Source organism: Hymenobacter guriensis (assembly GCF_015773195.1).
GTDB classification, from domain to species: domain Bacteria; phylum Bacteroidota; class Bacteroidia; order Cytophagales; family Hymenobacteraceae; genus Hymenobacter; species Hymenobacter guriensis.
In genome coordinates, this window is the sequence record NZ_JADWYK010000011.1 from 1 (window position 1) to 56,152 (window position 56,152).

Annotated in this window: 55 protein-coding genes (1 of these 55 cut by a window edge); 27 read left to right on the forward strand and 28 right to left on the reverse strand. The window is 60.2% G+C overall.

Annotation, left to right across the window (positions count from 1 at the left end; genetic code table 11):
• Positions 1–171: 171 nt before the first annotated feature.
• From bshC to I5L79_RS16390, 10 genes are all read right to left on the reverse strand, one after another.
• The gene (bshC, locus tag I5L79_RS16345) at positions 172–1,764 is read right to left on the reverse strand and encodes a bacillithiol biosynthesis cysteine-adding enzyme BshC (RefSeq protein WP_196956148.1); all 1,593 of its coding nucleotides are present in this window, start codon (positions 1,762–1,764) and stop codon (positions 172–174) included.
• 215 nt (positions 1,765–1,979) lie between these two features.
• On the reverse strand, positions 1,980–3,293 hold the full coding sequence (gene rimO, locus I5L79_RS16350; RefSeq protein ID WP_196956149.1) for a 30S ribosomal protein S12 methylthiotransferase RimO: 1,314 nt from the start codon (positions 3,291–3,293) through the stop codon (positions 1,980–1,982).
• 164 nt (positions 3,294–3,457) lie between these two features.
• A complete protein-coding gene (locus I5L79_RS16355) occupies positions 3,458–3,823 on the reverse strand; it encodes a hypothetical protein (protein WP_196956150.1) in 366 nt (121 codons plus the stop codon).
• A gap of 15 nt (positions 3,824–3,838) precedes the next feature.
• A complete protein-coding gene (locus tag I5L79_RS16360; RefSeq protein WP_196956151.1) occupies positions 3,839–4,609 on the reverse strand; it encodes an acyltransferase family protein in 771 nt (256 codons plus the stop codon).
• Between the two features lie 145 nt (positions 4,610–4,754).
• Positions 4,755–5,732 (reverse strand): signal recognition particle-docking protein FtsY, encoded by a 978-nt coding sequence (ftsY, locus tag I5L79_RS16365; RefSeq protein ID WP_196956152.1) that lies wholly within the window; start codon positions 5,730–5,732, stop codon positions 4,755–4,757.
• 197 nt (positions 5,733–5,929) lie between these two features.
• Positions 5,930–6,091 (reverse strand): DUF4295 domain-containing protein, encoded by a 162-nt coding sequence (locus I5L79_RS16370; RefSeq protein ID WP_149069607.1) that lies wholly within the window; start codon positions 6,089–6,091, stop codon positions 5,930–5,932.
• 8 nt (positions 6,092–6,099) lie between these two features.
• A complete protein-coding gene (gene rpmG / locus I5L79_RS16375) occupies positions 6,100–6,282 on the reverse strand; it encodes a 50S ribosomal protein L33 (protein ID WP_019946888.1) in 183 nt (60 codons plus the stop codon).
• Between the two features lie 209 nt (positions 6,283–6,491).
• Positions 6,492–8,135 carry an aminopeptidase P family protein gene (locus I5L79_RS16380; protein ID WP_196956153.1) on the reverse strand — a complete coding sequence of 548 codons (1,644 nt, stop codon included), beginning with the start codon at positions 8,133–8,135 and terminating at the stop codon, positions 6,492–6,494.
• A gap of 203 nt (positions 8,136–8,338) precedes the next feature.
• Positions 8,339–8,578: a 50S ribosomal protein L28 gene (rpmB, locus tag I5L79_RS16385; RefSeq protein WP_044003635.1), complete on the reverse strand. Its 240-nt coding sequence runs from the start codon at positions 8,576–8,578 to the stop codon at positions 8,339–8,341.
• Positions 8,579–8,766: 188 nt separating this feature from the next.
• Positions 8,767–8,928 carry a DUF5522 domain-containing protein gene (locus I5L79_RS16390; protein ID WP_196956154.1) on the reverse strand — a complete coding sequence of 54 codons (162 nt, stop codon included), beginning with the start codon at positions 8,926–8,928 and terminating at the stop codon, positions 8,767–8,769.
• 88 nt (positions 8,929–9,016) lie between these two features.
• Here I5L79_RS16390 and I5L79_RS16395 point away from each other — a divergent pair, with 88 nt between their 5' ends.
• The 6 genes from I5L79_RS16395 to I5L79_RS16420 all read left to right on the forward strand — a co-directional run bounded on the left by I5L79_RS16395 (position 9,017) and on the right by I5L79_RS16420 (position 13,427).
• Positions 9,017–9,793, forward strand: coding sequence for a DUF6597 domain-containing transcriptional factor (locus I5L79_RS16395; RefSeq protein ID WP_196956155.1), 777 nt, complete (start codon positions 9,017–9,019; stop codon positions 9,791–9,793).
• 98 nt (positions 9,794–9,891) lie between these two features.
• A complete protein-coding gene (locus tag I5L79_RS16400; protein ID WP_196956156.1) occupies positions 9,892–10,425 on the forward strand; it encodes a hypothetical protein in 534 nt (177 codons plus the stop codon).
• Positions 10,426–10,536: 111 nt separating this feature from the next.
• A complete protein-coding gene (gene rocD / locus I5L79_RS16405) occupies positions 10,537–11,781 on the forward strand; it encodes an ornithine--oxo-acid transaminase (RefSeq protein ID WP_196956157.1) in 1,245 nt (414 codons plus the stop codon).
• A 228-nt stretch (positions 11,782–12,009) separates the two neighbouring features.
• A complete protein-coding gene (locus I5L79_RS16410) occupies positions 12,010–12,216 on the forward strand; it encodes a hypothetical protein (RefSeq protein WP_196956158.1) in 207 nt (68 codons plus the stop codon).
• Between the two features lie 130 nt (positions 12,217–12,346).
• Positions 12,347–12,889, forward strand: coding sequence for a hypothetical protein (locus I5L79_RS16415; protein WP_196956159.1), 543 nt, complete (start codon positions 12,347–12,349; stop codon positions 12,887–12,889).
• Position 12,890: 1 nt separating this feature from the next.
• Positions 12,891–13,427 carry a hypothetical protein gene (locus I5L79_RS16420; protein ID WP_196956160.1) on the forward strand — a complete coding sequence of 179 codons (537 nt, stop codon included), beginning with the start codon at positions 12,891–12,893 and terminating at the stop codon, positions 13,425–13,427.
• A 705-nt stretch (positions 13,428–14,132) separates the two neighbouring features.
• Here I5L79_RS16420 and I5L79_RS16425 read toward each other — a convergent pair.
• Complete coding sequence (locus I5L79_RS16425) at positions 14,133–14,450, reverse strand: hypothetical protein (protein WP_196956161.1); 318 nt, start codon at positions 14,448–14,450, stop codon at positions 14,133–14,135.
• 292 nt (positions 14,451–14,742) lie between these two features.
• Between I5L79_RS16425 and hemB the strand changes: the two genes are divergently transcribed.
• On the forward strand, positions 14,743–15,735 hold the full coding sequence (hemB, locus tag I5L79_RS16430) for a porphobilinogen synthase (RefSeq protein WP_196956162.1): 993 nt from the start codon (positions 14,743–14,745) through the stop codon (positions 15,733–15,735).
• A gap of 213 nt (positions 15,736–15,948) precedes the next feature.
• Here the strand turns inward: hemB and I5L79_RS16435 are convergent, their stop codons facing one another.
• Positions 15,949–16,401: a hypothetical protein gene (locus I5L79_RS16435; protein ID WP_196956163.1), complete on the reverse strand. Its 453-nt coding sequence runs from the start codon at positions 16,399–16,401 to the stop codon at positions 15,949–15,951.
• A 114-nt stretch (positions 16,402–16,515) separates the two neighbouring features.
• Positions 16,516–17,910 (reverse strand): APC family permease, encoded by a 1,395-nt coding sequence (locus tag I5L79_RS16440; protein ID WP_196956164.1) that lies wholly within the window; start codon positions 17,908–17,910, stop codon positions 16,516–16,518.
• Positions 17,911–18,080: 170 nt separating this feature from the next.
• Here I5L79_RS16440 and I5L79_RS16445 point away from each other — a divergent pair, with 170 nt between their 5' ends.
• From I5L79_RS16445 to I5L79_RS16470, 6 genes are all read left to right on the forward strand, one after another.
• The gene (locus tag I5L79_RS16445) at positions 18,081–19,022 is read left to right on the forward strand and encodes a cation diffusion facilitator family transporter (protein WP_231403157.1); all 942 of its coding nucleotides are present in this window, start codon (positions 18,081–18,083) and stop codon (positions 19,020–19,022) included.
• A 109-nt stretch (positions 19,023–19,131) separates the two neighbouring features.
• Positions 19,132–20,343, forward strand: coding sequence for a glycoside hydrolase family 1 protein (locus I5L79_RS16450; RefSeq protein ID WP_196956165.1), 1,212 nt, complete (start codon positions 19,132–19,134; stop codon positions 20,341–20,343).
• 11 nt (positions 20,344–20,354) lie between these two features.
• Complete coding sequence (locus tag I5L79_RS16455) at positions 20,355–21,077, forward strand: phospholipase D-like domain-containing protein (protein WP_196956166.1); 723 nt, start codon at positions 20,355–20,357, stop codon at positions 21,075–21,077.
• Between the two features lie 55 nt (positions 21,078–21,132).
• On the forward strand, positions 21,133–21,633 hold the full coding sequence (locus I5L79_RS16460; RefSeq protein ID WP_196956167.1) for a methylated-DNA--[protein]-cysteine S-methyltransferase: 501 nt from the start codon (positions 21,133–21,135) through the stop codon (positions 21,631–21,633).
• A 101-nt stretch (positions 21,634–21,734) separates the two neighbouring features.
• Positions 21,735–22,466, forward strand: a complete 732-nt coding sequence (locus I5L79_RS16465; RefSeq protein ID WP_196956168.1) for a tetratricopeptide repeat protein — start codon at positions 21,735–21,737, stop codon at positions 22,464–22,466.
• Between the two features lie 75 nt (positions 22,467–22,541).
• Complete coding sequence (locus I5L79_RS16470; RefSeq protein ID WP_196956169.1) at positions 22,542–23,273, forward strand: hypothetical protein; 732 nt, start codon at positions 22,542–22,544, stop codon at positions 23,271–23,273.
• An 86-nt stretch (positions 23,274–23,359) separates the two neighbouring features.
• Here I5L79_RS16470 and I5L79_RS16475 read toward each other — a convergent pair whose 3' ends face one another.
• Positions 23,360–25,306: a M4 family metallopeptidase gene (locus tag I5L79_RS16475; protein WP_317191390.1), complete on the reverse strand. Its 1,947-nt coding sequence runs from the start codon at positions 25,304–25,306 to the stop codon at positions 23,360–23,362.
• A 369-nt stretch (positions 25,307–25,675) separates the two neighbouring features.
• Positions 25,676–28,108 carry a M4 family metallopeptidase gene (locus tag I5L79_RS16480; protein WP_196956171.1) on the reverse strand — a complete coding sequence of 811 codons (2,433 nt, stop codon included), beginning with the start codon at positions 28,106–28,108 and terminating at the stop codon, positions 25,676–25,678.
• 278 nt (positions 28,109–28,386) lie between these two features.
• On the opposite strand from I5L79_RS16480, the gene I5L79_RS16485 reads away from it, so the two are divergent.
• Positions 28,387–29,166, forward strand: a complete 780-nt coding sequence (locus I5L79_RS16485) for an SDR family oxidoreductase (RefSeq protein ID WP_196956172.1) — start codon at positions 28,387–28,389, stop codon at positions 29,164–29,166.
• 225 nt (positions 29,167–29,391) lie between these two features.
• Here the strand turns inward: I5L79_RS16485 and I5L79_RS16490 are convergent, their stop codons facing one another.
• Entirely contained in the window at positions 29,392–30,267 is an 876-nt protein-coding gene (locus tag I5L79_RS16490) for an ATP-grasp domain-containing protein (RefSeq protein ID WP_196956173.1), read from the reverse strand.
• Positions 30,268–30,288: 21 nt separating this feature from the next.
• Positions 30,289–31,602, reverse strand: a complete 1,314-nt coding sequence (locus I5L79_RS16495; protein WP_196956174.1) for an amidohydrolase — start codon at positions 31,600–31,602, stop codon at positions 30,289–30,291.
• Positions 31,603–31,772: 170 nt separating this feature from the next.
• Here I5L79_RS16495 and I5L79_RS16500 point away from each other — a divergent pair, with 170 nt between their 5' ends.
• From I5L79_RS16500 to I5L79_RS16520, 5 genes are all read left to right on the forward strand, one after another.
• Positions 31,773–32,549, forward strand: a complete 777-nt coding sequence (locus I5L79_RS16500) for a WG repeat-containing protein (RefSeq protein WP_196956175.1) — start codon at positions 31,773–31,775, stop codon at positions 32,547–32,549.
• An 84-nt stretch (positions 32,550–32,633) separates the two neighbouring features.
• Complete coding sequence (locus I5L79_RS16505) at positions 32,634–33,455, forward strand: energy transducer TonB (RefSeq protein ID WP_196956176.1); 822 nt, start codon at positions 32,634–32,636, stop codon at positions 33,453–33,455.
• 82 nt (positions 33,456–33,537) lie between these two features.
• The gene (locus I5L79_RS16510; protein WP_196956177.1) at positions 33,538–34,167 is read left to right on the forward strand and encodes a TonB family protein; all 630 of its coding nucleotides are present in this window, start codon (positions 33,538–33,540) and stop codon (positions 34,165–34,167) included.
• A gap of 5 nt (positions 34,168–34,172) precedes the next feature.
• Positions 34,173–34,958 (forward strand): energy transducer TonB, encoded by a 786-nt coding sequence (locus I5L79_RS16515; RefSeq protein WP_231403158.1) that lies wholly within the window; start codon positions 34,173–34,175, stop codon positions 34,956–34,958.
• A 63-nt stretch (positions 34,959–35,021) separates the two neighbouring features.
• On the forward strand, positions 35,022–36,578 hold the full coding sequence (locus tag I5L79_RS16520) for a hydroxymethylglutaryl-CoA reductase (protein ID WP_196956179.1): 1,557 nt from the start codon (positions 35,022–35,024) through the stop codon (positions 36,576–36,578).
• Positions 36,579–36,677: 99 nt separating this feature from the next.
• On the opposite strand, the gene I5L79_RS16525 is transcribed toward I5L79_RS16520, so the two are convergent.
• From I5L79_RS16525 to I5L79_RS16535, 3 genes are all read right to left on the reverse strand, one after another.
• A complete protein-coding gene (locus tag I5L79_RS16525) occupies positions 36,678–37,217 on the reverse strand; it encodes a hypothetical protein (RefSeq protein WP_196956180.1) in 540 nt (179 codons plus the stop codon).
• A 75-nt stretch (positions 37,218–37,292) separates the two neighbouring features.
• Positions 37,293–38,501 carry a homogentisate 1,2-dioxygenase gene (locus I5L79_RS16530; RefSeq protein ID WP_196956181.1) on the reverse strand — a complete coding sequence of 403 codons (1,209 nt, stop codon included), beginning with the start codon at positions 38,499–38,501 and terminating at the stop codon, positions 37,293–37,295.
• Positions 38,502–38,668: 167 nt separating this feature from the next.
• Entirely contained in the window at positions 38,669–40,270 is a 1,602-nt protein-coding gene (locus I5L79_RS16535; RefSeq protein WP_231403159.1) for a S41 family peptidase, read from the reverse strand.
• A gap of 451 nt (positions 40,271–40,721) precedes the next feature.
• Between I5L79_RS16535 and ruvX the strand changes: the two genes are divergently transcribed.
• The 8 genes from ruvX to I5L79_RS16575 all read left to right on the forward strand — a co-directional run bounded on the left by ruvX (position 40,722) and on the right by I5L79_RS16575 (position 47,057).
• Complete coding sequence (gene ruvX, locus I5L79_RS16540) at positions 40,722–41,132, forward strand: Holliday junction resolvase RuvX (RefSeq protein ID WP_196956183.1); 411 nt, start codon at positions 40,722–40,724, stop codon at positions 41,130–41,132.
• Complete coding sequence (gene def / locus I5L79_RS16545; protein WP_196956184.1) at positions 41,129–41,728, forward strand: peptide deformylase; 600 nt, start codon at positions 41,129–41,131, stop codon at positions 41,726–41,728. Before ruvX ends, def begins: the two co-directional genes overlap by 4 nt.
• A gap of 96 nt (positions 41,729–41,824) precedes the next feature.
• Entirely contained in the window at positions 41,825–42,814 is a 990-nt protein-coding gene (locus I5L79_RS16550; protein ID WP_231403160.1) for a zinc dependent phospholipase C family protein, read from the forward strand.
• Positions 42,815–42,902: 88 nt separating this feature from the next.
• On the forward strand, positions 42,903–43,217 hold the full coding sequence (locus tag I5L79_RS16555) for a CD225/dispanin family protein (protein WP_196956185.1): 315 nt from the start codon (positions 42,903–42,905) through the stop codon (positions 43,215–43,217).
• Positions 43,218–43,281: 64 nt separating this feature from the next.
• A complete protein-coding gene (locus I5L79_RS16560) occupies positions 43,282–43,653 on the forward strand; it encodes a DMT family protein (protein WP_196956186.1) in 372 nt (123 codons plus the stop codon).
• 113 nt (positions 43,654–43,766) lie between these two features.
• Complete coding sequence (locus I5L79_RS16565) at positions 43,767–44,078, forward strand: CD225/dispanin family protein (protein ID WP_196956187.1); 312 nt, start codon at positions 43,767–43,769, stop codon at positions 44,076–44,078.
• 13 nt (positions 44,079–44,091) lie between these two features.
• Positions 44,092–44,505, forward strand: coding sequence for a DUF2752 domain-containing protein (locus I5L79_RS23355; protein WP_196956188.1), 414 nt, complete (start codon positions 44,092–44,094; stop codon positions 44,503–44,505).
• Positions 44,506–44,720: 215 nt separating this feature from the next.
• Positions 44,721–47,057: a patatin-like phospholipase family protein gene (locus I5L79_RS16575; RefSeq protein WP_196956189.1), complete on the forward strand. Its 2,337-nt coding sequence runs from the start codon at positions 44,721–44,723 to the stop codon at positions 47,055–47,057.
• A 76-nt stretch (positions 47,058–47,133) separates the two neighbouring features.
• Here the strand turns inward: I5L79_RS16575 and I5L79_RS16580 are convergent, their stop codons facing one another.
• The 8 genes from I5L79_RS16580 to I5L79_RS16615 form a co-directional block, all read right to left on the reverse strand.
• Positions 47,134–47,967, reverse strand: a complete 834-nt coding sequence (locus I5L79_RS16580) for an MIP/aquaporin family protein (protein ID WP_196956190.1) — start codon at positions 47,965–47,967, stop codon at positions 47,134–47,136.
• A gap of 89 nt (positions 47,968–48,056) precedes the next feature.
• Complete coding sequence (pulA, locus tag I5L79_RS16585) at positions 48,057–50,066, reverse strand: type I pullulanase (RefSeq protein ID WP_196956191.1); 2,010 nt, start codon at positions 50,064–50,066, stop codon at positions 48,057–48,059.
• Positions 50,067–50,130: 64 nt separating this feature from the next.
• Positions 50,131–50,865 carry an alpha/beta fold hydrolase gene (locus tag I5L79_RS16590; protein ID WP_196956192.1) on the reverse strand — a complete coding sequence of 245 codons (735 nt, stop codon included), beginning with the start codon at positions 50,863–50,865 and terminating at the stop codon, positions 50,131–50,133.
• An 80-nt stretch (positions 50,866–50,945) separates the two neighbouring features.
• Positions 50,946–51,401 (reverse strand): hypothetical protein, encoded by a 456-nt coding sequence (locus I5L79_RS16595; protein ID WP_196956193.1) that lies wholly within the window; start codon positions 51,399–51,401, stop codon positions 50,946–50,948.
• Positions 51,402–51,592: 191 nt separating this feature from the next.
• Positions 51,593–53,080: a M16 family metallopeptidase gene (locus I5L79_RS16600; protein WP_196956194.1), complete on the reverse strand. Its 1,488-nt coding sequence runs from the start codon at positions 53,078–53,080 to the stop codon at positions 51,593–51,595.
• 12 nt (positions 53,081–53,092) lie between these two features.
• The gene (locus I5L79_RS16605; RefSeq protein WP_196956195.1) at positions 53,093–54,523 is read right to left on the reverse strand and encodes a M16 family metallopeptidase; all 1,431 of its coding nucleotides are present in this window, start codon (positions 54,521–54,523) and stop codon (positions 53,093–53,095) included.
• A gap of 92 nt (positions 54,524–54,615) precedes the next feature.
• Complete coding sequence (locus I5L79_RS16610; RefSeq protein ID WP_196956196.1) at positions 54,616–55,950, reverse strand: family 1 glycosylhydrolase; 1,335 nt, start codon at positions 55,948–55,950, stop codon at positions 54,616–54,618.
• A gap of 14 nt (positions 55,951–55,964) precedes the next feature.
• Positions 55,965–56,152, reverse strand: the 3' end of a protein-coding gene (locus tag I5L79_RS16615) for a GMC family oxidoreductase (protein ID WP_196956197.1). Its footprint extends 1,492 nt past the window's final position; the window shows 188 of its 1,680 coding nt (coding positions 1,493–1,680); its start codon lies beyond the right edge, outside the window; it ends in the stop codon at positions 55,965–55,967.

Here is a 56,152-nt window from a genome sequence, read left to right on the forward strand (position 1 = left end):
TTGGATGCGCATTTTCTGGCCTTCGTTCATATTGCCGCAACTATACTCTGGTTGCGCGACTGTTAACACTTCCTAGTTAGAGAGGTATCGGAAGTTCTTGAGCCTAGAGTCGATTGGTGCTCCAGCCGTTGCCTATCACAACAACAAAAATACCGACGCGTACTTCCTACCTTACTCTTCTTCCAGCACCGTAAACTCCAGGGCCAGCGGGTCGAAAGCCTCCAGTAGCTGCGTAATAAACCCGGGATTGTTGATGAGGATGTTGAGGACGTTGTCCTGGCGCTCCTGCAGGTGGCCGCCGGGCATGAGCTTGTCCTTGAGGGCCGTGAGCTGCCCGTAGGCGGTTTCGTGCTTGGCCTCGGCGGCCTTGCTCAGGCGCTTTTCCAACCCGGCCACAATGCCCGTCACCTTCTGCTGCTCGGCGGCTACGGTGCGCACCAGGGTAGGGTCGAGACGCTGAGCCAAGTCGCTTATCTGCCGGAAGGCGGCGGCCAGCTGCTCCTGCTGCTCCTGCAGGCTCACTTCCTCCTGGCCCAGACTGGCGCCTACCTGCTTTTTCAGCTCGGGCAGCGGCCGGAAAATGTCCGTAGCCGTGAGGCCCAGCTTGCGCAGCTTGCCCGCGCTGGCCTTGCCTACGTACTGGGCCGAGTTGCGGGGCAGCAGAATAGGAAAGGGCACACCGTTTTCCTCGAACACGCCTTTCAGCTGAAACCAGTACGCCACCTCGGCCCCGCCGCCAATGTAGCAGAGGTTGGGCAGCAGCAGCTCCTGGTACAAGGGCCGCAGCACCACATTGGGGCTGAAGAACCCGGGGTGCGTCTGCGCCAGCTCCAACAGCTCCTGTTGGGTGTGGCAGCGGCTGGTGTTGCGCACGGTTATCTGCACGCAGTCCTGGGCCGCGTCGTACTCCAGCCGCTCCCGCTTGCCGGTGTCGGTGAGAAAGAACAGGTTGAGGGGGCGCGAGTACACCTGGGGCTTATAGCCAGCCGCTTCCAACTGGGCATTTGCTTCCTGCACCGCACGGTTGGAAGCCTGCTCCCGGATTTCTTTTTCCAGCACTGGCACCAAAGCCTGCTTTAGGTCGGGTGCATCAGCATCCAGGCTCACCAGCCCCAGCTCCCCGAACAGGGTGTGGGTAAGGCGGCGGGTGGCCTCGCTCAGCGTCCCCGACTGCTCGTAGGCTTCGCGGAACGCGGCGGGCACGTCGGCGGGCAGCTGGTCGAGCAGCTCTTCCCGCAGGCCCGTTAGGGGCAGGCGACCTACCGGGCCGCCGGTTTCGGGGGCGTTCCACTCGTACTGCTTGCCAAACAGGCTGAAGTGGTTGATTTCGGCGAAGTCGTGGTCTTCGGTAGCCATCCAGTACACCGGCACAAAATCGTACTGCGGATACTGGGCTTTAAGCTGGCGGGCCAGCTTCACGGCCGTCACAATCTTGTAAATGAAGTACAGCGGCCCGGTGAGCAGGTTAAGCTGGTGGCCAGTGGTGATGGTGAATGTGGTTTCCTTTTCGAGCAGCGCGAGGTTGGCCTGCACGGCCGGGTGTACCTCGGGCAGGGCGGCGTACTGCTCCCGCAGCGCGGCCACCAGCCGCTGCCGGGCCTCGGGCGTATAGGATGCCTGCTTTTCCTTTATTTGGGCGGCAAACGCTTCCAGCGTGGGAAAGCGGTGATAGAAGGGCGTGAGGGCTTCTTGGCGGGCCAGGTAATCGGTGAGCAGCGGGGAAAACGCGCCGGTAGCGGCGTAGCTCAGAGTCGAAACAGACATACGGGAGGAAAGATATTCGGCTATAACCGGCCAGCCGTCACAAAGTAACTGGGTATTTTCAGTTGTCCGTTGTCCGTTGTTCGTTGCCAGCTACTAATCAGGCCGTTAAAAGCAGTAGCTCCCGGTACTTGAAGTACTGGGAGCTACTGCAGAAAGCGTTGTGCCTTATCTATTCGCCACATCAGCCCGAAAACCGACAACGAGCAACGGACAACTTACACCAGCTTGCCATACAGGTCGAAGTCGGAAGCCTCGGTGATTTGCACCTGGGCGAAGTCGCCGAGGCGCACGTAGGTGCCTTTGGTGGCGGGCACCAGCACTTCGTTGTCAACCTCCGGCGAGTCAAACTGGGTGCGGCCCACGAAGTAGCCGCTTTCCTTGCGGTCGAAGAGTACCTTGTAGGTCTGGCCTACTTTCGCCTCGTTCAGCTCCATCGAAATGCCTTGCTGCAGCTCCATGATCTGGTCGGCGCGGTCCTGCTTCACGTCGGCTGGCACATCGTCGGGTAGGGAGAAGGAGTGCGTGTTGTCCTCGTGGGAGTACGTGAAAATGCCCAGCCGGTCGAAGCGGGTTTCTTCCACGAAGTTGTAGAGGTCCTCGAAGTCTTGCTGGGTTTCGCCGGGGTGACCGGCAATGAGCGTGGTGCGCAGGGCAATGTTGGGCACGCGCTGGCGGATGGTGTCCACCAATTCCACGGTGCGCCGCTTGCTAATGCCGCGGCGCATGGTTTTCAGCATATTGTCGGAAATATGCTGCAGGGGCATATCCAAGTACTTGCAGATGTTTTCCCGCTCGTTCATCACGTCCAGGGCGTCCATCGGGAACTGTGAGGGGTAGGCATACTGCAGCCGGATCCAGTCGATGCCATTCACGTCGGAGAGGTTGCGCATCAGGTCAGCCAGCTTCCGCTCGCCGTAGTGCTGCAAGCCGTAGTAGGTCAGGTCCTGGGCAATCAGAATCAGCTCCTTGGTGCCCATGCTGGCCAGACGCTTGGCTTCCTTCACCAAGTCTTCGATGGGCCGGTCCATGTGCTTGCCGCGCATGAGCGGGATAGCGCAGAACGAGCAGGGCCGGTTGCAGCCCTCGGCAATCTTGAAGTAGGCGTAGTGCGCGGGCGTGGTCAGCAGCCGCTCGCCCACCAGCTCGTGCATGTAATCGGCCTCCAGCTTCTTCATGAGCTGGGGCAGCTCCAGGGTACCAAAAAAGGCATCTACCTGCGGAATCTCCACCTCTAGGTCGTCCTTGTAGCGCTGCGACAGGCAGCCCGTCACGTAGAGCTTCTCCAGCTTGCCGGCTTCTTTTTCGTCGGCGTAGCGCAGAATGGTGTCGATGCTTTCCTGCTTGGCGTTGTCGATAAAGCCGCAGGTGTTGATGATGACGATATTGGCGTCGCTCGTGGCGGCTTCGTGCGTGACGTCGAAGTTATTAGCGCGCAACTGCCCCATCAGCACCTCCGAGTCGACGAGGTTCTTGGAGCAGCCCAGGGTAATGACGTTGACTTTATTGGCCTGCTGGCTTCTTACTTTCATGCTGCGTGAGTTGGCGGGCGGGCGGACAATTTCTTAGAAGTGAGAAACTTGCCCGCCTGGAGCCGCGGCGAATTTAGGACCGCAAAGGTACGAACCCGGCAACGCCTTTTCCTACTCCGAACGTTCCTTTCGCTATGCGCAGCCGGCGTAGCACCGCTCAGGCTTTATAGCCCCCGCCCACCCGTGAGTATGCTATACACACCCGGTACCAAACGCCGCAACACCGCCCCCAGCAGCACGGCCAAGAGTACAATAGCCAAGGGGAGCAGCAAGAACACCAGCAGGTTCTGGCCAGGCCAAGCGCGTAGGGCGGCCTCCGTGGCGTAATTGGCCAGCGGCACATGCAGCACATAAATCATGAAGGAGAAGCCCGTGAGCCAACCAAACCAAGGCCAGCGCATGGCGGCCCGCACCAAGCCGTCGGCGCCAAACCACATGACCAGCACGCCCAGAGCCTCTGCCGTTTTGTGTAGAAACAGCATCAGCAGGAAGGGCGGGTGCTCGAAGTAAAAGGCCAGCCAGGTTTTCACGGCCAGTAGCAGCACCTACACCGCCGCAAACAGCGCCAGCCGAAACCAGCGCGGGGGCGCCAGCACGTTGAACTCCGTTTTGCGGAGCCACACGCCCAGGGCGAAAAACACCAGCCCGGTCCCCTCAAACAGGGGCGGAATGCCAAACTCCGTAAACCACAGCAGGCCCGCAACGGAGAAATAAACCCAGGGCCCGCGCTCCACCGCCTTGCGAATCCACGGGTAAGCCAGGTTGTACACCAGCAGGCTCCGCAGAAACCATAGCTGAAAGGGCACCGGCACCAGCAGCCACCGCAGCAGCAGTTCCCCGGGACTATAGCCACTTACCAAGGCATTGCCGGGGCCGAAAATGCTTAGCTCGGCACTCAGCACCAGTTGGCGGGTAGCAGGATACTGCTCCAGCGCCCAGGTGAAGGCCAAGCCAAAAGTGCTCCATAGCAAATACGGCAGCAGCAGGGTACGCAGGCGCCGCTTCACGCGCACCCGGTGCGGGGCGCTGGCGTCGTGGTGGGCAAATAGGTAGCCGGAAATAGCAAACAGAATGGGAATGCGGAAGCGCAGCAGCCCATTTGCCAGGAAGTACTGCACAAAAGTACCCGGTGAAAGGGCCTCGTCTACGGGCGTCCAGGGCTGCAGGTAGCGGGAGTGCAGGTTGTAGGCGTGCACGTACACCAGCAGCACCATAGCCACCAACGACCAAAGGCGGAGCTTCTGGCTAAGGAAGGAGTCGAGGGGAGCGGGTGCCAGGGCAGAAGCGGGAGGAGGTAGGGTAGAAACAGGCTGCATACCCGGTAGATGGCCGCTTACGGGAAAAGCGTTGCCTGTTTGGCAAATAATTCACCCAGTACGCTTTGCTTTAGGTCAGATACGACAAAGCCCCCGCATCTGCATGCAGGGGCTTCGTTGTATGGTATGGGCTGATTAGGCTGTGCTACTTCTTGAACAGCGAGTTCACAAACGTGTGCCGGTCAAACAGCTGCAGGTCGGTCATCTTCTCTCCTACCCCGATGTAGCGCACGGGCACCTGGAGTTGGTCGCTGATGCCGATAACTACGCCGCCTTTGGCCGTGCCGTCGAGCTTGGTAATGGCCAGGGCCGTCACTTCGGTGGCTTTGGTAAACTCCTTTGCCTGCAGGAAGGCATTCTGGCCGGTGCTGCCATCAAGCACCAGCAGCACCTCGTGGGGCGCGTCGGGAATTACCTTCTGCATCACGCGCTTGATCTTGCTCAGTTCGTTCATCAGGTTCACCTTGTTGTGCAGGCGGCCGGCCGTGTCGATGATAACCACGTCGGCGCCCAGCTCCACGCCTTTTTGCACCGCGTCGAAGGCTACGGCGGCCGGGTCGGTGTTCATGCCGTGCGAAATAACCGGCACGCCCACGCGCTGCCCCCAGATGATGAGCTGATCAACGGCAGCGGCCCGGAAGGTATCGGCGGCACCCAGCACCACCTTTTTGCCGGCGCTGTGAAAGCGGTGGGCCAGCTTACCGATGGTGGTGGTTTTGCCTACGCCGTTCACGCCCACCACCATAATCACGAAAGGCTGGCCGGGGCTGTCGGCGCGGTCGAGGATGGCGCGGGAGCCCGTAGCGCCGCTGTTGCGGTCCAGCAGCTCCACTATTTCCTCGCGCAGGATGCGGTCCAGCTCTGAGGTGCTCACGTACTTGTCGCGGGCCACGCGTTTCTCGATGCGGTCAATCACCTTTACCGTGGTATCGATGCCCACATCGGCGTGCACCAGCAGGGTTTCGAGGTCGTCGAGCACGGCCTCGTCCACGGTGCTTTTGCCCACCACGGCCTTGCTGAGCTGGTCGAAGAAGTTGGTTTTGGTTTTCTGCAGGCCCTCATCAAGCGCCTGCTGCTGTTCCTTGCTTTCCTTGTCCTTCTTGAAAAAATCGAAAAGTCCCATGTGCTAGTGCGTAGTGCCTCGTTGTTGGTGCTTCGTGGTGAAAACGCTACCCAAGCAAGCATAAGCCCGCTTTTTGGACGTGTTAGTACGAAGCACCACCAACGAAGCGCCAAGCACTATAAAAACCCTTAACACGCAAAAAAGTCCCACGCTGGCGGGACTTCTTCACTTCGGTAGGAATGCCACGGGGGCCCGAATTACTTAACGCCGGTGGCGAGGTAATCCTGCACTTTATCAACGGGCACCATTTCCTCGCGGAAGGTATAGGCACCGGTTTTCTCCGATTTCACGGCGCGAATCACCTTCGCCCAGTCTTTGCCGGTAGCCGTCTTCAGGGTTGCTACTACTTTCTTAGCCATTGCTCAGGTTACTTAATTTCCTTGTGAACGGTCATCTTCCGGAGCACGTTGTTGAATTTCTTCAATTCAATACGCTCAGGCGTGTTCTTACGGTTCTTGGTGGTGATGTAGCGCGAGGTGCCCGGCTGCCCCGAGTTCTTATGCTCAGTGCATTCAAGGATTACCTGCACCCGGTTGCCTTTCTTTGCCATCTCGACGGGGTTTTTGGATTAAGGACTGCAAAGGTAAGAGGCTTTTTGGAAATGTCAAACAGTTGACAGCTAAATGGCTGAATTGTTAGCGTATTAAATGGTTTGTTAGCTGCATAGGTATGTGGTCAAGTGGCTGCGTAGTTTGTCATAACAAGCGGTGCGAAACCACGATAAACTATGCAGCCACTCAACCAGATAACCATTTAACACTACAGCTTTGGCAGTTTGAAGTCGTCCAGTGCGCTCTTCTTAGCCATCATCTTCTCGATGTCGGCCACGGTGCGCGGTGCCTCAGCCGACAGGTTTTCCCAGCCCGTAGGGGTAATCAGCACGTCGTCTTCGATGCGCACGCCGATGTTCCACCATTTCTGGTCGCAGGGGCTGCCTTCGGGAATATAAATGCCGGGCTCCACGGTAATGACCTGGTTGGCCGCCAGCGGGCCGTACGTGCCCCGGTCGTGCACATCGAGGCCCAGGTAGTGTGAGGTGCCGTGCGGGAAGTAACGACGGGCCTCTTCCGGCTTCTGAATAATGCCCAGCTTGATAAGGCCATCGGCAATGATTTGCTCGGCAGCTTTGTGCGGAGCCCGGAACTCGGCCCCGGGCTTGCAGGCCTGGAAAGCGGCTTCCTGAGCCGCCAGCACCAGCTCGTAGATCTGCCGCTGGGCCGGGCTGAACTTGCCGGAGGGCGGCACGGTGCGCGTCACGTCGGCGGTGTAGCCGTGGTATTCGGCGCCGCAGTCCATCAGCAGCAGGTCGTTTTTCACCTGGGGCTTATCGTTGGTGATGTAGTGCAGCACGCAGCCGTTGGCGCCGGCGCCCACAATGCTGGGGTAGCCCTCAAACTCGGCGCCGTATTTCTTGTATACGTACTCGTGCAGGCCCTGAATTTCCATTTCGCCCATATCGGGGCGCACGGCTTTCATTACCTCCTGCTGGCCCACGGTGCTGATGCGGATGGCTTTCCGCAGGTGCTGAAGCTCCTCTGGGGTTTTGGCTTGGCGCAGCACATCCAGCGCGTCGTTGAGGGCAGCATTATCGTAGCGGCTGCTGGGGCGGGCGGCCAGGGCCTTTTCCCGCTCAGCGTCGGTAGTGGCTTTCAGGTAGCCCTGCACGTAAGCATCCTGGGCCAGGGCGGGTATTTCCTTGCTTAGGTTTTCGAGGTAGCCTTTGATGTTGGCCGCGTTGCTTACGCCGTAGCGCTGCATGGTGCGGTACAGCTCTACCTGCTTCGGGTTGAAATCATTGGGAATACCGGCCTGCTGCCGGAACGTGGCCACGAGGCTGAACAGGTCGGCGGGGTCGGTGGAATCGTCGCGCACGTCGGCGGGCAAATCGGTGAACAGCACCGTACCGAAGTCAGCCCACCGGATGCCGGCACCCGCAAACGTCTTATTATCGGCCGTGTACTGCAGCTTGAGTTGCTCTTTGGCCCCGGCGGCACCCAGGCGGCGGCCGGTCCACTGCTCGCGCTGGGGGTTGCGGGGCTGCACAAACAAGGCCTCGGTAATGCCCGCCTGCCCGCCCACCGTCTGGGGCTCCTTGAACAGTACCAGCATAGCCTCCGGCTCGTCGTAACCGGTCAGGTAAAACAGGTCGGGGCTTTGGTGGTACTGGAAGTCAACGTCGTTGGCGCGGTTGCGCACCGGCGCCGCAAACAGCACCGCCACCGACCGGGCCGGCATGGTCTGGCGTAGCAATTCGCGCCGCTGCTTATGAAAAGCGGGGTCCAGAAAATCGGCGGGGCGGTCGGGGCCGGCGGCGCGCTGGGCGGAAGCTACCGGCGCTGCGGCAGCAAACAGACTGGCAGCCAGCAGCAGCCGCACTGACGTGGAGAGTAGAGAGTGAGCCATAGTGAGGGCAAGGACAACTACCGGCCCCCGTCGTTGCGCGGAGGCGGTTCGCCGGGCGCAAGAAAGCGAAAAATTGCCCCACCAGAACTAGCTGACAACAACAACGCGAAGCACCCGCAGAGTAGATTCCTTTATCAGGAAAAAACTCCGCGGGTGCTTCGCGCTTGGTTAAGCTGCTTTATTTCTGCCGAAGGCAGAAGAAGCTAGTAAACGATGAAGCCCTGCTCTTTGGCCTTCTTCAGCACCGACATGATGCCGTTCTTGTTGATGGTGCGGATGGTGCTGGTAGCCACCTTCAGCGTCACCCAGGCGTCCTGCTCGGGGATGTAGAAACGCTTCTTCTGCAGGTTCGGGTAGAACTTGCGCTTGGTTTTGTTGTTGGCGTGCGAAACGTTGTTGCCTACGCGGGTACGCTTGCCGGTCAGATCACAAACTCGGGCCATGATATCTAGGAACTTGAAGGTGTCAATACTGGAAAAGGGACGCAAATATCGGTATATCTTCGACAGTAACAAACCCACGGGCTGAAAAATAGCAGGTTAGCCGTTGAGGTGACAGGTAATAAGGTGACACGTGACAGGTAAAAAGTGACAGGCAATACCTATTGAAAGGCTTTTTCACCTGTTACTTATTACTTTTCACTTGTCACTTTCTTTCGCCAGGGGCAGTGCCGGCAGCCGCTGCCGCAGCAGTAGCCGCGCCGCCGGTGGTACTGCTCGGTAAAGACCAGATAGCCTTCGGGCGTGTAGTAGAAGTCGCCGGGCTGCAGGGGTTGGGGCGTGGAGGCTGGCATAGGAAACAGCCGCAAGATACACCCGAGGCCGGAGTTTACGGGAGGCCGTTTATCTTACGAAGCCTTTCGCCGCCTCTCCCGCTTTGCCATGCAATACCAGGAATTTGCCCCCTCCCCCGCTCTGGCGCCGCTGGTTGTTCGCTACTGGCAGTTCCAGGTTCCTGAGTCTACCACGCCACAGCCCGTTCAACACACGGTGCTGCCCGATGGCTGCGTTTCCCTGGTGTGGATGAAGCCGCATCCGCTGGCCCCGCCGGAAGTGGTTTGGGCCGGGCCGCGCACGCAGAATTTCCAGTTGATGGTATGGCCCGGCAGCACCTTCGCGGGTATCAGGTTTGTGCCGGGCATACCCTATGCTCTCTTTGGGCTGGATATGGCGGCGCTGAAGAATGCGTCAGTGCCAGCCGCCCCCTGGCTGCAACAGTTCCCGGCTTTACGGGCGCTGGCAGACCAGCTGGCTACCACCCCTCTGCAGCCTACGGCCCTGGATGAGCTCCTGGCTGCCTGGCCGCCGGTGCCTACTGATCAGCTGACACAAAGCCTCGTCGCCAGGATCCTTACTACTCACGGCAAGGTGCGCATAAGCGAACTGGTGCAGGCGGCTCACCTCAGCGAGCGGCAGGTGCAGAAACGGTTCAAGCAGGCCGTAGGGCTTACCATGAAGGAGCTGGCCCGCATCCGGCGCCTACGGGCAACGGTCATTCAGCTGCTGCTGGCTAAAAACGAATACTTCGGCACCCTGGAAGAAGCCGGCTACTTTGATCAGGCTCACTTCAGCCACGAGTTCACGCAAAGCGCCGGCACCTCGGTGCGGGCGTTTCAGAGCTACATCGAAGGCATAGAGCACACCGACGTAACCGCCTAGGCTCACTGCTCTCGATTTCAAACGACGGTTTTTTACAAGCCTGACGGCATCGGTTGGTTGTAGTATTGTGGCCGGTTCTTCACATTTCTCTTTACTACATGCGCATTCTATTTCTCGTTTTGGCCGCTCTGTTGTTTGCATTGCCTTCCTGGGCGCAGTCGGCTGCGCCCACGGCCGCGGCCCGCTTGCAGCCTTTTCTATTTTTGGAAGGCGACTGGCAGGGCGAAGGCTGGATTCAGCTGGGGCCTAGTAAAAAGAGTGAGTTCGTTCAAACCGAAACCGTGCGGCGGAAGCTGGGCGGCAGCATCCTGACGATTGAGGGCCTGGGCGTCGACAAAGCCAATCCGCAGCGCACTATTCATAATGCCTTTGCCACTATTGCTTACGATGCCGTTTCGGGTACGTACCGGATGCGCGCCTACAGGGCTGATGGCGCTTATACCGACGCCCTGGCTACGCTCAACGCCGATGGTAGCATGACCTGGGGCTTCGAGTTCCCCGCTGCGGGTAAAGTGCGCTTTACTATTCGACTAAATGAACAGGGGCAGTGGCATGAGAAAGGCGAGTTTTCCCGCGACGGCGCCCAGTGGTATCAGAATTTTGAAATGACCCTGCGGAAGGTCTCCAAATAAGGCCGTTGCCTGCCCGTATTTTCCAGCGCCCATTAGAGGCCGGGCACCCGAGGCCCGGCCTTTTTGCGTAGTTTTGAGGCCACCCATTTTGCCCTTCTAACCCCACCTAGTATGGACGCTACCGCCACTACCGCCGCCCGCAGCCAGGAGCTGATGGCCCTCGAAGACCGTTATGGTGCCCACAACTACCACCCGCTGCCCGTGGTGCTCAGCCGGGGCGAAGGCGCGTTTCTGTGGGATGTGGAGGGCAAGCGCTACTACGATTTTCTCTCGGCCTACTCGGCCGTCAACCAGGGCCACTGCCACCCGCGCATCATTGGGGCCCTCACCGAGCAGGCCCAGAAGCTCACCCTCACGTCCCGCGCTTTCTTCAACGACCAGCTGGGGGCAGCCGAAAAGCAGCTGTGTGAGCTTTTCAACTACGACAAGGCCCTGCTGATGAACTCGGGCGCCGAAGCCGTGGAAACTGCCCTGAAGCTGGCCCGCAAGTGGGGCTACCAGGAGAAAGGCATTGCCCCCAACCAGGCCCGCATCATCGTGGCCGAGCACAACTTCCACGGGCGCACCACCGGCATCATCTCCTTCAGCACCGACCCCGACTCTACCGGCGGCTTCGGTCCCTACGTGCCCGGCTATCAGGTGGTGCCCTACGACGACTTGGCCGCGCTGGAAGAAGCCGTGCAGGACCCGCACGTGTGCGGCTTTTTGGTGGAGCCTATTCAGGGTGAGGCCGGCGTGATGGTGCCGTCGGATGGCTACCTGGCTAAAGCGGCGGCCATCTGCAAGGCGCACAATGTGCTGTTTATTGCCGATGAAATCCAGACTGGCCTGGGCCGCACCGGGGAGCTGCTGGCCGTGTGCTACGAAGGCGTGCACGCCGATATCTTGATTCTGGGTAAGGCCCTGAGTGGAGGCGTGCTGCCAGTGTCGGCGGTGATGGCCCGAAACGAAATCATGCTCACCATCCAGCCGGGCCAGCACGGCTCTACCTTCGGCGGCAACCCGCTGGCCTCGGTGGTGCTGCGCGCAGCTCTGGATGTACTGCTGGACGAGAAGCTGACCGAAAATGCCCGCGCCCTGGGGGAAGTGTTCCGGGAGCGGATGCGCCGCGTGCAGGCCAAGCGTCCCGAAGTGGTGGAGCTGGTTCGCGGCAAGGGTCTGCTGAACGCCGTTATCATCAAACCCCACGCCGACGGCCGCACGGCCTGGGACGTGTGCGTAACGCTGATGGAGCGCGGGCTGCTGGCCAAGCCCACCCACGGCGACATCATCCGGTTTGCCCCACCCCTGGTCATCACCGAGGAGCAGCTGCACGCCGCCTGCGACATTATCGAGGAAGTGATTCTGGCATTCTAAGGGTTCAGTTATTTGGTTTCCAGTTGTCCGTTGTCAGTGTTTGTATAAGAACTGCCTGACAACAGGCAACTGGAAATTAAATAACTGAGTAGTTTCCCGGACTAAACATGGATTTAACTCAGGAAGTTAACTAGTTCACCGGGTAGCGGAACGGTTTGGGCGAAAAGGGTAGTTAGACAGCCGCAAAGCTGCGTAGCTTTGTAAGGTCTTCACTGCTTTTCACTGGCTATGTCAACTCGTTACTCGCTGCTTTTGTGCGCCTCCATTCTGATGCTGGGCAGCTGCCAGAGCTCCAAAACCGCTTTTCAGCGGCCTTCAGGCCAGGCCGTAGCCAGTACCACGGCTGTGATGATGCACGACTCGCAGGGCCCCGAGCCTACCCGCGTGCTGCTTTCCCCTGAACCAGCTCCGGCCGCCAAGCAGCTGGATAAGTAGCTTTTTTTACTGAGCTTATAACAGCGCGCCGCGTTGGACTTTTTCGGGTCCGGCGCGGCGCGCCGGCGTTCGGCCCAACGAGGCGCGGGCGGGTTGCGTACCTTGGCGCCGTACTCTTCTCCCCTATTCTATGCCTTGCACAGGTACTCGCCGGATGTGGCAGCGCGCCGGTTTCTTTGCCCTGCTACCCTTGCTGCTAATGGGCTGCCACAGCCAGCAGGCGGCTTTCTCGTTCCGGCCCGCCCCCCTAGCAGCCGTGGCGCCCGCTGGTATGCCGGATAGCCAGCCGGCCGCGCCGTTGCTGGAAGCTTCCGTGGCGCCGGCGGCGGCGCCTACCGTACGGCATTCCTTACCCGCCCGCCTGGTGTTGCCGCGTCGCGTGCTGGCCGCCCGGCCCGCTACTCCGGCCGTGCAGGCCGCTACCGCCACGGCGCGGCCGCAAAAAGCGCCGCACCGCAGACTGGCACCCACGGGCCGGGAGCACGACACACTGCATCTGGTGCTAGGCGGATTGCTGGTGATTGGCGGAGTGCTGGCGGGGTTGCTGCTCGGCGGCTGGCTGGGCCTGGGCGTGGGCGCGCTGATTGTGCTACTGGGCTATTACTTCCTGGTGATGGGCATCGGGGGCAGCCAAGCCTGGCGGGAAATCTTCCAGGAGTTCTTTAATATGTAGAATGAAGAAAGAACTACCCTATTGGATATTGCTGGTTTTCGGGCTACTGATTGGTTGCCGGAGCGAGAAAGCAGCTTTTCAGCTTCGCCAGCCTCAGTTACTAGTAGCACAGATGGATACAACAGGCTCAGTGGAAGCTTATGCTTCCTTGACTACCGCTATTGACCCAGTTAGTGCTCTGCGACGAGGTATGTTTCCACGTGAACGGCTCAAGCAGTTGGCTTCTCATAGGCAGGTGCATTACAACCGCAGATTTACCGCTCGTATACGTCAAATAGCGGTACGACCCGCTCGTCTTCTAGCTTCCAAGGATAACGTTCAACAGCGCCACTTGCCTGCACCAGGTAAAGCTGCTCCTGTGGAAATGAAAAAGCCAGCAAGCCTTGGGGAGGTTATTTTCGTGATCGGGTCATGCCTAATGTTGTCAGGAATTATTGTTGGCTTGATAATCGGTGGCAGCACTGGATTTACAGTAGGTGCTAGCCTTGTTGGAATTGGCTTACTTATGGGAGCAGTTGCTTACGGAGGCATCAAGTAACAGCCTTTATACCCGCACCCTTCGCAAGTACAAACCTAGCCCATTACCATGTCGATGCCCCAGCCCCTTCGCAATCAGGTAATGCTCGCTCTGTTTGTATGGCCGGGTGCCGGAGTCAACAAGCTCCTTTCCACTTTTACTCTACCAAACAGTCCGCTGCTACTGTCCAAGGCTCGGACAGCGCCACAAAGGTTGTGCAGGCTGCTCAAGAGCCTTCTGCGCAAGGTGCCTTACCGCCCTAATTCAGCGTGAATCAGCCCGTAGCTCAGGCGGCAAAGCCGCAGCTTCATTCGCTTCCCACGGGCCCGGTGGTTCCTACCATTGCGGCCAAACGTCATCAGCCAGCTTCCCGGGTAAAGCCAGTTCGTGCTACCCCCACGCCAGGTTTTAGCGACCAGGTTGCATTCGTTCTGTTTGCCGTTACGGCAGGGCTCCTAATAGCTGTTGGAGTGCTAGTTTTGATTCTCATGAGCAGTTCGCTTGGTATTTTGCTCGGCATCCTTCTGCTAGCAGGAGGCATGTTCTGTAGCTTGATTGCAACAATTTTAAAAGTGGGGGTCCATTAATTATTCTTATTCACTTCACCCTTAAACGACTGATGTTGGACTCTCTGGGGCGGCGTAAAATAGTAACGATCAAAACAAGCAGAGGCCCCGCGCTGCCGAGTGGCAAGGCAGGCCTCCGTTATTCTGATTATCAGCCAGCCTAGGAAGTAGGGCGGCCGGCGTGGGAGGTGCTGTCGTTGGGCTGGTTGTTGCGGAACTCCTTGTCGGAGCTGTCAGCGCCCCGCTCGTCGGAAGGAGCGGCGTGGGAGCCCTGGGGGCTGTGGCTTTCCGAGTCGAACTTGCCTTTCTTGGCGCCGCCGCTGTGGCCTTCCCGGCTCGGCACGTTCTCGCCGCGGGTGTTGGTAGCGTCGCCGGCTACGGGGCCTTCGTGCGGGCCCGAGGGCTGGCCGCTTACGCCGGGTGCTTTTTTGCCGGTTTCGGCACTGTTGGGCGAGTTATCCGTTTTCTTATTTGCCATGGTTGTAGGTAGATTAGGTTGAGCACCTACCCGAAACAATTGTTGCGGGTAAGCTGCCCTATTGTACGGCCGGCACGTTCCGCAGGATAAGGCCCAGCTTAGGCCGGAACAGGAAAAGAAGCCGTATTGGCTGGCGCTGAGAAATGAAACCACTCTTGGGAATCTTGCTGCTGACTTGCTGGAGTGTAGGCCAAACTGCCGCTATAGTACTCCCCGCTGGCAGTTATAACTCCCGCCCGCAACCTTACCTTCGCCCCGGTTGTTCTCTCCCGTCTTACCAATTGTAACGTCCATGCCGAATCTGCCAACGCACCGGCCCCGCCGCAACCGCAAGTCCGAGGTTATCCGGGATATGGTGCAGGAAACCCGCCTCACCACCCACGATTTTATTTACCCCGTTTTCCTGATTGAAGGCCAGAACCAGGAGCTGCCCATCCACTCCATGCCGGGCATCAGCCGCTTTTCCGCCGACCTGCTCATTGATGAAATCGGGCGGTGCGTGGAGCTGGGTGTGAAGGCCTTTGCGCCGTTTCCCAGCATCAACGACGCGCTGAAAGACCGGCTGGCCCGCGAATCGGCCAACCCCGAGGGGCTGTACCTGAAAACCGTGGCCGACATCAAGCGCCAATTTCCGGATATTGTGTTGATGACCGACGTAGCCATGGACCCCTACTCTTCCGATGGGCACGATGGGGTAGTGGATGCTGAGTCGGGCGAAATCCTGAACGACGCTACCCTGGAGGTGCTCGGCCAGATGGCGCTGGCTCAGGCCCGCGCCGGGGCTGACATCATCGGACCCTCCGACATGATGGACGGCCGCGTGGCCTGGATCCGGGAGGTGCTCGACCAGAACGCGTTCAGCCACGTGAGCATCATGAGCTACACGGCCAAGTACGCCTCGGCTTTCTACGGTCCCTTCCGCGACGCCCTGGATTCAGCCCCTAAGAAAGGCGACAAGAAAAGCTACCAGATGAACCCAGCCAACCGCCGTGAGGCCCTGCGCGAGCTGGCCCTCGACGAAGCCGAAGGCGCCGACATGGTGATGGTGAAGCCCGCCCTGAGCTACCTCGACGTGATTCACGACGTGAAAACGCACACCAACCTGCCCGTTACGGCTTATAACGTATCGGGCGAGTACGCCATGGTGAAGGCCGCCGCCCAGAACGGCTGGCTCGACGGGGAGCGGACGATGATGGAAGTGCTGACCAGCATCAAGCGCGCCGGCGCCGACGCCATTCTCACGTACTTCGCCAAAGAAGCCGCGGCTGTACTGCGCCGGGGGTAAGCGTCTTAGCAGTATCCTATTTTAAATCATTCCAGCCGAAAGTCGCAGAGGGAAGAATCCGGCTCACTTCCGAGAAGGCACAGAGAAGGCACTCCGAACCCAGTGTACTTCCAGCTGCCAGCCAACAGCCCGGATAAATACTACTTCGTTGATTTAGCGCAAGCCCGCTGGCATTTCGTCGGCGGGCTTTTTGCTGCCCGCAAACGGCCTAACTTATGCCTTTGAAGTAGCCGTTGGATTACGCTCTGGCCCAATTCGATGGTTGAAGCCAACAAGCAACCCGATGAGTGGTGCTACATATACTGCGTAAGCAAGAGCAGAACTCCAGAACTGAGGATTTTCTATCCTCACACATAGAAGCAGGGTTGTAAGGCCAGCAATGAACCCAAATACCCCTCGCAAGAACTGTTTCAAGAGCAGACTTTCTCTGTCTGTCTCTTTCAGGTATTTATAGCCCGTTGATACAACGCCTACAGAAAAGGACATACAGCCAATGATTGTTGCGGCCAAACCGGACTCAACTAGCCCAACCTGCTTACCAACAAGCACACTTAGTAACCCAACGAATAGAGCCGTTGCAACCACTCCTGCAAATCCGTATGCCAGAGCAACAAGCGTTTCCTCCATTGCCAAAAGCAGTACATTGATCTTCTCCGATTTCGCCATGTTTTCTGAAGCTATGGATAGGCCAATATACGCGTATGGGTGAGTCAAACATTAGCCGTTGCTAGCACCTGGTGCAAAGGCAACGACACTTCATAACAGAAATGAAAGTGGCTGCTACTTTGCAAACGGCCACCGGCCAAGCCTCCGGCTCCAGAGCAGGAATACCACGGTGCCCAGGCCCATCATGAGCACGGCCCCCAGCTGGAAGGGCAGTACCCGGCCCGGCAACCCGGCCCAGCCGAGCGGAATGCCATCCTGAATGCTGTAGAACATCCAGAGCCACACGGCCACGGCCACGATGACGGGCAACGGGTAAAGCGGCATCCGGAACGGCAGGCCCGCGGTGCCCCGGCGTCGGCGCAACAGCACCAGCCCTACGGCCTGGCCCACAAACTGCACCAGGATGCGCATGGCAAGAATGGCGCTGATGACTTCGCCCAGCTTAAAGAGCAGACTGAACACAAAGCCCAGCCCGCCGAGCAGTAGCAGCGACACGTGCGGAAACTGCTTGGTAGGGTGGGTACGGGCGAAAATTGGCAGGAACTCCCCATCGGCGGCGGCGGCGTAGGGAATGCGCGAGTAGCCCAGCAGCACGGCAAACAGGGAGGCAAACGCCACCCACAGCACTAGGGCCGTGGCGGCTTTGGCGGCGGCGGCTCCGTAGAGCTTCTCCACGAACGTACTTACAATGAACTCCGAATGCTGGGCATCCTGCCAGTGAATAACCGAGCCCACGCTCCAGTTGAGCAGCAGGTAAAGGGCCATAATGCCTAGAATGCTCAGGAAAATGCTGCGCGGGATGAGCTTGTGCGGCTCCTTTACCTCGCCGCCCAGGTGGCAGACGTTGTAGTAGCCCAGGTAGCTGTAGATGGTCTTCACGGCGGCCTGCCCCATGGCGGCCGAGAGCAGCACGCCCGGCAAGGCCGAAAACCCACCCTCCGGCAGCCAGGCTACCGCGTGCTCGGCGTGGGTGACGCCCCCGAAAATCAGCCAGCCCATGAGGCCCAGCACGCCTACCCAGAGCATCACGCCCAGCTTGCCAATGGCCTCGATGCGGCGGTAGAGCAGGGCAATGAGCAGCAGCACCACCACGCCCGACACCAGCTTGGGCTGCCACCACTCTGTGAGCGGCACGAGGTAGCCAAAGTATTGCGCAAAGCCGATGGCACCCGAAGCCACCACCAGCGGAGCCTGAATCAGCGTCTGCCACACGTAGAGGAAAGACAGCAGCCGGCCCCAGGTATGCTCGCCGTAGGCCAGCTTGAGAAAGCGGTAGGAGCCGCCAGCCTCAGGGTAGGCCGCGCCCAGCTCGCTCCAGATCAATCCGTCTACCAGGCTCAGGCCCGCGCCTACCAGCCAGGCCAACAAAAAGTTTGGCCCCATGAAGCCCATGACCAGCGGCAGCGTGACAAACGGCCCGATGCCCACCATGTCAATCATGTTGAGGGCAGTGGCTTGCAGCAAACCCAGGCGACGGTGAAGCGGAGCAGAAGTAGCGGTTTGACTCATAGGGCAGACGCCATACGGAAAAAGAAAACGGGACAGGAGAACGTGGGCGTAAAAGCCGGGGGAAGGTAAAAGGTTTGCATCCGGCGGCTTACCTTTCGGCGAATGCGTAAGCCCGCCTTCATCCTTTAGGAGTTGGCCCACGTATCCATCGGCTGACTTTATTTCCCTCTATGGCAAACCCCAACTCTTCAAAATCCGCGCTGTACGGCGGTCTGGTAGCCAACATTGGCATTGCGCTCAGCAAGTTTGTAGCGGCGTATTTCACCCGCAGCTCGGCTATGCTCTCGGAAGGCATTCACTCCCTGGTCGACAGCGGCAACGCCATTCTGCTGCTTTACGGCGTAAGCCAGAGCCAGAAGCCCGCCGATGCCCGCCACCCGTTTGGCCGCTCTAAGGAGCTGTATTTCTGGGGACTGATAGTGGCCGTGCTGATTTTTGCCATTGGCGGCGGCATGTCGTTCTACGAGGGCATCAAGCACATCGAGCACCCCGAGCCCCTTACCGACCCGCTCTGGAACTACGTGGTGCTGGGCATTGCCATTGGCTTCGAGGGTTGGGCCTGCTGGCTGGCGGTGAAGGCCCTGATGCAGCAGAACACACACGATAAAGCGGGCTTCTGGACGATTCTGCGCCAAAGCAAGGACCCGGCGGTATTTGCTTCGGTGCTCGAAAACCTGGCGGCCCTGCTCGGCCTGGCCATTGCGCTGCTGGGCGTGTATTTCGGCCATGCGTTCAACAACCCTTACCTCGATGGCGCGGCCTCTATTGCCATTGGCTTGCTGCTGATGCTGGTGGCCGTGTTTCTGGTGAGCCGCACCAAGGGCCTGCTGGTGGGCGAAGGCGTGGATGAGGAAACCCTGGCGGGCCTGCAGGAAATTGCCCGCAGCCAGCCCAACGTGGAGCACATCCGGCCCCCGCTCACCATGTACCTGGGCCCCCAGGACGTGATGATGGCCCTGGACGTAGAGTTTCGGGACGAGCTGACAGCCGTGGAAGTAGAACAGGCCATCGACCACCTTCAGGACGCCATCAAAGCCAGGTATCCGTACGTGCAGCGCATTTTTGTGGAGGCTAAGGCGGTATCGGCCCGGCAGCGGCAAAGCCAGCACTAGCTCCCCTGTCAGGCTCAGCGCCTTAACCTTAGGAGCCTTTTTGGGGTACACGTCAGCGGAAACCCGCGCCAGGCCGGAGCGGGTAGCATCATTCACCTAATCCGTGACTATGTCGGTTGCTACGCTTACTCACAACCCCTTTCGCTCTTTCTGGATGGCCGGCTACGAATGCACCGACCAGCAGAACTGCTTTGGCCACCGCGTCGATTTTCTGCCGCTGACGGGCCATTTGCAGCTTATCGAGCAGGATTACCAGGATTTGCAGTCGTTTGGGCTGGGCACCGTGCGCGAGGGAATCCGCTGGAGCCAGGTGGAGAAAACCCCGTACCAGTACGACTGGAGCACCGTGGCCGCTATGTTGGCGGCCGGCCAGCGCAACGGCATTCAGCAGGTCTGGGACCTGTGCCACTTCGGCTACCCCGACGACCTGACGCCCCTGCACCCCATGTTCGCGCGGCGTTTTGCGGCTTTGTGCCGGGCCTTTGTGGCCTTCTACCGCAGCCTGCGGCCCGACGATGAGCTGATTGTGACGCCCATCAACGAAGTGAGCTTTATGAGCTGGCTGGGCGGCGACGCGCGGGGCACCGTGCCCTACTGCGTGGGCCAGGGCTGGGAAGTGAAGTACGGGCTGATGCGTGCCTATATCGAGGGTGTGGCCGCCCTGCGTGAGGCCGACCCCACGGTGCGCATCATGACCACCGAGCCGCTTATTCATATTGTGCCGCCGCTGAACGCCAGCCGCACCGAAAAGCAGCGGGCCAAAGAATTCACCGAGCACCAGTTTCAGGCCGTGGATATGCTTTGCGGCCGCATGTGCCCCGAGCTGGGCGGCAAGCCCGAGTACCTGGATATTCTGGGCTTCAACTACTACTACAACAACCAGTGGGAAATGCACACCCACCACCGCCTCAACTGGGTGAATGAGCCCTACGACCCGCGCTGGAAACCCATGAGTGCCCTGCTGCGGATGGCTTACAAGCGCTACCACAAGCCCATCGTGCTCAGCGAAACCAGCCACCCCGGCATGGACCGCCCTTCCTGGATGCAGATGGTAGGCGAGGAATGTGAAAAGCTCCTGCGGAAGGGCGTGCCACTCTGGGGCGTGTGCCTCTACCCCATCCTCGACCGCCCCGACTGGGACCACCTCGACCGGGACTGGCACCGTTCCGGCCTCTGGGATGCCGTGCTGCGCCCCGACGGCCCGCCCGTGCGGGTACTGCACGAGCCCTACGCCGAAGCCCTGCGCGACGCCCAGGCCCTGGTAGAACCTCTGCTGGCATCTGCCCCCTCCACGGCATCCTTTAGCGTTTCCGCCTTGTAATCTGTCGTCGTATGGCTGACTCTTCCCACCAGCTGCTCACGCTGTTCCGCCAGTCGTTTGCCGACAACACCCTGTCGCAGGAGGAAGCCAGCCGGCTGCGGGCCCAACTGGCGGCCCACGGACAGCACGGCAATGCGCTGGACGAGCTACGCCATCAGCTGTTTGCCGTAGTGCGGGAGCGGTTCAACACCCTGCCCGATAAAGCGGCCATCGACTGGCTGGAGGCGGCCGGCGCCCTGCTGATGCCCTCCGCCGGGGCCTCGGCTACGCACACCGAAGTGTATTTCAGCCCGCTGGACAACTGCGCCGATGCCATTCGGCGCTTTGTTCAGCGGGCCGCGCACACGCTTGATGTGTGCGTGTTTACCATTTCCGATGACCGGATTACGGATGCCCTGCTGGCCGCGCACCGCCGGGGCGTGCACCTGCGCCTGCTCACCGACAACGAGAAGCTCTACGACAAAGGCTCTGACATCCGTCAGCTGCACGCGGCTGGTATTGCCGTGCACGTCGATGCCACCGCCAACCACATGCACCACAAGTTTGCCGTAGCCGATAACCGCTCCGTGCTGACGGGCAGCTACAACTGGACCCGCTCGGCCTCGCTCTACAACCACGAGAACCTGCTCATCACCGACGACCCGAAAGTTATTCGCAGCTACCAGCTGGAGTTTGAGCGCCTCTGGACCGAGCTGCCGCTGATGCCGCCCCTAGTAGGTAAAAACTTGGCATAATAGCCGCAAAAGAGCGAACTTCGGCCGGCTGCTTGCCTGTAGCGCGCTTTTTGATATGACGACTATTGCCTGTGCTTCGTTGGCTTCGCCGGCCGGCCTGCTGGAGCTACGCGGCTCTGATGCGGGCCTGCTGGCCGTAGAGTTTGTGCGGCTGCCCACTGAGCCGGCAGCTTCTACCCCACCCGGTGCGGTGGCCAGCTGCCTGAAACCAGCTTACGAGCAGCTGCGGGCGTACTTCGGCCGTGAGCTGCGCGACTTTCAGCTGACCTACGACCCGAGCCTGGGCACGGAGTTTCAGCGGCAGGTGTGGCAGCAGCTCACGTATATTCCCTACGGCCAGACGGTGTCTTATCTCACCGTGGCTCACCGGCTGGGCAACCCGCAGGCGGTACGGGCCGTGGGCGCGGCCAATGGGCAGAATCCGCTGGCTATTGTGGTGCCCTGCCACCGCGTCATCGGAGCCAACGGCCGCCTGACGGGCTACGCCGGGGGCCTGGGTCGCAAAAAGTGGCTGCTGGACTTTGAGCAGCCGCCCCGCCAGACCACGCTGTTTTAGGTTGTTGTAGTGCGCCGGTTTGCTCTTTTTTCAGGTAGTATATTTGTCGGAACACCCTGGGAGCTTGCAACCTTCCGGCCGGTTTCCTGACCTGTATTCTCATGAAAAACTATTTGCTAGGCGGCGCGCTGTTGCTGGCCGCATTGCTGCCCCTCACGCCGGCCTCGGCGCAGAAAGTCAAGATCAAGCAAAAAGCCGGGGCCGCCCCCATACCCGACGCCGCCCGGCGCATGCTGCCTTTGTATGGCGGCGTATCAACTGCCGAGGCCGAGCGGCTGGCGGGGCCGGCTATTCTGGCCGATGCCACCCGCAGCTTCGCGTCGCGGGCCGAGGCCAGCCGGTTTTTCTCGGATAAGGGCTTTGAGTACCTACAGGAAAACCAGCCCGACACCGCTATGTACCGCTTCAACCTGGCCTGGGCCCTGGACCCACGCAACCCCGATGCATTCCGCGGGCAGGCCGTGGTGCTCAGCCAGCGCGAGGCCGCGCCAACCGAAATTCTGCCGCTGCTGCAGCAAGGTCTTGTCCTTGCGCCCGACAACGCGGCGCTGCTGGGCGACCTGGGCACGCTGCAGCTGCTGCAGTTCAACACCAGCAAAAAGAAGCGCGACCTGACCGATGCCGTAACCACGTTGGAGCGCGCCGTGCAGTTCCAGCCGGCTAATGCCAGTGCCTGGAGCCAGCTGGCCCGGGCTTATTACCACCAGGAAAAATATCCTCAAGCCTGGGAAGCCGTGCACAACACCCAGAAGTACAACATGGCGATGCTGGATTTCGGCTTGATCAGTGAACTGCTCGCCAAGCAGCCCGACCCGCAGGGCAAATTCAAATAAAAGCTCCAGGTCGGCGTTGCGCAACGACAAAGGCCCGGCCGGCGTATGCCGGGCCATTACCATGCGTTTCTGCCCGTGAATTTCCGTTTTCTTCTGGCCGCTTCGCTGGCCACCGTTGTTTGCACTGCCGCTGAAGTTCAGGCTCAAACCTCCCCGCGCGGCAAGCGCTACTATAGCCACCAGGCTCGGCCTTACTACCGGGGACCGGTGCGGCTTACCTTCGGGGGCGGTATTTCCTACTATAACGGTGACCTGACCGGCTCCCTGGGCGAAAACTTTATCGGGCCGGCTATCAGTGTGGGCGCTATCTACAAGCTGTACCCGGGCCTGCAGGTAGGCGGCGAGTTTACGTATTTTCAGGTGGGAGCCAAAGACCAGTTGGCCTCGCGCGGACTCGCGTTTCGGGGGCGCAATGCTTCTCTTATTGCCCAGGGACGCCTGACGGTGCCCGGTCCCGGCGACTTTGCCGATGGTCCCGGCGGGCCGGCTACGCTTAAACCGTATCTGCGCTTTGGCGTGGGCGCCTTGCTGTACAGTCCGGAGTCGTACCACGGCACCGAGCGGCCTACCAACGACACGCAGTTCGACTCACCGGAGCGCAACGACTACCCCGCAACGGCCCTGATTGCGCCGGTAGGGCTGGGGCTGATGGTGCGGGCCTCCCGCCGCGTGGGCATCTCGGCCGAGGGCACTTACTTCTTCACCACCACCGACCACCTCGACGACGTGAGCCGGCGGGCCAACCCCAACCGCAACGACGGTTACGGCCTGCTTGAACTGAAAGTAGAGTATGCGCTCCGGCCCTGAAACCTAGCTCAACTTTAATAGCAAACAAATAAAAAGGCCCGTCGCAAAGTGCGACGGGCCTTTTGTATTTTGGGGCAATCAGCTGGCTACTTCTTTTCGAAGCGCTGACGGAAAGTTTCCGTGCCGTCGCTGGCCGATACGATGTACAGACCCTGCGCCAGACGGCTGATGTCCAGTGTGCCGTTGTCGTTGTAGCGGGCACTAGTTACGCTTGCGCCGCGCATGTCAACAACCCGCACGTTGCTCAGTGTACCAGCATGACGCAGCGAGAGAGTCAGCTCATTCGTGGCCGGTACTGGGAATACATCTAGGCCTTTAGTAGCAGCCACGATACCGGTATTGACGGCAGGCGCCGAAGTAGTGCCGGAAGCCGTTAGAGCAGCCGCTGAGCCTACGCCTACTGCATACCAGGCATTGGTTACCGAGGTTACCTGCGTAGAGCCGGCACCATATAGGTCGGTAGCGGCCTGAATGCTGGCCGTGCGAGCATTGGCGTAGGTAGAAGAAGCCGTCAGGTATACGCTTTCCGTGCGGAAGGCAATTTTAGCGGCAGCATCCATGCCAAGGCCTGTTACCGAGAAGCTCTGGCCTTTTTCGTTGGTGCCGGTTTTGCCCTGGGCAATCAGGTAGAACCAGTAGTTGAGCACGCCCGAGTTCGTGTGCACCCCGCCGTTGTCGGAAGTACCTGCGTACCACTTCAGTCCTTTGTAGTAAGCAGGCTGGCCCAGGGAATTAGGGTCGCTCATGGAGCGCAGGGCAGCTTGCTGCTTGTCGATTTCCTCGCCGATGAGCCAGGTGTTCTTAGCCTTCACGCCCCCAGACGTAGCGCCCAGGTTCGACACGGCATAGGCCTCTACAGCAGCACCCCAGATGTCGGAGAAGCCTTCGTTCATGGCCCCTGACTCGTTCGAGTAGACCAGGTTAGCCGTCTTCTCGCACACCGCGTGTCCGATTTCGTGGCCGCATACGTCCAGCGAGGTCAGCGGACGGAAGCGCGTAGCCCCGTCGCCATAGGTCATTACTGAGCCATTCCAGTAGGCATTTTCGTAGCTGCGGCCGTAGTGCACGTAGCTCTTGATTTTGGCACCGGCGTTGTCGTAGGAGTTACGGCCGTGCACGTTTTTCCAGTAGTCGTAAGTGGCCTGGGCACCAAAGTGCGCGTCGCCGGCTACGTTGTCGTAGGTTGAGTTATTGTATTCAGCGGCCGTCCAGTTGTTGTCAGCATCAATGAAATCTACGGCGCGGCCATACTGCTGACCTTTTTTCATGTTGTAGGTTTCAATACCGAGGCCGCGCGTCAGCTCCCGCAGGCGGTAGCCGCCGGTAGCCGTTTCATCGGCCAGGGAACGGGTACCGCTGTAGGCCGTAGCAAATGTACCAGTAGCGCCGGCGTGCTTGATAATATCGTTTTTCAGAACAATTTCACCCGAACGGGCATCTACATAGATGAAGGCCCGGCTAACGGGCGCCTGGGCGTACACGTCAAACTTGTAAGCCAGGGTAGGCTTACCAGCAGTAGCGCCTTTGCCCAGCTCGTTGCGCACGATTACCAGCTCCCCTTTAGGCTTATAGCTGGCCTTGGAGTTGTTGGTTTCTTTCCGCAGATACGCTTCTTCCTCGGCATCCTGCCACATAAACTTGTCGGCTCCTACAAACGCAGTAGCCCGGGCCAAAGCCTGTGACTCCGACAGAGCAGGCGAAGTGCTTACTTTTTCCAGCCCACGTTCCAGGCGGCCGTTGATTACCTCAACAGCGCCCTGACGAGCGTGCAGCATGTAAGCACCGTGCTCTACTTTATAACCTTTGTAAAACTGCTGGTACCGCTCGTTCACGAAACCCAGCTCATCCTGGTTGCTCTGGCTGCGCACCAGCGACTCTTCTTTCAGCAGGCCTAGCTGCTCGCGGAACATTTGTTGAGCCTCGGCAGCCTTATATGCCTGGCCGGGGGCGAAGGAAATCAATTCTGGCTGTCCATCAGCCGACGTTAGGCGTTGCTTTACCCGTCCGTTGCTTTGGGCCTGAGCGGCAGACACAGAAACTAATCCGCCAAGCGCAAGCAAGGCTGCTACTGAGTACTTCTTTTGCATGTTGAGAGGAGGTTGGGGTGATGAAAATGAATTAACCAGTCCAATTCGCCAGTAAGAGAGCTAACGATTGTTCGGGCATACAATATAGCAATAAACTTTAATGGAAATTTAATGTCTCATGCTTTTCACTGCTATTTTTTCAACGAAATCCTATCCTTACTGCAAAGTGCTTGAATAAGACAGCCTATGGTTGAATTCTTTCGGAGTGCTTGAGTTTTGCTGAGGCTTAACGCTGTGAAGTTGTATCCTACTAAGCCAAAGAAGGCCCGGCGCTGAGCACCGGGCCTTCTTTGGCTTAGTAGGGTTAACTATTCCCTATTGCTTCACGAAGCGCGTGTGGAAGGTTTTCTGCCCGTCGCTTATCGACAGCATGTATACCCCTTTGGCCAGGCCACTTACGTTCAGCGTGCCGTTGTCGTTGTAGCGGGCACCGCCTACGGAAGCCCCGCGCAGGTCAACCACTTTCACGCTGGCTACCTTGGCGCCACCGGGCAGAGAGATGCGTACTACATCGGAAGCCGGGTTGGGATACAGCTCTAGGCCGCGGCCCTCTTCTTTGCCGATAATCTGGTTGGCAGAAGAACCAGCGCTGGCAGCAGCAATGGCGGCACCGCCCGTGATGTTCACGGAGTAGTCTTCGGTTTCGCCGTAGCTGTAGCTGTTGCAGCTGGTCGTGGCCGAGGCGTCGCTCATGAGCACCCGCAGACGAGTGAGGCCCGACTTAGCCGTGGCGGGAACCGTGAACGTGCCGCTCAAAGTACCGCTGCTCGAAGAAGAGCCGGACACTACCAGTTCGCCGCTATCGGTGAAGTCGCCATCCTGGTTGTAGTCGATGTATACTTTCCAGTATTCGGTGTAAGCCGTGGAAGCGAAGCCAGCGCTGAAGCTAATGGTCTGCGAAGAACCAGCGGCAATGGAGGTGCTGGTAGCCGTGCCGTCGTAGTAGCCGGCGTCTTTGCTGGAAGTGCGGGCAATGGAGCCCAGCTTCACGTAGTCAATCCACTCGTACGATACGTTCGAGCCTTTCGAAGCGCAATACGTGCCGGTAGTGGGCGGAGGCGTAGTGCCGCCGCCGCTGTAAGCAGCGCCAACCCCTACGGCATACCAGGCGTTGGTCACGGCCTGCTCCTGGGTGGAGCCGGCACCGAACAGGTCTTTAGCCGCCTGAATGGAGCCCGTGCGGGCAGCGGCGTAGTTGGACGAAGACGTGAGGTACACGCTTTCGGTGCGGAAAGCAATTTTAGCGGCGTTGGTGATGCCCAGAGCAGCTACCGAGAAGCTCAGGCCTTTTTCGTTGGTGCCGGTTTTGCCCTGCGAAATCAGGTAGAACCAGTAGTTGAGTACGCCCGAGTTGGTGTGTACACCGCCGTTATCGGCCGTACCGGTAGCCCAGTAGGTACCTTTGTAGTAAGCGGGCTGGCCCTGCGAGTTAGGATTGCTCATGGAGCGCAGCGCCGCCTGCTGCTTGTCGATTTCTTCGCCGATCAGCCAGGTGTCCTTGGCTTTCACGCCGCCGGAAGTAGCGCCCAGATTCGATACGGCATACGACTCTACGGCAGCACCCCAGATATCGGAGAAGCCTTCATTCATCGCGCCCGACTCATTGGAGTAGACCAGGTTAGCCGTTTTCTCGCACACTGCGTGGCCGATTTCGTGGGCGCATACGTCCAGCGAGGTCAGCGGGCGGAAGCGCGTGGCGCCGTCGCCGTAGGTCATGCGTGTGCCGTCCCAGTAGGCGTTTTCGTAGCCAGCACCGCCGGGCGCGTCATCAAAGTGCACGTAGCTCTTGATTTTGGCGCCGGCATTGTCGTAGGAGTTACGGCCATGCACGTTTTTCCAGTAATCGTAGGTGGCCTGGGCGCCGAAGTGGGCGTCGCCGGCTACGTTGTCGAAGTTGGCGTTGTTGTACTCCGTCCAGCTGTTGTCAGCATCGGTAAAGTCGACGGCAGCGGTGTAGCTGTTGCTCTTTTTGCAGTTGTAGGTTTCGATGCCGAGGCCGCGGGTTACCTCACGCAGGCGGTATGTTGTGCCGGTGTAGTCGTCGGCAATGGAGCGGGAGCCGCTGTAAGCCGTGGCAAACGTGCCGGTAGCCGCCGTGTGCTTGATGATGTCGTTCTTGAACACCACGTCGCCCGAGCGGGCATCTACGTAGATGAAGGCCCGGCTGATGGGCGCCTGGGCGTAGATGTTGAATTTGTAAGCCAGCGTGGGCTTGCCGGCCGTGGCACCTTTGCCCAGCTCGTTGCGCACAATCACCAGCTCACCTTTGGGAGCGAAGCTCTGGTCATCCTGCCACATGTACTTTTTGGCGCCTACAAAGGAAATGGCGCGGGCCAGGGCCTGGGCTTCGCTGAGGGCGGGCGTGGTGTTCACGCGCTCCATCCCACGCTCCAGGCGGCCGTTGATCAGCTGTACTTCGCCCTGGCGGGCATGCAGCAGATAGTCGCCGTTTTCAACTTTGTAGCCTTTGTAGTACTGCTGGTACCGCTCGTTGACAAAGCCCAACTCGTCTTTTTCGGTCTGGCGACGTACCAGGGTTTCGTCCTTCAGCAGGCCCAACTGCTCGCGGAACATTTTGTCGGCGTCGGCCGCTTTGTAGCCTTTACCTTCCGCAAAGCTGATCATTTCGTGCTGCCCATCGGCCGCTGTGATGCGCTGCTTTACTTGAACGCCATTCTGGGCCTGAGCTGGAGCGAACATGGCGCTGCCAAGCACCAGCAGTGCTACTGCCGGGTAATTCTTTTGCATAATGGGGTTGGTTGGGGTGGTGTGAAAATGATTTCAGCCAAGTGCCTGAAGCGAGAGAGGTTGCTTTTAACAGATTGGCGACCCAAACTATCAATAATTGGGATAACTTGTATCTATAGGTTAAAATTTTGTTAAAATTTTATTTATCCAAGCTCCTACTACAAACTTGACAATTACCTGATTTCGGGGGCAAATCTGTATTTTGTTCTAAAACAAACGGACGTAAGCCTCGCTTTAATACAAATTCTTTCTTTTAACATTTCGTCACAAATTTTTCGATGCACAGTCCTATAGATTCGCGTTGGAGCCTTACGGGTAAGCTCGCCCTCGTCACCGGCGCCTCCAAAGGCATAGGGGCGGCGGTGGCCCAGGAACTGCTGCAGCTGGGCGTTACCGTGTTGGCCGTAGCCCGGCAGCCCGAGACCCTGCAGCACCAGGTACAGCACTGGCAGCAGCAAGGCCTGCCCGCTCACGCCATTGCCGCCGACGTCAGCCAGGCAGCGGGGAGGGCCGCCGTGCTGGAAGCCACCGGAAAGCTCGGGCAGCAGTTGCATATCCTGGTCAATAATGTGGGTACCAATATCCGCAAGCCCACCACCGCGTATTCCCCGGCCGAATACCAGCAGCTGATGGCTACCAACCTGGAATCGGTGTTTGGCCTTTGCCAGGGCGCGCACCCGCTGCTGAAGGCCGCCGGAGGAGCCAGCATCGTGAATGTGGCCTCAGTAGCCGGGCTGATTGCGCTCCGCACCGGCTCCATCTACGGCATGACCAAAGCCGCCATGACCCAGCTGGGCCGCAACCTGGCCGTGGAATGGGCCGCCGACGGCATCCGGGTGAATACGGTGGCGCCGTGGTACATCCGTACGCCCCTGGCCGAAACCGTGCTGCAAAACCCCGAGTACCTGGCCGAAGTAGTGAGCCGCACGCCTATGCGCCGGGTGGGCGAGCCGGAGGAAGTAAGCGCCGCCGTGGCATTTCTGTGTATGCCGGCGGCCAGCTACATCACGGGCCAGTGCCTGAGCGTAGATGGTGGCTTTCTGGTAAACGGGTTTTGACTGGCTGCATGGCTGCATGGCTGCATGGCTGTCATTGCGAGCAGTGCGAAGCAATCCGTCCTGAACAAAACCAGCCCCGCCCTTCTAACACAAAGCCCCTGACGTCAGCGTGGACGTCAGGGGCTTTTCACATTTCAGGGCTTTCTACGTTGCCCAGGACGGATTGCTTCGCACTACTCGCAATGACAGATATTCAACCACTTATCCAGAAAATCAGGCAACCATTTAACCTCGCAGCGCCTGCTCGTAGCGGGACCAGGAGGCGTCATCCGTTTCCAGATACAGGAAGGGCTCTATCAGCTCCAGCTCCATCAGCAGAAACTGCCCGTCTACCTCTACCCCATCCACGCGGGCGTAGAGGCAGCCGGGCGCGAACCGGCGTACGATGTCGTCGGCAACCGGGCGGATATGGGCGGGGGCAGGGTACGGCTCGATGCCGCCGCCGAGGTAGTGCTGCACCCGGAAGTCGCCGGCCTTGGGGGTTTTCAGCACGCAATGGCTGAACTGCCCACCCAGGTACACCAACGACCATTCGCCCTGCGTCTGAATCTGAGGCAGAAACGGCTGAGCCAGGAAATCCTCTTCAGTTAGCAGCTTCTGCAGGAAATCGGCTTGGGCCATGGCTTCGGCAGCGGTAAGGGCAAAGGTGTTTTTGGCGCCACCGCTCACCGCCGGCTTAATGATGAGCTGCCCGGGCTGGCCCAGTGCCGCAAACAACGCGTCCACGTTCAGCTTGCTGCCCCGCGCCAGCCATTGCGAAGGCACTACGGGCACACCAGCTTCGGCCATTTCCAGCAGGTAGCGCTTATCGGCGTTCCAGCGCACCACAGAAATGGGGTTCAGCAGCTGCACGCCCAATCTATCCAGACGCGTGAGCCAGGCGTAGAACTCGGCTATGCGGTCGAAATAGTCCCAGGGCGACTTGAGGATTACGGCTTCATACTGCTCCCAGCCCACTGCCGCATCCGACCAAATTTCGATGCTGACCTGGTGGCCGCGGCTAGTTAAATAGTTTGCCAGCAGCGTGTCTTCATCCGCTACCGTATCGGCCGCGTATTGGGAGCTTAAGCGGCCTTCGTAGGAAACCAGGGCAATATTCACAGAGAAGAAAGGTAAGCGGCGCTAGGGTTTGGCCGACAGGTAATCGACGGCTAAGGTAGTGAGGGTACGCACACCCAGCGTGAGGCCGCTTTCATCAATGAAAAAGCTGGCCGTGTGGTGCGGGGCCGTGTCGGCGGCGTTTTTGCCCTGGGGCATGCCGCCCACGAACACGAACAGGCCGGGCACTTTTTCCTGGAAGAAAGCAAAGTCCTCGGCTCCGGTTACAGCTTTTTGCAGTACCACCGGGCCCGTACCGGCCGCCCGGCGCAGGCTGGGCAGCATCTGGGCGGTCAGGCGCGGGTCGTTGTAGGTCACGGGCGCGTAGTTTTCGATGTTCACTTCGGCTGTGGCCCCGCTGCTGGCGGCAATGCTGGTGGCGGTGCGGCGCACGGCTTCCCAGATTTTCTGCTGCATTTCCTTGCTGAAGGTGCGGATAGTGCCCGTCAGCTCCACCTGCTCGGGAATGATGTTGTTGCGCACCCCGCCATGAATCATACCCACCGTCAGCACGGCCGCATCCTCGGTGAGCTGGGTCTGTCGGCTGATGATGGTTTGCAGGCCCATGACAATCTGAGCGGCCGTTACGACCGGATCCACGCTCAGCCAGGGGTAGGCCCCGTGCGCCGACTTGCCCTTCACCACAATCTTAAACACGTCGGAAGAAGCCATTTCGCCCTCGGGGCGGTACTTGAGCGTGCCTACTTCCGTCTGGGCGTTGATGTGCACCCCGAAGATGGCGTCTACCTTCGGGTTTTCGAGCACGCCTTCCTTCACCATGAGGCGGGCCCCACCTTCCTCTCCCGGCAGGGAGCCTTCCTCAGCCGGCTGGAAGATAAATTTCACGGTGCCGCGCAGGTCCTGGCGCAGGTCGGTGAGCACGCGGGCGGCACCCAGCAGCATGGCCACATGGGTGTCGTGCCCGCAGGCATGCATCACCCCCACTGCCTGGCCGTTGTAGGTGGCAGTGGCCCGGGAGGCAAAAGGCAGGTTGGTGTTTTCCGTAACGGGCAGGGCGTCCATATCGGCGCGCAAAGCCACCACGGGGCCGGGCCGGCCGCCGCGCAGCAGCGCCACCACGCCGGTGCGGGCCACCCCGGTTTGCACCTCCAGGCCCAGGCGGCGCAGCTCGGCGGCCACCAGGGCGGCAGTGCGGGTTTCCTGATTGCCCAGTTCGGGGTGCTCGTGCAGGTCGCGGCGCCAGGCTATTACCTGCTGCTCCTGCTGGGAAGCCAGCCGGGCAATGCGGGCATCCAGGGCCGTAGCCTTTTGCGCTAGCACGTCAGGCGCACTGCTCAGCAGCAGGCCCAGGGCCAGTATTGAGGCTGGTGTTTTCATAGCTCTTGCGGTGAAATCGACTGCGGAAGGTACAAGGCAGCACCCCTTCGGCCAAACCTATCCTACCCTGTTTTCCAGCTTTCAGGCTTGAACTCTTTCTACTTTGCGCACCTTCTGCTGCTAACCAGTATATTTAGAGGCACACGATACGGCTGATGGGTAATTCGCGCATGAAAAGGCAGTGGCAGTTTCTGGGAATGGGCTTACTCGCGCTGGGGCTTACCGCCGCGCAGGACCTAGTGAGCGGGCGGCTGGTGCCCTTTCGGCGGGGCGACAAGTGGGGCTATGCCGACCACAGCCGCCGCGTGGTGCTGCCGCTGCAGTATGAGGAGGCTGGTCCGTTTGTGGAAGAAGTGGCCTGGGTGCGCCAGAATGGGCTATATGGCTATATCGATGGGGGCGGCAACCCCATCACGCCCGTGCACTTCTCCAAAGCCTCCACCTTTTACAAAGGCCGCGCTACCGTCACGCTTCGGGGCGAAACTTTCGATATAGACGCCATCGGCAGCCGCCTGACGTCACCGCCCGAGGCCGCGCCGGAGGAAGATTACCTTTCCCTGGGCGACGTGGTGCGGCGACAGGGCAAGCTGGGTTTCCGCTTCACGGTGGGCTCGGCGGTGGTACCGGCCGAGTACGACGAAATCCGGGAAGACTACCGGCAGCTGCTGTTTGTGCGCCAGGGCGCCAAGTGGGGCGTGCTCAACCGCAAGGGCAAAATCACCCTCCCCCTGGAACTGGACACCATCGTGGCTTCTCCTCTCAACGACTTCCGCTTTCCCATTGCCCGGCAGCAAGGCCGCTACGGCTACCTCAACGCCGAGGGCCGCTGGCTGGTGGCGCCCAAATACCGCCTGGCTGAGCCTTTCATCGGCGACGTGGCCCGCGTGGAAACTCCCGACGGCCGCGCCGGCTACATCGACAGCAGCGGCAAGGAGTTCTTCGAGTAAGCACCGGCTTTCCTGCTACTTATATACTGCCCGGTTGCCGGTACGCGTTACCTTCCGGCAACCGGGCTTTTTAGTTATTCATCTATGCTGGACTTACCTATCCTGAACGTACAGCTCCGCGCCTGCCACGAGGATTGGCAGCAGATGACACCCACGGAACAGGGCCGCCACTGTGCCAACTGCAATCGTGAGGTGTTCGACTTCACCAACGCCACTCAAGCTGACTTAGAAGCAGCCCGCGCAACTTCCCCCGATGGTCGCCTGTGCGGTCGGTTTCGGGTGGGGCAGCTGGCCGCACCACCGAAGCTACGGCCCCGACTGCGGCGGTTTCTGGTTTCGTTAGTGCTGGTGTGCGGGCTGGGACTGTCGGCGCGAGAAGCGGTGGCGCAGGTTCGGAAGAAGGTCCATTCAGCAGTAATAAACTCCAAGGCATCAACAAATCATAAAACAAATTCGACTTCTTCTACGAGCAGGAGAACAAGCGAGGATGATTTTCCTGAATCACCTATTTCCTCAGAGCTAATCCTTTTAGGTGGAATTGGGTCGGAATCCTCCAGCGTCTTTGAACAAGATTCTACCAACTATAATGCTGTCTTTACCTATGCGGAGCAGATGCCGCAGTTTCGAGAGGGGGGTCATCAAGGCGCCCTCCAGTTTCTGCAGCAGCACCTGCGCTGGCCACCCAACACGAGCATGCTGGACGCAGAAGGCCGCGTGTTCGTTAACTTTATCGTGGGCACCGACGGTAAGCTGCGCGAATTCAAGGTACTGAAAGGCCTTCACCCTCTACTCGACGCCGAAGCCCTGCGCGTGGTCCAGCTTCTGAATGGTCACTATGAGCCCGGCCGGCAGAGCGGCCGGGCAGTGGAAGTCTACTACACCATCCCCGTCACCTTTCAGCGCTAGTCCAGTGGTTAGTCTACATCCCTGCCACATCGACTGGCAGCACGACCACCGGGTAGGCCCGCACTGTGCCGTGTACCATCGCATGGTAGTTGATTTAACCAATTCTACTCAGAAGATATTAAACGTCGCCGCGCCGAATGGCCGCCTTTGCGGCCGGTTTCGGGCGGAGCAGCTGGCCAGGCCGCCGAAATTGCGCCGCCGATTGCGGCCGTTTGTAATTGTGTTGATGCTGGTCTGCGGGTTGGGGCTGTCGGCGCGGGAAGCAGTAGGACAGTTTCTGCCCCGCACGGAACAGGCCATAATCGGAATTAGAACTATTACTGATGTTTCAGCGGCTGCGCTGGGTTTAAAGATTGCACCATCCGCTTCGCAGAGGCAGGCGAAGCTATTGGTTAGCTGCATTCTTGAGCCCATGCCATCTTTTCCAGGCGGGCAAGATTCTCTGGTAGCTTATCTGAGAAGAAATCTGCATTACCCCGTCTCTAATACAGCCGAATGCACATTATTCATTGGCTTCGTTATCACGAAAACCGGACACCTCACGCAGGCCAAGGTGTTGAAAGGAGTCAGCCCCGCTCTGGAAGCAGAAGCGCTGCGTGTGGTGCAGAAAATGCCCCGCTGGGTGCAGCCGCCACGGCCTACCCCGATAGAGGTAAGGTATACGCTGCCCATCACCTTCGCCTCAGCTCAACAAGCTCCCGAAAAGCGTTAACATCTATGCTGAACTTACCTATCCTGAATGTACAGCTCCGCACTTGCCACGCAGATTGGCAACAGATGACACCTACGGAACAAGGTCGTCACTGCGCCGTGTGCCAGCGCACGGTTATCGACTTTACCGCCGCCGCTCAAGCTGACCTAGAAAATGCCCGCGCCGCCGCGCCGGATGGCCGCGTGTGCGGTCGGTTTCGGGCGGAGCAGCTGGCCGCACCACCGAAGCTGCGGCTCCGGCTGCGGCGGTTTCTGGTAGCGCTGGTGCTGGTGTGCGGGCTGGGACTGTCGGCGCGGGAAGCGGTGGCGCAAGTGAAGCCGGTGCTGCGGGATAATGCTGCTATGAATTCTACGATGGACGAGGTATGGTTAGCTCCCTTGGTCCAGGCGGATGAGCTAAGACAGGCAGCTAGTAAGCCCGCCGAGAAGACGTTTCTAGGGTATATAGAGCAAATGCCTGTCTTTAGAGGAGGAATGGAAAGGCTGCCAGAAATTATCCGTCAAAACAACCACTTTCCGGTTGGCATAGATTCTATAAAAGGGAAGGTATTCGTCTCCTTTACCATCAACGAACAAGGCCGCGTCGTCAAACCTGTAATAACCAAAGGCCTGCACCCGAAACTGGATGCCGAAGCGTTGCGACTGGTGCAACTGCTGGATGGCGAGTGGTCGGCAGGCAGCCAGAACGGCCGGCCGGTTCCGGTGCAGTTCACGCTGCCCATCATCTTTGACTCAACGCCAGGGAACCCTGTACTATCCGGGAAGAAATCAGCTAAACGCGCCCGACGGTAGCCTTCTACCCAAAACCTTTCTATTTTACCCGCCCCATCAGTCATCTAACCTCCGCGCCCGCCCATGATTTTCACGCCCAGCCCCATGTTGCTCAAGCTGCTTTACACCCGCGGCAGCCTCCACAACACCCCCGAAGGCGTGGCCTTCAGCATCAAAAACCGCCTCGATACGGTGCGCATCACCCGCATCGACCATGTGCAGGTTGACGGCGTGAAGATTGGGGTGGAGCAGATTGCGCTGGACCTGGGTGAGGGCGACGTGCGGCCCGCCACTACCTTCAACGCCGACAGTGCCGGCTACACGCTGCCGGTGGGCCAGGCCGCCACGTTCCATCTGGCCACCGAGCACCTCAAAGAAGGTATTCACACGGTGCGGGTGCAGTTCTCAGCCGACCCATTCGGCGACCTGACCGTGGAGGTGGAAGACGCCATTGCCCAGCAGCACGAAAATAAAACCCGCATTCCGCGCCAGGACCAAGACGACTATTCCGAGGCCGCCATTCAGGCCCGGCAGCGCTTCGCCGAGGAGTTTTCGGGCCAGGAGTTCAAGCACCTCAAGCACTATTCCTTCGATGCCCACGATTTGCAGGGCAACTGCGAGCATTTCACGGGCGTGGCCCAGATTCCGGTAGGGCTGGCCGGCCCGCTGCGCGTGAACGGGGAGCACGCCCAGGGCGACTTCCTCATCCCCATGGCTACCACCGAGGGCACCCTGGTCGCCAGCTACAACCGCGGCATGCAGGTGCTCAACCTCTGCGGCGGCGTCAAGTGCACCGTCGTCGGCGACGCCATGCAGCGCGCCCCGGTGTTCGTGTTCGATGATGCCCGCGGCGCCCGGGACTTTGGCAAGTGGGTGGAAGCTGAAATCGATAAGATCCGGCCCGAGGCCGAAAGCACTTCCCGCGTAGCCAAGCTCCAGTACATCGACACGTACCTGAGCAACAAGTTCGCTTACCTGCGCTTCAACTTCTCTACCGGCGACGCCGCCGGCCAGAACATGGTAGGCCGCGCCACGTTTGCGGCCTGCTCCTGGATTCTGGAGAACTACAAGGGCGCACCCATCCGCCACTTCTACCTCGAATCCAACTTCGCCACCGACAAAAAGGCCTCGCAGATCAACGTGATGCGCACCCGCGGCAAGCGCGTGGTGGCCGAGGCTATAGTCAAGCGCGACGTGCTGCAGCAGCGCATGCGCGTGACGCCCGAGCAGCTGGCCTACCACGGGCAGGTAAGCAACGTGGGCGCGTTTATCTCCGGGGCTAACAACAACGGCGCGCATTCAGCCAACGGCATCACGGCCATGTTCATCGCCACCGGTCAGGACGTGGCCAACGTGTCGGAGTCGTCGGCGGGCATCCTGTACTCCGAAATCACGCCCGAGGGCGACCTGTACATCAGCATCACCATTCCTTCGCTCATCGTGGCTACCCACGGCGGCGGCACGGGCTTGGCTACCCAGAACGAGTGCCTGCGCATGCTGGGCTGCGTGGGCCGGGGCACCGTCAATAAATTCGCCGAGATAGTAGCTGGCGTGGTGCTGGCCGGGGAGCTGAGCCTGGGCTCCGCCATCAGCTCCTCCGACTGGGTGAGCAGCCACGAGCAGTACGGCCGCAACCGGTGAGATGGTGATTTAGCGACTCAGTAAGTTGACGTTCTATCCGCGCATGCGGCGCCAGCAAAACGACAGAACTTACTAAGTCGCTAAATCACCATCTCACCTTTACAGCGGGTCGGCGGTTACTTTGAAGCGGCTTTCCTCCTTCACCGTGATTTCGCGGGTGGTAGCCTGGCGCACGGAGGCTTCGGTGTAGAGCGTGTAGTTCGGGGCCTTGATGTACTTGTCCAGCTTGGCGTTGGTCGACTTCAGCTCGATGGTCGTGACGCCGCGCGGTACATCGTCCAGCTGGGCCATTACCACTTTGTCGTTCTGGTCGGTACCAATGGAGATTTTGATGCTCTTCAGAAAGTCGAAGTTCTCGGTGTCCGGGTCGGTGATGGTGAGCGTGAGCTTGCTCAGCGTTACGTCTTTCACCAGGTCGGCTTTCGTGTTGTTGTTGCTGAAGGACTCGGAGGCCTTGTTGGTCACGGGCACCGGTAGGGTCAGCGTCACGGGCAGGCCACCGGCCAGCGGCGTGGCCGGAATCTTGAAGTCCTGCGTGTCGGAAATTTCGAATGTGAGCAGGTCGTTGATTTTATCACAGCTGAATGTGATGAGGGCCAGCACCATTAGGAAGGCGGCCGAAGCAAAAGATTTTTTCATGGAGTTAAAAGCAAGTAAGGGGAAGCTAATAAACGCCGTTGCCGCTTATTTGGTACAGGTTATTCGAGAAAACCGTTAGTCCATCATATCTGCCGCGCGGGGCGCCTCGTGCACGAAGCCGGGGTTCCAACTCATGGGGTACTTTTCGTCGAGGTAGGGCAGGGCGGTTTCGGTGAGGTAGAGCGGGCGGAAGGTGTCTACCATCACGGCCAGCTCGTGGGTTTCCTTTTTGCCGATGCTGGCCTCTACAGTCCCTGGATGCGGACCGTGGGGCAGACCGCTGGGGTGCACCGTAAACGAGGCCAGGTCCACGCCCTTGCGCGACATGAAATTGCCGGCCACGTAGTACAGCACCTCGTCGGAGTCCACATTGGAGTGGTTGTAGGGCGCCGGAATGCTGAGCGGGTGGTAGTCGAACAAACGCGGCACAAAGGAGCAGATGACGAAGTTGTGCGCCTCAAAGTGCTGGTGTACGGGAGGCGGCTGGTGGATACGTCCCGTAATCGGCTCGAAGTCGTGGATGCTAGTAGCGTAAGGGAAGAAGTATCCGTCCCAGCCTACCACGTCGAAGGGTGAGTGGGCATACACCAGCTCGTGCAGAAAGCCTTCCTTCTTCACCTTCACCACGTACTCGCCCGACTCGCGCTCGGGGTCCTGCACCAGCTCGTGGGGCGGCCGGATGTCCCGCTCGCAGTAGGGCGAGTGTTCCAGCAGCTGCCCGAAGTGGTTGCGGTAGCGGCGGCAGGTTTCGACGGGGCTGAACGACTCGATAACGAGCAGGCGTACCGGGCCTTCCTCAAAGTGGAACTGGTGAATGATGGTGCGCGGAATCACCACGTAGTCGCCGGGCTCGAAGGCCACGATGCCCAGCTGGCTCCACAGCTCACCCCGGCCCTCGTGCACGAAAATCACCTCGTCGGCCAGGGCATTTTTGTAGTAGTAGTCCATACGCCGCTCCGTGGGGCTGCAGATACTCAGCATCACATCAGCGTTACCAAGCATGGTCTGGCGGGCCTGCAGGTAGTCGCCGCCGGTGCTGGTCTGGGCCAAGGTGCGCAGGTGACTGGGCTGCAGGGCCCGGTCTTTCAGCAGCCTGGGGGCGTAGGGTTGCGGTTCGCCCACGCGCCGGATTTCGGTGGGCGCGTGCTGATGGTAGAGGAGCGACGATACGCCCGAAAAGCCCAGCGTACCTACCAGCTGCTCGTGGTAGAGGGTGCCGTCGGGCTGGCGGAACTGGGTGTGGCGCTTGCGCGGAATCTGGCCAAGGCGGTGATAGTAAGGCATAGCGGGCGGGTGGGATGGGTGCGAAAATTAGTGCCTAAATATACGGGCCCGCCCGCATCCCGGCGGCCCTCACTGCTTGCTCCTCCAGGTCGACGCTGAATACCTCAGTAAAAAGCCCCATCCGGCCAAAGCAGGATGAGGCTTCTGAGACAAAGAAAAAGCCGCCGTTAGTTTCCCGACAGATCCTGGGCTAGGAGGGCACGGCCGTCGGCTACGGCTTTCAAGGCCGCTTGCAGTTCGGCGTCGCGGCTGTTGAGCACCTGGTAATAAGCGGTTTTGCCGTAGGCGCTGCGGGCTATATGAGCTTTCAGTTGGTTGCTCAGCAGCGGGGCACACTGCCGCAGGGCTGTTTCGTCCAGCGCAATACCATCCTGCTCGGCCCGGTCGGCCAGCTCGGCCAGCTGCGCCGGGCTGATCTGAAACGACTCCTGAAACTGCTCAAAGCGGAGGGCCTCCAGCTCGGCCTTATGGCTTTGGAAGAATTGCAGGGCGTACTCGCGCACCAGATTCTGGCTTTGCAGGCGGGCGTAGTACGGGGCCAGCGTGGCCTGGTCGCGGGCCACAAATACGTCGGGAGAAATGCCGCCGCCGCCGTACACCACGCGGCCGTGGGCGGTGTGGTAGCGCAGGGCGTCATCCACGTGGATGCTGTCGGCGTGCTGCAGCTCGCCCTGGCGCTGGCGGTTGCGCAGCTCCTGGGAGTAGGCCGCCGGGCCCTCGGCGTACGATTTCTGAATACAGCGCCCCGAAGGCGTGTAGTAGCGCGCAATGGTCAGCCGCAGCTCCGAGCCGTCGTTGAGGACCACCGGCTGCTGCACCAGGCCTTTGCCAAAGGTGCGGCGGCCCACCAGCAGGGCGCGGTCGTGGTCCTGCAGGGCGCCGGCTACCACTTCGGCCGCCGAGGCGCTGCCCTCATCAATGAGCACCACCAGCTGGCCTTCCTCAAACTCGCCGTTCACGCGCGAAAACGTCTGGGTATCAAACTGGTCATCCTTGCCCTCGGTGTAAACCAGCTTGCGGGTACCGGCTATAAACTCGTCGGCGAGCTTGGTGGCCCGGTCGAGGTAGCCGCCGGGGTTGCCGCGCAAATCCAGCACCAGCTTGGTCATGCCCTGGCGGTTCAGGTCGCCGAGGGCCTGTTTGAACTCGTCGTAGGTGCCGCTGGCAAAGCGGCTGATTTTGATGTAACCGGTGGTTTCATTCAGCAGGTAGGCCGCGTCAACCGACGTGTTGGGAATGCGCTGGCGGGGCACGCTCAGCAGCAGGGGCTTGCTGCCGGGCCGCCGCAGCACCTGCAGCTGCACCCGGCTGCCGGCCGGGCCGCGCAGCTTGCCAAACATCTGCGTTATGGTGATGTGGCGCCCCGAAACCGGCTGGTTGTTGACGGCCAGAATACGGTCGCCGGGCTGCAGGCCGGCCTGCTCGGCGGGGCCGCCGCCCAGGGGCGCTATTACCGTCACGGTGTCGCGAAACAGGTTGAATTCTACCCCGATACCATCGTAGTCGCTCTGCAGAAAAGCCGCCGACTGCTCCCGCTCCCGCGCCGGAATAAAGGTGGAGTGTGGATCGAGGCGCTCCAGCATGCGCGCAATGGCGTAGTCCGACAGCGCCTCCACGTCCACGGAGTCCACGTACTCTTCGTCTACGTGGCTGAGCACCTCCTTGAAGCGCAGGTAGCCCCGGAGCGTGCCTTCAGGGTTCTGGCGGGAAGCCTGAAACCGCCCGGCTCCCAGCAGCACCCCACACATCAGCGTGGCCCCCAGTAGCAATGGCTGACGCCACCGCCCAAAAGCAGCCGATGCCGGTTTTGCAGATCCAGGAAAAACCACTTGAGTGAAACGAGTAAAAAGTCCTGCCATGTAAGCCAGTTGCGGGAAGCGGATAAGACTCAAAGCTACTGAAACTTTTCCGGGATTTGGCGCTTATATACGCCTTTTTGTATTTGCCATTCAATTAATACTATTCCATATGCTTTTCGCGCAACTATACTTACACATAGCTTTTGTATTCAGCTGCTTACCCTCTATTCAGAGCTACAATTACAACTCAGCAAGTTGTAGCGAATATGACTATTCCCATCATCTGGCACACGCATCCTGCTGACTTGCTGGTCTGGCGCGCGCGGAAGCACATTGGGCGCGGTTCGGGGGTGTGTCGTATCTTTGAGCTGATTTTCCGGCGGTAGTGCTGCCGCTTCTCCTTTCTTCCGCCGTTTTGCCCATGGGCCGCATTCTTGCTATTGACTATGGCCACAAACGCGTAGGGTTGGCCGTGACGGACCCGCTTCAGATCATAGCCACACCCCTGGAAACGGTGCACAGCCAGGAGTTGCTGGCCTACGTAAAGGCCTATCACCAGCGCGAGCCGCTGGCGGCGCTGGTAGTGGGTATGCCCCGCACACTCAGCAATGAGGCCACCGATGCCACCAGCGCCGCCGTGGGCCTGGTGCGCACGCTCCGCCGCGAATTGCCGGAAGTGCCCGTGCACGAAATCGACGAGCGGTTTACTACCCGGATGGCCCACGCGGCTTTGCTGGCGGGTGGCCTCTCCAAGAAAGACCGGCGCGACAAAGCCACCGTCGATAGGGTGTCGGCTACGCTCATTTTGCAATCTTTTCTGAATTCCCGATGATTTACCCTATTGTAGCCTTTGGCGACCCGGTGCTGAAAGCCCGCGCCAAGGATATTCCCGCTGACTTTTCGCCTGAGGAGCTAAAAAAGCTCATTGGCGACATGTACGACACCATGTACTACGCCCACGGCGTAGGCCTGGCCGCCCCCCAGATTGGCCGGAGCGTGCGCCTGTTCGTTATCGACTCGGCCCCCATGGTGGACGACGAAGATGAGGAAACCGGGGAGCCGAAGCCGGGGGCCGAAACCGGCATCAAGCGGGCCTTCATCAACCCGAAGATGGTAAGCGAAACCGGCGAGGAATGGGGCTTCGAGGAAGGCTGTTTGAGCATTCCGGGCGTGCGCGAAATGGTGTACCGCCACCCCACCATTGTGCTGCGCTACGAGGACGAAAACCGCCAGGCGCACGAGGAAACCTTCACGGGCATGACGGCCCGCGTGATTCAGCACGAGTACGACCATCTGGAAGGCGTGCTGTTTACGGATTACGTGTCGGGCCTGAAAAAGCAGCTGCTGAAAGGCAAGCTGGCCCGCATCAGCAAAGGTGACGTGAAGGCCGACTACCGGATGAAGTTTGCCGGCCAGGGCGGGCGGTAAGTTTCTGAGGGCGCGGCTTTTTCGGCAGCCCGATATTTTGCAGATTGCCTGGCTTCCACTCCCGGAGGCCAGGCTTTTTGTTTGCACGCCGTTTATATGATGCCGCGAAATTTTCGTCGTTGGGCAGTGCTGGCGCTGATGGTGCTGGGTCTGCTGCTGCCCCAGCGGCCGCAGGCCTGGGGCTTTTTCGGGCACCGCACCATCAACCGACTGGCTGTGTACACACTGCCACCCGAGCTGCTGGGCTTCTACAAAAGTAACATCGACTACCTCACCGAAAACGCCACCCGCCCCGACTCGCGCCGCTCCGTGGTGCCTGAGGAAGCCCCGCGCCACTACATCGACCTGGATGTGTACGGCGACAGCGCTGCCTACAAGCTCCCGCACAGCTACGCCGACGCCGTGGCCCGCTACAGCCTCGATACGCTCCAGCGCCACGGTATTGTGCCCTGGCACGTGGTGGTGATGAAAAACCGCCTTACCGAAGCTTTCCGCAGCCGCAACGCCGACCGGATTCTCAGCGTGTCGGCCGACCTGGGGCACTACGTGGCCGATGCCTGCGTGCCGCTGCATACCACCCACAACTACAACGGGCAGCTCACGGGGCAGCGCGGCATTCATGGCCTCTGGGAAAGCCGCCTGCCGGAGCTGCTGGCCTCGGGCTACGACTTTTTCACGGGACCGGCTCCCTACATCGAGCGGCCAACGGCTACTATCTGGGCCACCGTCACGCGCTCCAGCAACGCCGTTGATTCGGTGCTGCGCTTTGAGAAGGAGCTGACGGCTAAGTTTCCCGACGACAAAAAGTACACTTTTGAGCAGCGCGGCAACGCTACCGTGCGCACCTATTCCCGCGAGTTCAGCCGGGAGTACCACCAGCGCCTGAACGGGCAGGTGGAGCGGCAGATGCGCCTGGCCGTGCGGCTGGTGGGAGCCTTCTGGTACACAGCCTGGGTGGATGCCGGCCAGCCCGATTTGCGCAACATGCCCCGCACCGTCTCGGCCGACGAGCAGCAGCGCCTGGCCCGCGAAACCGAGCAGCTCCAGCAGGCACCCGCCACCAACGCCCCCGGCCACACGGACTAAGTAAACAGCTGTCTTTATCCCGTCTGGCTATGTTCTATCTTCACTGCCAATAAATCAATCCTGCTTTTTCTACTCTTAGCGCCTATCGATGGAACAGCACCCTTACCTCAGCCCCCAGAATTCCAGCGGCCGGCCGCCCAAAAACTGGTTGATTGAATCCATTCTGGTGACGGTCTTCTGCTTCCTACCGTGTGGGCTACTCGGCGTCATCAATGCCACGGAAGTAAATAGCCGCTGGGCCGCCGGCGACTACGAAGGGGCCCGCTCAGCGGCGGACAAAGCGGCACGCTGGACTAAAATCGGCTTTTTTATTTGGCTAATTATTTCGGCGGTCGGCTTGGCGTTTTTCCTGTATGTGCTCACCCAAAACGAATCATTCCGGCTGCTGCTTAATCCCCAATAACAGCGGGTAGCCGAAAGCTGCCCGGGCTGATTCCAAACTCGTGGTGGGTACTTACCTTAGTGCTATGAAAAGCCTGCTGACCCTGGTGCTGCTCTCGGTTTCCAACCTGTTTATGACGTTTGCCTGGTACGGGCACCTGCAGTTCAAGAAGCTGCCGTGGTTCAGCAAGCTGGGGCTGGTGGGCATTGTGCTGGTGAGCTGGGGACTGGCTTTCTTCGAGTATGTGTTTCAGGTGCCGGCTAACCGCATCGGATTTGAGGAGAATGGCGGCCCTTTCAGCCTGTTTCAGCTCAAAGTTATTCAGGAAGTGTTGTCCCTGACGGTGTTTACGCTGTGCGCGGTGTACGTCTTCAAAACCGAAAAGCTGGGCTGGAACCACCTGCTGGGTTTTGGGCTGCTGGTGGCCGCGGTGTACGTGATATTCCGGAAGTGGTGAAACCCGGCTCGACTATTATCGGGCCGCACGGCGGAAAAATGCTGGTTTTGCCCGGATAATTTCTATGTTTAACCCCGACAATCATTTTCTCCCCCTTTTTCTATTCTCTTTGCATGGAGCAGACCTACAATTCCACCATGAATACCTCGCCCGCGGGCGGCCCGCCACCCAAAAACTGGCTGGTAGAATCTATCCTGGTCACCATCTTCTGCTGCCTTCCCTTCGGAATTGTAGGCATCATCAACGCCGCCAATGTAAACTCCAGCATAGCCCGGGGTGACTACGCTGGGGCACTGGACGCTTCCCAGAAAGCCGGCAAATGGACGAAAATCGGGTTTTTCGTCGGGCTGGGAGGCATTGTACTGTACATCCTCTTCATGTTCGTGTTCGGTGGCTTGGCTATGATGAACGCCGCCTCTCAATAATCCGCTTTTCAGCGTGCCATTCACTTCCCGCAGCAGGGCCAGCGTACTGAGCCTCGGCATACTTGCCGGGCTGGCGCTGGCCCTGTTGTATTTCCGCCTCGACCCGGCCCACTACCCTTTTCCGCGCTGCCCCGTCAACTGGCTGACTGGCTGGTACTGCCCGGGCTGCGGCACGCAGCGGGCCTTGCACGCCTTGCTGCACGGGCAGCTGGTGCGGGCCGCCGGTCTCAACCTGCTGGCCGTAGCGTGCGTGCCGCTGCTGCTGCTGGGTGGCCTGCTCGAAGTCCAAGCCTTTCTGCGGCCGCAAAGCCGGCACGTCTCCTGGCTTTACCAACCCTGGCTGGGCTGGACGGTAGTTGGCAGTACCCTGTTATTTACAGCCCTGCGCAACACGCCTACTCCGCTGGGCTCGTGGCTGGCTCCGTAGGCGCCTGCCTATGGTCATAAAGACGCGCAGCCAACGTAAAACCCGCTTTTCGGGCTTGTATGCAAGGCTGAGCAAGCTCGTCTCTAAGACTGCTCTGCCTTTTTCTGAGTCTCCTCGGGGCTTGCTGGTTGCGGCTGATAAGATTGGCCTCTTCAACCTCTTGCAGGCGCTTGCGTAGGAAACGCGCTGCCCACCCCGGGCGGCTTCCCTTTCCTATGCCCAGAAAACTCTACTCCTGGCTGAGCGGCTTGCTCGTGCTGCTCTGCATTTCTACCACCCACGCGCAGAAAGTGGGCCTGGTGCTCAGCGGCGGCGGCGCCAAAGGGCTAGCCCACGTGGGCGTGCTGAAGGTGCTGGAGAAAAACCGCATCCCCATCGACTACATTGTGGGCACCAGCATGGGCGCCATTGTGGGCGCTATGTACGCCTCGGGCTACTCGCCGGAGGAAATTGAGAAGATTGTGCTTAGCCAAGCGTTTCAGGACTGGGTGGCCAACCGCCCGCTCAACGGCAAAGTCTACAACTACTTCGAAACCGACGACAGTCCCGCGGCCCTGCACCTGGGCCTGGCCATCGACAGCAAGTTCAAGACGCGCATCACGCCGCGCCTGATTAACGATGCCACCCTCAACTACCAGCTGGCCACTATGCTGGCCCCCGCCGGCGCCATTGCTGACTATGACTTCGACCGGCTGCTGGTGCCCTACCGGGCCGTGGCGTCCGAGGTGTTCACGCGTAAGCGCGTGGTGCAGCGCAGCGGCTCCCTGGCCGATGCCGTGCGCAACTCCATGGCTTTTCCGCTGGCGTTCCGCCCCATCCGGCAGACGGATGGCCGCTACCTCTTCGACGGGGCTGTAGTAGACAACTTCCCGACCGGCGTGATGAAGGAGGAATTCAAGCCCGATATTATGATTGGGGTGAACGTGGGCGACGTGGCCTACAAGCAGTACCCCAAGGATAAGGACGACCAGCTGCTGACCGGCACGCTCGTTTTCCTGGGCTCCAACGTGGCCGATACGCTGTCGGTAGGGCCCAACGGCATTTTCATTCAGCCCGAGCTGGAAGGCTATGGAGCTGGCGACTTCAACCGCGCCAAGAAGCTGGTGAACCTGGGGGAAACTGCTGCCGAAGCCAAGCTAGCTTTGATGCTGCGCCGCATTCCGCGCCGCGAGGATACGCTGGCCCTGCAGCAGCGCCGCCGGGCTTTTCAGGAACGCGCCCCCCGTCCCGATTTCAAGCAGGTGAACGTGCAGGGCCTGCCCACCGAGCAGCAGGCCTTTGTGCGGCGCTTTTTCCGGCGCACCGGCACCAGCTACACGCCCTCTGATATCGAGGAAGGCTATTTCACGTTGGTAGACAACGACTTTTTTTCCAACGTGTACCCGCGGGTGATGTACGACAAGGAGAAAAAAGGCTATGTGCTGAGCGTGGATGCTCGCCAGGCCAACAACCTCACCGCCGATCTGGGCGTGCTGCTTTCCACCCGCTCCATGAGCAACTTTTACCTGGGCGGCTCCTTCCGCTACCTCAACCGCTACCTCTACACGGTGCAGGCCAATGCTACTGTGGGGCGCTTCTACAACGGAGCCCACGCGGCATTCCGCGTCAGTGTGCCGGGCCGGTTTCCGCTCTACATCCAGCCCCAGCTTACGTTCAACAACTTCAACTACCAGGACACCGGGGGCCTGCTGGGTACCAACACCGAAACCACCCAGATTCAGCAGCGCGACCTGATAACCAACGTGCAGATTGGCATCAGCCCCAACTACCGCAGCCGCTACATCATCACGGCCGGAGCCTTCACCAACCGCGACCGGTTCGCTAATACCGACCAGCTTAGCTCCGACGCCAGCCTCGACCAGAGTAGCCTCAGCGGCTTCACGGTCGCGCTGCGCTTCGAGCGCAACTCCCAGAACCGCCGCCAGTATGCGACCAGCGGCCGCCGCGTGGAGTTTGGCCTGCGGGGAGTATCGGGGGTGGAAAACTACGACCCCGGCACCACGGCCATCGACATAGAGGGCCGCAAGAAGAATCACCAGTGGCTGCGGGGCAGTGCATTTATTGAGCAGTTTTTCACGCTGAATAAAGCCGATACCGTAGGCGCCCGCACTAAGTCCTGGGGCTTCACCACCGAGCTGGTAGCTACCTCCCAGGGGCGCTTTGCCACCTACCGCTCCTCGCTCACCGCTTCGCCCGCTTTCCTGCCCCTGCCCGACTCCCGCACCCTGTTCCTGGACCGCTACCGGGGCACGGCCTACGCCGCCGGTGGACTGCACTACGTGCAGGCGCTGTTTGGGCCCGTGGAGTGGCGGACGTCGGTATACGCGCACGTGCTGGTGCGCCCCTGGGGCCGCGACCCTAACAACACTTTGCTTGCCAAACGCGAGAACACCATTTCCCGGCCCTACCTCACGGCCATGACGGGCCTTACTTACCAAACGCCGGTAGGACCGGCGTCGCTGCAGTTTATCACCTACGATGAGCGGGAGCACCGCTTCGGCGTGTTTGCCCACATCGGCTACGTACTGTTCCGCGACCGGTCGTTGGATTAAGTTATCCGTTGCCCGTCGCCAGGGCAATCCTGATTAGCTGAAATGAGTAACTGACAACGGGCAATAGAGAATCGACTTACTCTGGGTGCTGCGTAGGATAGTGCGGAGGCTCCTCCCCCATCGTGTGAGGCGAGGCGGGACTGGGGCCACAGCCGGCCAGCACGGCGCATTCCAGGTCTTCACCGTGATACAGGTACCGGAAGAGCACCGTAGCCAGCCACATGGCCAGCGGCGGCGCCACCCAATACAGCCACAGCCCCTGGTAGCTGCCGGCGGCCAGCGCCGTGCCTAGGGAGCGGGCCGGATTCAGGCTCATGCCCGAATAGGGCGCCTCGACCACAATGTATACAGCCAGCAGCAGCCCCATCACCACGCCCGTCCAGCGCTTGAGCCGGCGCGAATGCAGCGCCACCAGCAGCACTACCATCAGCAGAAACGAAATACCAAACTCCGCCCAAAACGCTACCAACGGCCCCTGTGGCCCCGGCTCAGTAACGGTGAAGTTCACGGCCGGGTGAGCATACCAGTGGCCCATAGTCCCGCGCAGCAGCTGCGCGGCTCCTATAGCCCCCGTCAGCTGAGCCAATACATACCACACGGCATCAGAGGTACGCAGCTTGCCCAGCTGCCAGAAAGCCAGCGTCACGGCGGGGTTGATGTGGGCGCCGGAGCGTTTGCCCCAGGGGCTGTACACGATACCCATAATCACCAGCGCCATGCCCAGGCCCATCAGGGCGCGGCGCGCCACCGGCTGCGCGGGCAGCCACGGCGCCAGCGGCGACGCGGGATGCTCCAGCAGCACCGTCAGCAAACCCGCGCATAGCACGAAGCAGGCCAGCCCCGCCGCCTCGGCCAGGTAATAGGGCCAGTGACGACGGAAAGCAACGCGCAGATGGGCCGCAAATGGCATAGGCACCTGATTCGGGAAAGCAGCCTTATACAACGCGCCGCCGGATGACCGGTTGCTACGGTTGAGCTACCTGCCCGGCCCGAGAGCTGCTACGGCTGCACCAGAATCAGGGCTGAGGAGGCGGGCACTTCTACCGTCGCACTCGCCCCGGCGACTTCCAGCGGCCGGATGCCTTTCGGGTTGATTTCGTCGCCGGCCAGCACCACGGAGTACTTGCCTCCGGGCACAGGCAGGGTAGCCGGTTGGCGGTTGCCGTTGAAAAGCACCGTAATCGTGTTCCACTCATCGCCGCCGGCGTGGTCTTTCAGGCGGTAGCCGATGGTATTGGCCGGCACGTTGGGCAGGAATTCCAAATGCTCCTGAATGGCAGCCTGCGAAGGTAGGCGAAAGGCCGGGTGGGCGCGGCGTAGGGCAATCAGCTGGCGGTAGAACTCGAACACCCGCGCGTATTGGGCTTTGCGGCCCCAGTCCAGCTGATTCACGGCGTCGGGCTCATTGAAGGAGTTGTGCGAGCCGCCCTTGGTGCGCAGAAACTCGTCGCCGATGGGCAAAAACGGCACGCCCTGCGACGTAAACACGATGACGTTGCTAAGCAAATCCATCTTCACGCGCTCCGCCTCCGGCACGCCGGGGTTGGCGGCGGCCAGCTTGTCCCAGAGCACCATATCGTCGTGGCAGGCCACGTAGTTGATGGTTTGGGCCGGAGAATTGGCCCAGGGTGCTTTGGAGTAGTTCACCTTGGTATAGTCGAGCTGCGGGTGCCGGGTGGCGGCCACGATGCCGAACTTCACACTTTCTTCCAGGCCCGGCTGGCCGCTGGCAAAGCCCGGCTCGGTCTGGCGGGCGAAGTGGCCCTTCACGCCGTCGCGCAGCTCATCGGAGAAGGCAGCTATGCGGTCCAGCTTGCCCACGTTGGCTTTCAGGGCCCGCTCGGCGTCGGGCACGGGCGAGCTGCCAGCCGTCCACCCTTCCCCGTACACAAAGATGGAGTGGTCGATTTCATCCAGGGCCACCCGCACGGACCGCATGGTGCGCAAATCCAGCACGCCCATCAGGTCAAACCGAAACCCATCCACGTGGTAGTGCCGCGCCCAGTACGCCACCGACTCCACGATGAGCTTGCGCACCATGGGCCGCTCGGAGGCCACTTCGTTGCCGCAGGCCGCTGCGTCGGACAGTGAGCCATCGGCGCGGTGACGGTAGTAGTAGCCGGGCACCAGCTGCTCGAAGGATGAGCGCGCCGCGTCGGCGGTGTGGTTGTACACCACGTCCAGCACCAGGCGCAGGCCGCGGCGGTGCAGCTTCTGCACCACCTGTTTCAGCTCCAGGATGCGGGCAACGGGGTCGGCAGGGTCGGAAGAGTAGGAGCCCTCAGGCACGGTGTAGTGCAGCGGGTCGTAGCCCCAGTTAAAGCGGTTGGCCGCCAGCTGGCTTTCGTCGATGGAAGCAAAGTCGTTGGTGGGCAGCAGGTGCAGGTGCGTAATGCCCAGCTCCGAAAGGTGGTCGAGACCGGTTTTCACCCCACCGGGGCCCGTGGTTCCCAGCTCCGCCAGCGCCAGGTACTTGCCCTTGTTGCGCAGGCCCGACTCCGGGTGCATGGATACGTCGCGCACGTGCATTTCCCCAATCACCACATCGGTAGGCTGGCGCAGCTTGGGGCGAAGGTCGTCGTCCCACTCGGCGGGACTCACGGTGGCGGGGTCGAGCAGGGCGCCGCGCTTTCCATTCAATCCTACAGCGTGCACGTAGGGGTCAGGCACTTCGGCCAGCTGCCGGCCCTGGATAGTGGCCTGCACCACATAAAAGCGGCCCGCCGGGTGAGCCGGCAGCGTGTACGTCCAGGTGCCGCCGGCCGCTTTCTGCATGGGATACTCGGCCACTGGCTCGCCGCCCGTGCCTGCGGCGTAGAGCTTGAGCTGGAGCTTTTCTGCGGTAGGCGCCCACACCCGCAGCCGCGCCTGCCCGCGCACAAAGGTCAGGCCCAAGTCAGGGCCGTCATAAGTGGGAAGGGCAGCGTAGGAATCGATGGGTAGGGCGGTGCGGCAGGTGCTGAGCGAGCCTAAGGACAACAGAAGGAGGCAAATCGAGCGGAACTTCATAGCAAACAAAAAGTGGCTGACGAAGGTCGGCTTTTCGCGCTGCTATTCCATGCGCCGACGGCACCTATTCCAGTCCTTGGGCAAACGCGCGCAGCAACCGGGCTACCTCATCAGGAGCCTCATACGGCAGCAAATGCCCCGCCCCGCTGATAATTTCCAGGTGCGTAGCGGCCGGCAGCAGAGGCAGCGTCTCCAGCCCGTGCACCGACGGCGACATCACCGCATCGGCATCACCCGCCAGAATCGTGCAGGGCACATTGATGGCCCACAGCCGGTCGGCAATATTCTCGCGGCTCCCGTGTAGCAGCCACGCCTCCCAAGCCTCCTGACTACTGCGGAGGTTGTCGGTTACTATTTGCTGCTGCCACGCCTGAGGCAACGGGCGGGCGGTAATCTTGCGCAGTGTGTTTTCGGCGGCGGCCTTCTGGCCCCAGGCCCGCATACTGGCTTGTCGGTCCTTATCGGTCATGGGCTCTGGCGTAGGGGGCGAAGGGCTGAGCAGCGCCACGCCAGCCAACCCGGGAAGGCGCCGTGCGGCCAGGGCCAGGGCTATTTTTCCGCCCATGCTGTGGCCCACCAGCACGTAGCGCCCTACAGGCTGCTGTTGGATAAATAGAGCTACCTCGTCGGCGTAGTTATCCACGGAGTAACCGACGCGCGGAGCCGGGGCCGTGCCAAAGCCCCCAAGGTCAGGAGTAAGAAAGGCATATTCGGAGCCAAGGACATCAGCAACTGGCCGAAAGGCATGACCGGCGCCAGCCCAGTAATGCAGGCCAATAAAGGAGAGTGCGTGCGACATAACTGCCTTGTACGGCAGAAGCCCTATACGTAGCCTCCTACTTTACCGGCAGCCCGTTGCTAAGTCGCCTGAAACTTCACTTATAGAGCATTTACCGCTTGCTGAGCCCGAAAAGTACGCGTAAATCCATCGAATACGTCTTCGCGGAGCACCAGCTCACCGTTCGATAGTTTCTCGATGATGTAGCGCATATCCGGCCGCGCCGCCCCTGGGTTGATGGTAATGATGTCGCGCTGGTCGTGGTACAACAGCGTGGTTTCGATGGCGCGGGCGTAGGTGGTGCGCCGGGTTTCCTGGCCGTTTACGTACTCTACTAGGGTGCCATCGGCTTTGAACTGCAAGGTAAGCTGGTAGCCCGGAGCGGGCGTCTGGCCCTGCCCGCTTAGTCCGCCTTCGTCGGCTACCCACACCCACTGCGTACGCAGGGCGGCGGGGTCTTCGTCGACCACCACGGCTGGGGCAAGGTCGGTTTTCTGGCAGTTGGCAGTGAGTGTGAGAAGCAGGCCGAATGCGGCGGTGCGCCAAAAGGTGTACATCGGGCAGGTAAGTTTGAGTTGGTAGAAAGGACGGAAAGATGCGCGAGCAGCAGCATCCGACTATAAGAGCATAACCAACGGCGGAGCGTTGCATGATCTGCTAAGGTTACGCTTTGCTCCGGCAACTTGATGACACAAAAAAGCCACCCGGCGTGTACCGGGTGGCTTTGCAGCAACAAGTCAGCTACACGTTACAGTGCCTTCTTGCGGGAGGCCTGGAACTTCTTGATCTGAGGGTCGATGATTTTCTTGTCGCCCACGACCACAATGGTCATGGCCTCGGGACGCACATACTTGCGGGCGGTTTCGCTCACTTGCTCAGGCGTCACAGCGTTGATGTTCTTTACCTGCTCGGTGAGGTAAGAATCAGGCAGGCCGTGCAGCTCCAGGGTGTTGAGCTGGCCGATGATGCCGCCGGGCGTGGAGTTGCGCAGCACAAACATGCCCGACTCGTAGTTCTGGATGCCTTTCAGCTCCTCGGCCGTGGGAGGAGTTTTCTGCAGGCGCTCAATCTCATACACAATTTCCTTAAGCGAGTTGCCGGTTTCCTGGGTGGTCACGTCGGCGTTCTGGCTCCAGTTGCCGGTGCGGTAGTGCGTTTCGAGGTAGCTGTAGGGCGAGTAGGTGTAGCCCTTGTCTTCCCGAATGTTGCGCGTGATGCGCGAGCCAAACGAGCCGCCCAGCAGGGAGTTCATCACCCGCGTCCGAATAAAGTCGGGGTGCGAGGGGTCCACAGTGGGCAGGCCGATGATGATGGTCGACTGCGGGGCGTTGGGCCGGTCGAGGGTGGTGATGTCGGGACGCGTCTGGGACTTGGCAATTTCGATGTGCGGGGCCGGGCCTTTGGGCATGCTCACCCAGGCTTTGGTAATGGCCTCGCGCACGGCGGCGTTGTCGAACTTGCCGGCTACAAACACGGCCGTGCGCTGGGCGCCGAACTGCGTCTGGTAGAAGTTCTTCACCTGCGCCAGCGTGAGGGCATCAATTTCGGCGTCGGAAGGAATGGGCCGGCCGTAGGGGTGCGTGCCGTAAAGCGCGGCTGTGAACTTCTGGCGGGCCTGGGTGCCGGGCTGGGCGCGGGCCAGGGCCATCTGGCGCTTGAAGTCGGCTTTCACGCGGGCAAACTCACTTTCGGGCAGCGTGGGGTGTAGCACCACATCGGCCAGCACCGCCGACAGCTCGGGGGCAAACTCGCTCAGGCAGGAAGCATAAATCTGGGTCTGGTCCATGCCCACCGACACGCTCAGGTCGCCACCCATGCGGGCTACCTTGTCGGCCAGCTGCTGGGCTGAGAGCGTGGCGGTGCCTTCGCTGAGCAGCTTGCCCAGCAAATCGGCTACACCTACCTGACCGGCTTCCTCGTGCACGTTGCCGGCCTGAATAGCCACCATCATCGTCACTTTGGGCACCTGGCCGTAAGGCACCAGCTTCGCCTTCAGCCCGTTGGAAAGCGTGAATTCTTCTTTAGCGGGCAGCGCGAAGTCGCGCGGGGTGCCGCCGGTAGGCGGGGTTTCGCGGGGCGTGGTGGCTACCGGCGCAGTCGCCGGAGTTGCCGCCGGTTTGGCGGGCGCCGCACCGGTAGTTTTGGTTTTGACCTTGACTTTCGTCTGGGCCAGGGCGGCCGGGGCGGCGGCCGAAGCCAGGGCCACGCAGAGCAGCCCGTTTACTAGGATTTTCATGGCGTGGTTAGGTTAGCTTTTGGCCAGCGGGTTAACGATGAGCAAGGTGCGGTTGGTAGGCCGCAGGTACTCCTGCACGGCGCGCTGCATCACAGCGGGGGTTACTTTGCGGAACTCCGCCTCCAGCTCGTTGATGCGGGCGGGGTTATTATCAAACAAGGCAAACGACGCCAGCATATCGGCCCGGCCGAAGCCGGAAAGCTGGTCGTAGAGGTTGGAGCGCAGCTTTACTACGGCCAGGTCCAGGGTATTTTGGTCGATACCATCCTTCGCCAAGCGGCTGATTTCCTGATCGAGCACACTCACCACGGAGTCGGATTTTACGGTGTTGTCGTACACCAGGTCGCCCATCCACAGCATGGGGCCGGAGTAGTTGAAGGCGTTGCCAAGGTAGTTGATGCCCCCGCTCACGTTGTCGGTGAGGCCGCGCTTCTGCACCATGGCCTGGTAGAGGCGGGAGTCCTTGCCCTGCAACATAATCTGGTCGAGCAGGATGAGGGCGTAGTACTCCGGCGTGTTGCGGTCGGGCATGTGGTAGGCGAAGGCCAGAGCCGGCTTGGTGGCCAGCTTGTCGTCCTTGGTGAAGCGCTGTTCCTTTTCCTGCCGGGGCTCCGTAATGTCGGGCTTGGGCGGCTGGGTAGCGGCCGGAATGTTGGCGAAGTACTTTTCTATCCAGGCTTTGGCCTCGGCGGGCTCAAAGTCGCCCGTAATGGCCAGGGCCGCGTTGTTGGGCGCGTAGTAGGTTTTGAAGAAGGCCTGCGCGTCGGGCAGGGTAGCGGCGTCCAGGTCCTTCAGGTCGCCGTAGAAGTTGTGGGCGTTGTTCCAGTTTTTGTTGGCGTACTGGGGCATATCCAGCCACGGGAAGCCGCCGTAGGGCTGGTTGAGCACGTTCACGCGCACCTCGTTTTTCACTACGCCCTGCTGGTTGGTCAGGCTGGCCTGGTTGATGGCAAGGCCGCGCATCCGGTCGGCTTCGGCCCAGAGCATAGTTTCGAGCTTATGGGCGGGCACTATCTCGAAGTAGTTGGTGAAGTCGAAGCGGGTAGAGCCGTTGAGCGTGCCGCCGTTTTTCTGCACTAGCTGGATGAACTCCATCTTGCCCAGGTTCTGGGAACCTTGGAACATGAGGTGCTCAAACAAGTGGGCGTAGCCCGTCCGGTCGCGGGGCTCGTTGCGGAAGCCTACGTTGTAGTAGGCCGCCACCGTAGCCGTGGGCGCGGTATGGTCGGGCGAGAGGACCACCTTCAGGCCGTTGGGCAAGGTGTAGTACTCCACCGGAATCTGGAACGATGAGGCCGCCGGAGCCGCTGGTGTAGCTGCCGCCACCGGCGTTGGAGCGGGGGTATTCACAACGGATGCAGCCTTGGGGCTGCACGCGCCCAGCACAGCCAGCAGGGCTGCCGTGCCCCATACCGACCCACGGTCGGATATGCGTGTTTTCATAGAAGAAAGGTTAGGGTGAACGATGCGTGGAAACTGGTCCTCAACCTACAAAATCTTCTACAAACGACCGGTAGTATCCTACCTGTTAGGGTCTACTTCTCCACTTTGAGCGTGGCGGGGCGGCCGGTTAGCTCAAACATTTCGCCGTGGGGCACCATGGTTATCTGCCCAAACTCCCGAATCATCATCTTGTAGCTCTCCCCCACCGGCCGGATTTTACGGTCGAGGTCGTAGAGGCCGCAGGGGTTCACGGAGAGGCGCTTTTCGGCCAGACTGATGTCCCAGTCGAGCTGATCCAGGAGGCTATACCACGTGAAGCCCACCACCGGCACGCCGTCCTGGCGGATGCGCTGCACGTTCACCCACTGCTTCCAGAGCCAGCACTCGGCATCTTTGGCGTTGAAGGTGTTGGTTTCGGTGTGCATGACGGGCTTGCGGTACCGCTCGTAGTACTGCTTGGTCATGGTGTACCAGCCCAGCACGTCCTCGGCCGCGCACCAGTTGCCATCGGGCTTGATAATCCGCTCATTGCGGCCGTAGTAGTCGTTGCCCATGATCTGGTAGCCGGGCGGCTCCCCGGCCATAAACCACTCCAGCTCGTCGCGTGTCAGGCCGTTGTCGAGGCAATAGAGCAGCACTTCCGAGTCGATAGTGTGGGCGTAGAGCAGGTCGAGGGAGAGAAACCGCAACTTGTTTTGCAACCGGATTTCGGGGCTTTGCACGGCGCGCATCTCGTGGATGTACTCCGCCGACTCACTTTGCACAATCACGCAGTCGGGCCGGTGCTTGGCTATCTGCTGGTTGCCCATGATGCTGGCCGCCGTAATGTGCTTCATAGCCGTGATGAAGGCGCGGTCGTCCTTGAGTTGCTCGTTCCAGATACCATCTTTTGCCGAGGCCCGGGCCGTCACGTAAATTTCGTTGACGGGCGTGTAGAACCGCACCCAGGGGTAGCGCCGGGCCACCGCCCCGCAGTACTCGGCGAAATGCACCGGCAGCTCGGGGTTCTGAAAGTTGCCCACCCAATCGGGCACGCCAAAGTGCATCAGATCCAGAATGGGCGTGATGCCCAGGCGCCGGATTTCGGCCATGGCCTTATCGGCAAACTCCCAGTCGAACTGGCCAGGAGCTTTATGGATAAGGTAATAGGGCAGATTGTAGCGCAACACCTTCAGGCCCAGCTCCCGCACCAGCGCCAAGTCCTCCTGGTAGCGATTGTAGTGGTCGGTTTCGGCCAGCAAGTCGCGTCGGATGGTGCCATTGGCAATAGTAGGATACGAGCATTCGATGCCGGTGGCAAACATAAAGTTGCCGGGCAAATTGGTGGGCAGCCCCGAGCCGTCGTGTCCTGCCGCCCCACCGTACTCGTCGCCCTCATAAGAGCCGTGGCCGAAGTGCTGCTTGATATGGGAAAGAAAGGATTTCATACTGGGGCTGTTAGCTACCGCAGGCTGGCCAGAAACTTGTCGGCGGTGCGCAGGCTGAGGGCCATGATGGTAAGGGCCGGATTAACGCTGAGGGCGCTAGGAAACACGGAGTTGTCGCAGATGTAGAGGTTGGGCACGTCGAAGGCCCGGCCATCGGAGTTAACTACCGCGTCGTCGCCACTCAGGCCCATGCGTGCCGTGC

Bases quoted from the DNA above. Each gene is read 5' to 3' on its own strand.
- bshC (WP_196956148.1), bottom strand. From the start codon at position 1,764: ATGTCTGTTTCGACTCTGAGCTACGCCGCTACCGGCGCGTTTTCCCCG.
- rimO (WP_196956149.1), bottom strand. From the start codon at position 3,293: ATGAAAGTAAGAAGCCAGCAGGCCAATAAAGTCAACGTCATTACCCTG.
- I5L79_RS16360 (WP_196956151.1), bottom strand. From the start codon at position 4,609: ATGCAGCCTGTTTCTACCCTACCTCCTCCCGCTTCTGCCCTGGCACCC.
- ftsY (WP_196956152.1), bottom strand. From the start codon at position 5,732: ATGGGACTTTTCGATTTTTTCAAGAAGGACAAGGAAAGCAAGGAACAG.
- I5L79_RS16370 (WP_149069607.1), bottom strand. From the start codon at position 6,091: ATGGCTAAGAAAGTAGTAGCAACCCTGAAGACGGCTACCGGCAAAGAC.
- rpmG (WP_019946888.1), bottom strand. From the start codon at position 6,282: ATGGCAAAGAAAGGCAACCGGGTGCAGGTAATCCTTGAATGCACTGAG.
- I5L79_RS16380 (WP_196956153.1), bottom strand. From the start codon at position 8,135: ATGGCTCACTCTCTACTCTCCACGTCAGTGCGGCTGCTGCTGGCTGCC.
- rpmB (WP_044003635.1), bottom strand. From the start codon at position 8,578: ATGGCCCGAGTTTGTGATCTGACCGGCAAGCGTACCCGCGTAGGCAAC.
- I5L79_RS16390 (WP_196956154.1), bottom strand. From the start codon at position 8,928: ATGCCAGCCTCCACGCCCCAACCCCTGCAGCCCGGCGACTTCTACTAC.
- I5L79_RS16395 (WP_196956155.1), top strand. From the start codon at position 9,017: ATGCAATACCAGGAATTTGCCCCCTCCCCCGCTCTGGCGCCGCTGGTT.
- I5L79_RS16400 (WP_196956156.1), top strand. From the start codon at position 9,892: ATGCGCATTCTATTTCTCGTTTTGGCCGCTCTGTTGTTTGCATTGCCT.
- rocD (WP_196956157.1), top strand. From the start codon at position 10,537: ATGGACGCTACCGCCACTACCGCCGCCCGCAGCCAGGAGCTGATGGCC.
- I5L79_RS16410 (WP_196956158.1), top strand. From the start codon at position 12,010: ATGTCAACTCGTTACTCGCTGCTTTTGTGCGCCTCCATTCTGATGCTG.
- I5L79_RS16415 (WP_196956159.1), top strand. From the start codon at position 12,347: ATGCCTTGCACAGGTACTCGCCGGATGTGGCAGCGCGCCGGTTTCTTT.
- I5L79_RS16420 (WP_196956160.1), top strand. From the start codon at position 12,891: ATGAAGAAAGAACTACCCTATTGGATATTGCTGGTTTTCGGGCTACTG.
- I5L79_RS16425 (WP_196956161.1), bottom strand. From the start codon at position 14,450: ATGGCAAATAAGAAAACGGATAACTCGCCCAACAGTGCCGAAACCGGC.
- hemB (WP_196956162.1), top strand. From the start codon at position 14,743: ATGCCGAATCTGCCAACGCACCGGCCCCGCCGCAACCGCAAGTCCGAG.
- I5L79_RS16435 (WP_196956163.1), bottom strand. From the start codon at position 16,401: ATGGCGAAATCGGAGAAGATCAATGTACTGCTTTTGGCAATGGAGGAA.
- I5L79_RS16440 (WP_196956164.1), bottom strand. From the start codon at position 17,910: ATGAGTCAAACCGCTACTTCTGCTCCGCTTCACCGTCGCCTGGGTTTG.
- I5L79_RS16445 (WP_231403157.1), top strand. From the start codon at position 18,081: ATGGCAAACCCCAACTCTTCAAAATCCGCGCTGTACGGCGGTCTGGTA.
- I5L79_RS16450 (WP_196956165.1), top strand. From the start codon at position 19,132: ATGTCGGTTGCTACGCTTACTCACAACCCCTTTCGCTCTTTCTGGATG.
- I5L79_RS16455 (WP_196956166.1), top strand. From the start codon at position 20,355: ATGGCTGACTCTTCCCACCAGCTGCTCACGCTGTTCCGCCAGTCGTTT.
- I5L79_RS16460 (WP_196956167.1), top strand. From the start codon at position 21,133: ATGACGACTATTGCCTGTGCTTCGTTGGCTTCGCCGGCCGGCCTGCTG.
- I5L79_RS16465 (WP_196956168.1), top strand. From the start codon at position 21,735: ATGAAAAACTATTTGCTAGGCGGCGCGCTGTTGCTGGCCGCATTGCTG.
- I5L79_RS16480 (WP_196956171.1), bottom strand. From the start codon at position 28,108: ATGCAAAAGAATTACCCGGCAGTAGCACTGCTGGTGCTTGGCAGCGCC.
- I5L79_RS16485 (WP_196956172.1), top strand. From the start codon at position 28,387: ATGCACAGTCCTATAGATTCGCGTTGGAGCCTTACGGGTAAGCTCGCC.
- I5L79_RS16495 (WP_196956174.1), bottom strand. From the start codon at position 31,602: ATGAAAACACCAGCCTCAATACTGGCCCTGGGCCTGCTGCTGAGCAGT.
- I5L79_RS16500 (WP_196956175.1), top strand. From the start codon at position 31,773: ATGAAAAGGCAGTGGCAGTTTCTGGGAATGGGCTTACTCGCGCTGGGG.
- I5L79_RS16505 (WP_196956176.1), top strand. From the start codon at position 32,634: ATGCTGGACTTACCTATCCTGAACGTACAGCTCCGCGCCTGCCACGAG.
- I5L79_RS16510 (WP_196956177.1), top strand. From the start codon at position 33,538: ATGGTAGTTGATTTAACCAATTCTACTCAGAAGATATTAAACGTCGCC.
- I5L79_RS16515 (WP_231403158.1), top strand. From the start codon at position 34,173: ATGCTGAACTTACCTATCCTGAATGTACAGCTCCGCACTTGCCACGCA.
- I5L79_RS16520 (WP_196956179.1), top strand. From the start codon at position 35,022: ATGATTTTCACGCCCAGCCCCATGTTGCTCAAGCTGCTTTACACCCGC.
- I5L79_RS16525 (WP_196956180.1), bottom strand. From the start codon at position 37,217: ATGAAAAAATCTTTTGCTTCGGCCGCCTTCCTAATGGTGCTGGCCCTC.
- I5L79_RS16530 (WP_196956181.1), bottom strand. From the start codon at position 38,501: ATGCCTTACTATCACCGCCTTGGCCAGATTCCGCGCAAGCGCCACACC.
- ruvX (WP_196956183.1), top strand. From the start codon at position 40,722: ATGGGCCGCATTCTTGCTATTGACTATGGCCACAAACGCGTAGGGTTG.
- def (WP_196956184.1), top strand. From the start codon at position 41,129: ATGATTTACCCTATTGTAGCCTTTGGCGACCCGGTGCTGAAAGCCCGC.
- I5L79_RS16550 (WP_231403160.1), top strand. From the start codon at position 41,825: ATGATGCCGCGAAATTTTCGTCGTTGGGCAGTGCTGGCGCTGATGGTG.
- I5L79_RS16555 (WP_196956185.1), top strand. From the start codon at position 42,903: ATGGAACAGCACCCTTACCTCAGCCCCCAGAATTCCAGCGGCCGGCCG.
- I5L79_RS16560 (WP_196956186.1), top strand. From the start codon at position 43,282: ATGAAAAGCCTGCTGACCCTGGTGCTGCTCTCGGTTTCCAACCTGTTT.
- I5L79_RS16565 (WP_196956187.1), top strand. From the start codon at position 43,767: ATGGAGCAGACCTACAATTCCACCATGAATACCTCGCCCGCGGGCGGC.
- I5L79_RS16575 (WP_196956189.1), top strand. From the start codon at position 44,721: ATGCCCAGAAAACTCTACTCCTGGCTGAGCGGCTTGCTCGTGCTGCTC.
- I5L79_RS16580 (WP_196956190.1), bottom strand. From the start codon at position 47,967: ATGCCATTTGCGGCCCATCTGCGCGTTGCTTTCCGTCGTCACTGGCCC.
- pulA (WP_196956191.1), bottom strand. From the start codon at position 50,066: ATGAAGTTCCGCTCGATTTGCCTCCTTCTGTTGTCCTTAGGCTCGCTC.
- I5L79_RS16590 (WP_196956192.1), bottom strand. From the start codon at position 50,865: ATGTCGCACGCACTCTCCTTTATTGGCCTGCATTACTGGGCTGGCGCC.
- I5L79_RS16595 (WP_196956193.1), bottom strand. From the start codon at position 51,401: ATGTACACCTTTTGGCGCACCGCCGCATTCGGCCTGCTTCTCACACTC.
- I5L79_RS16600 (WP_196956194.1), bottom strand. From the start codon at position 53,080: ATGAAAATCCTAGTAAACGGGCTGCTCTGCGTGGCCCTGGCTTCGGCC.
- I5L79_RS16605 (WP_196956195.1), bottom strand. From the start codon at position 54,523: ATGAAAACACGCATATCCGACCGTGGGTCGGTATGGGGCACGGCAGCC.
- I5L79_RS16610 (WP_196956196.1), bottom strand. From the start codon at position 55,950: ATGAAATCCTTTCTTTCCCATATCAAGCAGCACTTCGGCCACGGCTCT.